General features: G+C 52.2%; 55 protein-coding genes and 3 tRNA genes (2 of these 58 running past the window's edge). 51 read left to right on the top strand and 7 right to left on the bottom strand.

Features of this window, described 5'->3' with window-relative positions; genetic code table 11:
* The 17 genes from smc to hisC form a co-directional block, all read left to right on the top strand.
* Nucleotides 1–2290, top strand: partial view of a chromosome segregation protein SMC gene (smc, locus tag EYC87_RS07050; RefSeq protein WP_279252255.1) — the 3' portion only. 1208 nt of this gene lie to the left of the window's left edge; 2290 of the gene's 3498 nt are visible here — the last part of the coding sequence; the start codon falls outside the window, past its left edge; the stop codon is at nucleotides 2288–2290.
* Between the two features lie 14 nt (nucleotides 2291–2304).
* A complete protein-coding gene (gene zipA, locus EYC87_RS07045) occupies nucleotides 2305–3225 on the top strand; it encodes a cell division protein ZipA (protein ID WP_279252254.1) in 921 nt (306 codons plus the stop codon).
* A gap of 15 nt (nucleotides 3226–3240) precedes the next feature.
* On the top strand, nucleotides 3241–5274 hold the full coding sequence (ligA, locus tag EYC87_RS07040) for an NAD-dependent DNA ligase LigA (RefSeq protein WP_279252253.1): 2034 nt from the start codon (nucleotides 3241–3243) through the stop codon (nucleotides 5272–5274).
* Entirely contained in the window at nucleotides 5271–5873 is a 603-nt protein-coding gene (locus EYC87_RS07035) for a transglycosylase SLT domain-containing protein (RefSeq protein ID WP_279252252.1), read from the top strand. Before ligA ends, EYC87_RS07035 begins: the two co-directional genes overlap by 4 nt.
* A gap of 192 nt (nucleotides 5874–6065) precedes the next feature.
* The gene (locus tag EYC87_RS07030; RefSeq protein WP_279252251.1) at nucleotides 6066–7847 is read left to right on the top strand and encodes an FAD-dependent oxidoreductase; all 1782 of its coding nucleotides are present in this window, start codon (nucleotides 6066–6068) and stop codon (nucleotides 7845–7847) included.
* Nucleotides 7847–9706: a 2-oxoacid:acceptor oxidoreductase subunit alpha gene (locus EYC87_RS07025; RefSeq protein WP_279252250.1), complete on the top strand. Its 1860-nt coding sequence runs from the start codon at nucleotides 7847–7849 to the stop codon at nucleotides 9704–9706. The genes EYC87_RS07030 and EYC87_RS07025 overlap by 1 nt, the downstream gene beginning before the upstream one ends.
* Nucleotides 9707–9709: 3 nt before the next feature.
* Nucleotides 9710–10762 carry a 2-oxoacid:ferredoxin oxidoreductase subunit beta gene (locus EYC87_RS07020; protein WP_007227890.1) on the top strand — a complete coding sequence of 351 codons (1053 nt, stop codon included), beginning with the start codon at nucleotides 9710–9712 and terminating at the stop codon, nucleotides 10760–10762.
* Nucleotides 10763–11014: 252 nt separating this feature from the next.
* The gene (phoB, locus tag EYC87_RS07015; protein WP_279252249.1) at nucleotides 11015–11719 is read left to right on the top strand and encodes a phosphate regulon transcriptional regulator PhoB; all 705 of its coding nucleotides are present in this window, start codon (nucleotides 11015–11017) and stop codon (nucleotides 11717–11719) included.
* A 16-nt stretch (nucleotides 11720–11735) separates the two neighbouring features.
* Nucleotides 11736–13010 (top strand): phosphate regulon sensor histidine kinase PhoR, encoded by a 1275-nt coding sequence (gene phoR, locus EYC87_RS07010; RefSeq protein ID WP_279252248.1) that lies wholly within the window; start codon nucleotides 11736–11738, stop codon nucleotides 13008–13010.
* Nucleotides 13011–13021: 11 nt separating this feature from the next.
* The gene (phoU, locus tag EYC87_RS07005) at nucleotides 13022–13744 is read left to right on the top strand and encodes a phosphate signaling complex protein PhoU (protein ID WP_279252247.1); all 723 of its coding nucleotides are present in this window, start codon (nucleotides 13022–13024) and stop codon (nucleotides 13742–13744) included.
* Between the two features lie 139 nt (nucleotides 13745–13883).
* A complete protein-coding gene (locus EYC87_RS07000) occupies nucleotides 13884–15023 on the top strand; it encodes a substrate-binding domain-containing protein (RefSeq protein WP_423243966.1) in 1140 nt (379 codons plus the stop codon).
* A 77-nt stretch (nucleotides 15024–15100) separates the two neighbouring features.
* A complete protein-coding gene (gene pstC / locus EYC87_RS06995) occupies nucleotides 15101–16489 on the top strand; it encodes a phosphate ABC transporter permease subunit PstC (RefSeq protein WP_279252246.1) in 1389 nt (462 codons plus the stop codon).
* The gene (gene pstA / locus EYC87_RS06990; protein WP_279252245.1) at nucleotides 16482–17768 is read left to right on the top strand and encodes a phosphate ABC transporter permease PstA; all 1287 of its coding nucleotides are present in this window, start codon (nucleotides 16482–16484) and stop codon (nucleotides 17766–17768) included. Before pstC ends, pstA begins: the two co-directional genes overlap by 8 nt.
* 159 nt (nucleotides 17769–17927) lie before the next feature.
* Complete coding sequence (pstB, locus tag EYC87_RS06985) at nucleotides 17928–18674, top strand: phosphate ABC transporter ATP-binding protein PstB (RefSeq protein ID WP_279252477.1); 747 nt, start codon at nucleotides 17928–17930, stop codon at nucleotides 18672–18674.
* Nucleotides 18675–18806: 132 nt separating this feature from the next.
* Nucleotides 18807–20072, top strand: a complete 1266-nt coding sequence (locus EYC87_RS06980) for a putative porin (protein ID WP_279252244.1) — start codon at nucleotides 18807–18809, stop codon at nucleotides 20070–20072.
* A 210-nt stretch (nucleotides 20073–20282) separates the two neighbouring features.
* Nucleotides 20283–20358 (top strand) — tRNA-Glu (locus EYC87_RS06975).
* Nucleotides 20359–20447: 89 nt separating this feature from the next.
* On the top strand, nucleotides 20448–21506 hold the full coding sequence (gene hisC / locus EYC87_RS06970; protein ID WP_279252243.1) for a histidinol-phosphate transaminase: 1059 nt from the start codon (nucleotides 20448–20450) through the stop codon (nucleotides 21504–21506).
* Nucleotides 21507–21543: 37 nt separating this feature from the next.
* Here the strand turns inward: hisC and EYC87_RS06965 are convergent, their stop codons facing one another.
* Both EYC87_RS06965 and gltA read right to left on the bottom strand, forming a co-directional pair.
* Nucleotides 21544–22665 carry a beta-ketoacyl-ACP synthase III gene (locus EYC87_RS06965; RefSeq protein WP_279252242.1) on the bottom strand — a complete coding sequence of 374 codons (1122 nt, stop codon included), beginning with the start codon at nucleotides 22663–22665 and terminating at the stop codon, nucleotides 21544–21546.
* A gap of 114 nt (nucleotides 22666–22779) precedes the next feature.
* Complete coding sequence (gene gltA, locus EYC87_RS06960; protein WP_279252241.1) at nucleotides 22780–24069, bottom strand: citrate synthase; 1290 nt, start codon at nucleotides 24067–24069, stop codon at nucleotides 22780–22782.
* A gap of 318 nt (nucleotides 24070–24387) precedes the next feature.
* On the opposite strand from gltA, the gene sdhC reads away from it, so the two are divergent.
* The 14 genes from sdhC (at nucleotide 24388) to EYC87_RS06890 (ending at nucleotide 40787) form a co-directional block, all read left to right on the top strand.
* Nucleotides 24388–24762 carry a succinate dehydrogenase, cytochrome b556 subunit gene (gene sdhC, locus EYC87_RS06955; protein ID WP_423243963.1) on the top strand — a complete coding sequence of 125 codons (375 nt, stop codon included), beginning with the start codon at nucleotides 24388–24390 and terminating at the stop codon, nucleotides 24760–24762.
* Nucleotides 24756–25115, top strand: coding sequence for a succinate dehydrogenase, hydrophobic membrane anchor protein (sdhD, locus tag EYC87_RS06950; RefSeq protein WP_279252240.1), 360 nt, complete (start codon nucleotides 24756–24758; stop codon nucleotides 25113–25115). Before sdhC ends, sdhD begins: the two co-directional genes overlap by 7 nt.
* Nucleotides 25116–25121: 6 nt before the next feature.
* Nucleotides 25122–26894, top strand: a complete 1773-nt coding sequence (gene sdhA, locus EYC87_RS06945) for a succinate dehydrogenase flavoprotein subunit (RefSeq protein WP_007227642.1) — start codon at nucleotides 25122–25124, stop codon at nucleotides 26892–26894.
* 12 nt (nucleotides 26895–26906) lie between these two features.
* Entirely contained in the window at nucleotides 26907–27611 is a 705-nt protein-coding gene (locus EYC87_RS06940; RefSeq protein WP_040540167.1) for a succinate dehydrogenase iron-sulfur subunit, read from the top strand.
* Nucleotides 27612–27816: 205 nt separating this feature from the next.
* On the top strand, nucleotides 27817–30669 hold the full coding sequence (locus tag EYC87_RS06935; RefSeq protein WP_279252239.1) for a 2-oxoglutarate dehydrogenase E1 component: 2853 nt from the start codon (nucleotides 27817–27819) through the stop codon (nucleotides 30667–30669).
* Between the two features lie 21 nt (nucleotides 30670–30690).
* A complete protein-coding gene (gene odhB / locus EYC87_RS06930) occupies nucleotides 30691–31917 on the top strand; it encodes a 2-oxoglutarate dehydrogenase complex dihydrolipoyllysine-residue succinyltransferase (RefSeq protein ID WP_279252238.1) in 1227 nt (408 codons plus the stop codon).
* A 63-nt stretch (nucleotides 31918–31980) separates the two neighbouring features.
* Nucleotides 31981–33420, top strand: coding sequence for a dihydrolipoyl dehydrogenase (gene lpdA / locus EYC87_RS06925; RefSeq protein ID WP_279252237.1), 1440 nt, complete (start codon nucleotides 31981–31983; stop codon nucleotides 33418–33420).
* A gap of 127 nt (nucleotides 33421–33547) precedes the next feature.
* Nucleotides 33548–34717: an ADP-forming succinate--CoA ligase subunit beta gene (sucC, locus tag EYC87_RS06920; protein ID WP_007228072.1), complete on the top strand. Its 1170-nt coding sequence runs from the start codon at nucleotides 33548–33550 to the stop codon at nucleotides 34715–34717.
* Nucleotides 34717–35589 carry a succinate--CoA ligase subunit alpha gene (gene sucD / locus EYC87_RS06915; RefSeq protein ID WP_007227671.1) on the top strand — a complete coding sequence of 291 codons (873 nt, stop codon included), beginning with the start codon at nucleotides 34717–34719 and terminating at the stop codon, nucleotides 35587–35589. The genes sucC and sucD overlap by 1 nt, the downstream gene beginning before the upstream one ends.
* Before the next feature lie 221 nt (nucleotides 35590–35810).
* Nucleotides 35811–37730: a molecular chaperone HtpG gene (htpG, locus tag EYC87_RS06910; protein WP_279252236.1), complete on the top strand. Its 1920-nt coding sequence runs from the start codon at nucleotides 35811–35813 to the stop codon at nucleotides 37728–37730.
* 120 nt (nucleotides 37731–37850) lie between these two features.
* Complete coding sequence (locus tag EYC87_RS06905; protein WP_007227841.1) at nucleotides 37851–38867, top strand: NAD(P)H-dependent glycerol-3-phosphate dehydrogenase; 1017 nt, start codon at nucleotides 37851–37853, stop codon at nucleotides 38865–38867.
* Between the two features lie 22 nt (nucleotides 38868–38889).
* On the top strand, nucleotides 38890–39393 hold the full coding sequence (locus tag EYC87_RS06900) for a SixA phosphatase family protein (protein ID WP_279252235.1): 504 nt from the start codon (nucleotides 38890–38892) through the stop codon (nucleotides 39391–39393).
* Complete coding sequence (locus EYC87_RS06895; protein ID WP_279252234.1) at nucleotides 39390–40256, top strand: alpha/beta fold hydrolase; 867 nt, start codon at nucleotides 39390–39392, stop codon at nucleotides 40254–40256. Before EYC87_RS06900 ends, EYC87_RS06895 begins: the two co-directional genes overlap by 4 nt.
* Before the next feature lie 3 nt (nucleotides 40257–40259).
* Nucleotides 40260–40787: a DUF4892 domain-containing protein gene (locus EYC87_RS06890; RefSeq protein WP_279252233.1), complete on the top strand. Its 528-nt coding sequence runs from the start codon at nucleotides 40260–40262 to the stop codon at nucleotides 40785–40787.
* Between the two features lie 4 nt (nucleotides 40788–40791).
* Here EYC87_RS06890 and folE read toward each other — a convergent pair whose 3' ends face one another.
* Nucleotides 40792–41340, bottom strand: a complete 549-nt coding sequence (gene folE / locus EYC87_RS06885; protein ID WP_279252232.1) for a GTP cyclohydrolase I FolE — start codon at nucleotides 41338–41340, stop codon at nucleotides 40792–40794.
* Between the two features lie 115 nt (nucleotides 41341–41455).
* On the opposite strand from folE, the gene prmB reads away from it, so the two are divergent.
* From prmB to EYC87_RS06870, 3 genes are read left to right on the top strand one after another with little or no spacing between them, the layout of a single operon-like run.
* Entirely contained in the window at nucleotides 41456–42373 is a 918-nt protein-coding gene (gene prmB / locus EYC87_RS06880; protein ID WP_279252231.1) for a 50S ribosomal protein L3 N(5)-glutamine methyltransferase, read from the top strand.
* A 42-nt stretch (nucleotides 42374–42415) separates the two neighbouring features.
* Nucleotides 42416–43519: a chorismate synthase gene (gene aroC, locus EYC87_RS06875; RefSeq protein WP_007227975.1), complete on the top strand. Its 1104-nt coding sequence runs from the start codon at nucleotides 42416–42418 to the stop codon at nucleotides 43517–43519.
* Between the two features lie 4 nt (nucleotides 43520–43523).
* Entirely contained in the window at nucleotides 43524–43745 is a 222-nt protein-coding gene (locus tag EYC87_RS06870) for a hypothetical protein (protein WP_279252230.1), read from the top strand.
* Nucleotides 43746–43747: 2 nt separating this feature from the next.
* On the opposite strand, the gene EYC87_RS06865 is transcribed toward EYC87_RS06870, so the two are convergent.
* Entirely contained in the window at nucleotides 43748–44263 is a 516-nt protein-coding gene (locus EYC87_RS06865) for a glycine cleavage system transcriptional repressor (protein WP_279252229.1), read from the bottom strand.
* 78 nt (nucleotides 44264–44341) lie between these two features.
* On the opposite strand from EYC87_RS06865, the gene EYC87_RS06860 reads away from it, so the two are divergent.
* The 7 genes from EYC87_RS06860 to msrB are packed head-to-tail and all read left to right on the top strand — an operon-like array spanning nucleotide 44342 to nucleotide 48993.
* Nucleotides 44342–44584: a YheU family protein gene (locus EYC87_RS06860; protein ID WP_279252228.1), complete on the top strand. Its 243-nt coding sequence runs from the start codon at nucleotides 44342–44344 to the stop codon at nucleotides 44582–44584.
* A gap of 9 nt (nucleotides 44585–44593) precedes the next feature.
* Nucleotides 44594–44836, top strand: a complete 243-nt coding sequence (tusA, locus tag EYC87_RS06855) for a sulfurtransferase TusA (protein ID WP_007227744.1) — start codon at nucleotides 44594–44596, stop codon at nucleotides 44834–44836.
* Nucleotides 44836–45402 (top strand): elongation factor P hydroxylase, encoded by a 567-nt coding sequence (locus EYC87_RS06850; RefSeq protein WP_279252227.1) that lies wholly within the window; start codon nucleotides 44836–44838, stop codon nucleotides 45400–45402. The genes tusA and EYC87_RS06850 overlap by 1 nt, the downstream gene beginning before the upstream one ends.
* A gap of 2 nt (nucleotides 45403–45404) precedes the next feature.
* Nucleotides 45405–46304 carry a 5'-3' exonuclease gene (locus tag EYC87_RS06845; RefSeq protein WP_279252226.1) on the top strand — a complete coding sequence of 300 codons (900 nt, stop codon included), beginning with the start codon at nucleotides 45405–45407 and terminating at the stop codon, nucleotides 46302–46304.
* A 5-nt stretch (nucleotides 46305–46309) separates the two neighbouring features.
* Nucleotides 46310–47464: a 4-phosphoerythronate dehydrogenase gene (locus EYC87_RS06840; protein WP_279252225.1), complete on the top strand. Its 1155-nt coding sequence runs from the start codon at nucleotides 46310–46312 to the stop codon at nucleotides 47462–47464.
* A 3-nt stretch (nucleotides 47465–47467) separates the two neighbouring features.
* Entirely contained in the window at nucleotides 47468–48619 is a 1152-nt protein-coding gene (locus tag EYC87_RS06835) for an ATP-NAD kinase family protein (protein ID WP_279252224.1), read from the top strand.
* Nucleotides 48616–48993 carry a peptide-methionine (R)-S-oxide reductase MsrB gene (msrB, locus tag EYC87_RS06830; RefSeq protein WP_007227833.1) on the top strand — a complete coding sequence of 126 codons (378 nt, stop codon included), beginning with the start codon at nucleotides 48616–48618 and terminating at the stop codon, nucleotides 48991–48993. Before EYC87_RS06835 ends, msrB begins: the two co-directional genes overlap by 4 nt.
* Before the next feature lies 1 nt (nucleotide 48994).
* Here the strand turns inward: msrB and EYC87_RS06825 are convergent.
* Nucleotides 48995–49070: transfer RNA gene (locus EYC87_RS06825), tRNA-Glu, on the bottom strand.
* Nucleotides 49071–49211: 141 nt separating this feature from the next.
* Between EYC87_RS06825 and EYC87_RS06820 the strand changes: the two genes are divergently transcribed.
* The 3 genes from EYC87_RS06820 to EYC87_RS06810 are packed head-to-tail and all read left to right on the top strand — an operon-like array spanning nucleotide 49212 to nucleotide 50622.
* Nucleotides 49212–49370, top strand: a complete 159-nt coding sequence (locus tag EYC87_RS06820; RefSeq protein ID WP_279252223.1) for a hypothetical protein — start codon at nucleotides 49212–49214, stop codon at nucleotides 49368–49370.
* Nucleotides 49367–50188 carry a formyl transferase gene (locus EYC87_RS06815; RefSeq protein WP_279252222.1) on the top strand — a complete coding sequence of 274 codons (822 nt, stop codon included), beginning with the start codon at nucleotides 49367–49369 and terminating at the stop codon, nucleotides 50186–50188. Before EYC87_RS06820 ends, EYC87_RS06815 begins: the two co-directional genes overlap by 4 nt.
* 20 nt (nucleotides 50189–50208) lie before the next feature.
* Nucleotides 50209–50622 carry a cupin domain-containing protein gene (locus tag EYC87_RS06810; protein ID WP_279252221.1) on the top strand — a complete coding sequence of 138 codons (414 nt, stop codon included), beginning with the start codon at nucleotides 50209–50211 and terminating at the stop codon, nucleotides 50620–50622.
* A 9-nt stretch (nucleotides 50623–50631) separates the two neighbouring features.
* Here the strand turns inward: EYC87_RS06810 and EYC87_RS06805 are convergent, their stop codons facing one another.
* Nucleotides 50632–51009: a Rap1a family protein gene (locus EYC87_RS06805; RefSeq protein WP_279252220.1), complete on the bottom strand. Its 378-nt coding sequence runs from the start codon at nucleotides 51007–51009 to the stop codon at nucleotides 50632–50634.
* Between the two features lie 55 nt (nucleotides 51010–51064).
* Nucleotides 51065–51448 carry a PA2817 family protein gene (locus EYC87_RS06800; protein WP_279252219.1) on the bottom strand — a complete coding sequence of 128 codons (384 nt, stop codon included), beginning with the start codon at nucleotides 51446–51448 and terminating at the stop codon, nucleotides 51065–51067.
* A gap of 68 nt (nucleotides 51449–51516) precedes the next feature.
* On the opposite strand from EYC87_RS06800, the gene EYC87_RS06795 reads away from it, so the two are divergent.
* The 7 genes from EYC87_RS06795 to sbnB form a co-directional block, all read left to right on the top strand.
* Complete coding sequence (locus EYC87_RS06795; protein WP_007227681.1) at nucleotides 51517–52434, top strand: ABC transporter ATP-binding protein; 918 nt, start codon at nucleotides 51517–51519, stop codon at nucleotides 52432–52434.
* Nucleotides 52431–53204, top strand: coding sequence for an ABC transporter permease (locus EYC87_RS06790; protein ID WP_279252218.1), 774 nt, complete (start codon nucleotides 52431–52433; stop codon nucleotides 53202–53204). The genes EYC87_RS06795 and EYC87_RS06790 overlap by 4 nt, the downstream gene beginning before the upstream one ends.
* Nucleotides 53205–53208: 4 nt before the next feature.
* Nucleotides 53209–54027, top strand: coding sequence for an NADPH-dependent 7-cyano-7-deazaguanine reductase QueF (gene queF / locus EYC87_RS06785; protein WP_279252217.1), 819 nt, complete (start codon nucleotides 53209–53211; stop codon nucleotides 54025–54027).
* Nucleotides 54028–54102: 75 nt separating this feature from the next.
* Nucleotides 54103–54190, top strand: a tRNA-Ser gene (locus tag EYC87_RS06780).
* A gap of 605 nt (nucleotides 54191–54795) precedes the next feature.
* Nucleotides 54796–55539, top strand: coding sequence for a 4'-phosphopantetheinyl transferase family protein (locus tag EYC87_RS06775; protein ID WP_279252216.1), 744 nt, complete (start codon nucleotides 54796–54798; stop codon nucleotides 55537–55539).
* A gap of 126 nt (nucleotides 55540–55665) precedes the next feature.
* On the top strand, nucleotides 55666–56685 hold the full coding sequence (locus EYC87_RS06770; protein WP_007228029.1) for a PLP-dependent cysteine synthase family protein: 1020 nt from the start codon (nucleotides 55666–55668) through the stop codon (nucleotides 56683–56685).
* A 4-nt stretch (nucleotides 56686–56689) separates the two neighbouring features.
* Nucleotides 56690–57671, top strand: partial view of a 2,3-diaminopropionate biosynthesis protein SbnB gene (sbnB, locus tag EYC87_RS06765; protein WP_279252215.1) — the 5' portion only. It continues 41 nt past the right edge of the window; the window shows 982 of its 1023 coding nt (coding positions 1–982); its start codon is at nucleotides 56690–56692; the stop codon falls past the right edge of the window.

The following is a 57671-nucleotide window of genomic DNA, read 5'->3' as shown; positions in this document are numbered from 1 at the left end:
TCGCATCCAGCATTTGGAACAGGTGCTGCAACGTAGTCAAAATCGCAGTCGCCAGTTAGAAGAAGAAAAAACCGCATTGGCGCCAGGTCCCGACGATGGTGAAATGGAAACGCTCTCTGAGCAATTGGCTGAATTTGAAATGATGATGGCTGAGCACGAAGGCAGTGCTGAGTCGGTGGTAGAGCGTGTGTCATCCACCCGGGATCGCAGTAGCCAGCTATCCACCGAGCTTAATGAAGTTCGTTCCGGCGTGCAGCAGATGCGCGGTCGGCAGGCATCCCTCGAAGCCCTGCAGCAGGCAGCAATGGAAGATGGCAGCAGCGATGTCGGTGAGTGGCTGCAGGCTCAACAGCTCGCAGATAAGCCGCGGCTATTGGAGCAGCTTCAGGTCGATGAGGGCTGGCAGCTAGCGGTTGAAACAGTGCTGGGAGACTATCTTCAGGCTGTCTGCGTAGACAACCTTGGGTCTTTGGGTGAGTTGCTGGGAAGTCTTGAACAAGGCCAGTTAGCGCTGGTTGAAACAAGTGCCGATGCCCCGGCTTCCCCGGAGTACCTGGTTTCCAAGACAAGGAGTCAAGGTGCAGCGGGTGCCCTGCTTAGAGGCGTCAAGGTTGCCAGTGATCTCACTGAGGCAATGAGGCTGCGACAGTCGCTCGCCGAAGGTGAATCAATTATTACTCGAGAGGGCGTCTGGTTGGGCCGTAGCTGGCTGCGCGTCACTCGCCTGGCGGATCAGCAGGGCGGGGTGATCCAGCGTCAACAAGAGCTGGAGGAATTAGAACAAAGTCTGGCAGCCGCCATCGCCAGAGAAGAGCAGATCGAAGAGGGATTGCAAGGTGCGCAGGAACAATTGCGGCAACTTGAAGAGCAGCGACAAGTGTCTCAGCGAGAGCTTCAATCTGCTACCCGTCAGCACTCTGACATCAGCGCTCAGCTATCGGCATTGCAGGCTAAGGTTGAGCAAATCACAGCCAGGCGGCAGCGCATTGATGCAGATATTCTTGAGTCACAAGAGCAATTTCGTCACGAGCAGGAATCCGTGGCTGAAGCTCGTCAGCTGCTCTCTGAAGCCATAGAAAGTATGGAGTCGGATTCACAGCGCCGCGAGGATTTGCTTTCTGTTCGCGATGAAACCCGGGGTACACTCGATAGCTGCAGACAAAAAGCGCGGCACGATAAAGATACGTCCCATCAATCTGCGATGCGCTTCCAGTCACTAAGAACCCAGTTAAGCTCAATGCGTGAGTCGATTGAGCGCACCAATAACCAGGTTGCACAGCTGCGCGAACGTCGTGACGGTTTGCACAGCAGTATGTCTGACAATGATAATCCACTGGAAAGCCTGCAGGCCGCGCTAGAGGAACAGTTAGAGTTGCGCCTGGTGTCAGAGGGTGAGCTGGCTGAAGCTAGACAAGCCGTGGCCGAGGTGGAGCATAAGTTACGTGAGAGCGAACAATTGCGTGCCGGTATCGAACACCGGGCAGAGTCCGTGCGCGGTCAGTTAGAACAGCAGCGCATCAGCAACCAGACCCTGCAGGTACAGCGAGAAAACATTCTTCGTCAGTTGAACGATGATGAGCAAGACCTTGAAGCAGTGCTGCACGCTTTGCCCGAAGACGCCTCAGAGCCTGAGTGGCAGAGGCAGCTGGAGAAAATCGGCAACCGTATTGCCAGGTTGGGTCCCATAAACCTGGCCGCTATTGATGAGTATAACCTGCAGTCAGAACGCAAAAATTATTTGGACGCCCAGAATGAAGATCTGGAAACTGCGCTTAATACGCTGGGAAATGCAATTCGCAAGATCGACAAAGAAACTCGTAGCCGTTTTCAGGAGACCTTTGACAAGGTCAATACCGGACTGCAAGAGCTATTCCCACGTGTGTTTGGCGGCGGTAGCGCCTACCTGGAAATGACTGGCGATGACTTGCTGGATACCGGCATCTCAATTATGGCGAGACCTCCGGGCAAAAAGAACAGCACAATTCACTTACTGTCTGGAGGCGAAAAAGCGCTCACCGCGATCGCTCTGGTGTTCTCAATCTTTAACCTGAACCCCGCTCCTTTCTGCATGCTGGACGAGGTTGACGCTCCACTTGATGACGCCAATACCGGGCGTTATGCGCGCATGGTTAAAGAAATGTCCGAGAAAGTGCAGTTTATTTTTATTACCCACAACAAGATAACCATGGAACAGGCAGATCAGCTCATGGGAGTGACGATGCATGAGCCGGGCGTATCTCGCCTGGTTACAGTGGATGTAGACGAAGCTGCCGAACTGGCAGCGAGCTGATATAGGGTTTGTAAATGGCAGACTTAACCATACGCGACTGGATGGTCATCATCGGGGTACTGCTGATTATGGCAGTGCTGCTTGACGCCTGGCGTCGAGTGCGCAGTGAACGCAGTGAAAAGTATTCACAGGTGAAAGTGGATTTATCCGACCCACCAGACAATGAAACCGCTAGCAGTGATGAAGATCTCGCCTGGTTGAAAGAGCTGCCTAATGGTGGCGGTAGAGTAGTCGAACGTGGCGACTTATTGCGTGCCGCAGGGCATCGTTCAACTGCTCCTGCGCAGACCGAGGCCTCAGCGACTGAGCCTGGGCAGGTGGATCAGTCTGAGCACGGGCAGCAACAGATCGACCCCGCTGACGAGGTTGAACCCATGATTGCCGGTTTGTCTGCGGGCAATGAAGAAACTGAAAACCTTGACTGGCTGGACGGCATGGATGCACAAGAGCCAACTACCACCAAGCCTGAGCCGGACGAGCCCGGATTGTTGCCACGCGATGTGGATCCCGAAGTGTTCATGTTGAACGTGGTTGCTCGGAATGCGCATGGTTTTAAAGGGGCCGATATTTTGCATATTTTATTGGCTTGCGACCTGCGTTTTGGCGATATGAATTTCTTTCACCGTCATGAGTTTGAAGCAGGTAAGGGGGCCATTCAGTTTAGTGTTGCTAATATGATGCAGCCTGGTGTGTTCGACATCGACAATATGGCTGAGTTTAATACGCCGGGCTTGGTGTTTTTCCTGACTCTGCCCGGCCCGGAAGACATGATGATGGCATTTGATTACATGCTGGAAACCGCTCAGGCTGTATCACGCAACCTTGGGGGCGATGTGCTCGATGAGTCCCGCAGTGTGCTGACTAAGCAAACCTTGGAACATTGTAGGCAACAGATCCGCGACCTGGAGCGCCGTATGTTGGCTCGCGCACATTAGGCACTGCGATTCGGTATGACTGATTCAGCGACACAGGCGGAGGTCCTGCAGCTGCGGACGCAGTTGCGTGAGTGGAACTACCGTTATTATGTGTTGGACGATCCCAGCGTCCCCGACGCTGAATACGATCGCTACCTGCGTCAATTGCAGGGTTTTGAAGAGCAATTTCCAGAGCTGGTCACCGAAGACTCTCCCACCCAGAGGGTCGGTTCAAAGCCCCTTTCCCAATTCTCTCAGGTCACTCATGAAGTCCCCATGTTGTCGCTGGATAATGCCTTTGACGCGACTGAGCTAGTAGATTTTGATCGACGCTTGCGGGGTCGTCTTGGTGAACCCGATCTGGCGATTGAATACAGTTGTGAGCCAAAGTTAGATGGTATTGCGGTCAGCCTGCTTTATCGAGATGGCATCCTGGAGCGCGGCGCGACCCGTGGGGATGGCACCACGGGTGAGGACATCACTCAAAATGTACGGACTATTCCCTCCATTCCACTGCAGCTAAGAGGCGATGGCTACCCGCAAATCCTGGAGGTGCGCGGAGAGATTTACATGCCCCTGGCGGGCTTCGACCAGTTAAATCGACGCGCACTTGAAAAAGGCGAGAAGGTATTTGTTAATCCACGCAATGCAGCCGCCGGCAGCCTGAGACAATTAGACTCACGAATTACTGCTCAGCGCCCCCTGGAGATGTGTTGCTACAGTGTTGGGTTGGTCCAAGGGGGGCAGCTACCGCCAGAGCATGCAGCCGTGCTCGACTGCCTTCACCGCTGGGGACTAAGAATCAATGCTGAATCCCAGGTTGTCACCGGCGTAGAAGCTTGCGAGCAGTACTATGAAAGTCTGGCAGAGCGCAGAGATAGTCTGCCTTATGATATCGATGGGATTGTCTATAAGGTGAACCGGCTTGATCAGCAAAGCCGGTTGGGCTTTGTTTCGCGTGCGCCGCGATGGGCAATCGCTCGAAAATTTCCAGCTCAGGAAGAGATGACGCAGCTTTTGGATGTTGAGTTCCAGGTGGGTCGCACGGGCGCTATTACGCCGGTTGCCAGATTAGAACCAGTGTTTGTCGGGGGCGTCACTGTCAGTAACGCCACTTTACATAATGCTGACGAGATCGAGCGTTTGGGCCTGCGAGTGGGCGACTTTGTGGTTGTGCGCAGGGCAGGTGACGTTATTCCTAAAGTTGTCTCTGTGGTTTTGGATAAACGCCCCGGGAATTCGCGCGCCGTTGAGTTTCCGTCACACTGCCCGGTTTGTAATTCTGCTACCGAACGTGAGCCAGACGAAGCGGTCATTCGATGTATGGGCGGCCTGGTTTGTGCTGCCCAACAAAAAGCAGCCATCAAACATTTCGCTTCCCGCCGTGCCATGGATATCGATGGCCTGGGAGACAAACTTGTTGAGCAAATGGTGGATGAAGGTCTGCTTGAGAATGTGGCCAGTTTGTATTCTTTGCATAAAGACCAGTTGATGGCGCTGGAAAGAATGGGTGAAAAGTCGGCAGACAACTTGCTCGCAGCGCTGGCAGCGAGCAAGGATACTTCCTTGCCAAGGTTTATTTTTGCTCTGGGCATACGCGAGGTGGGGGAAGCGACAGCGTTGAATCTTGCGCGTCATTTCGGTAGTTGGCCAGAGTTGGTGGCCGCCTCGGAAGAGTCGCTCCTTGATGTTGACGATGTGGGTCCAGTCGTTGCCGATCACCTGCGTCAGTTTTTCGATTCGACATCGGGTATGGCTGTTGCCGAGGCGCTGAGAGAGGCGGGAGTGCGATGGCCTGATATCGAAATCGCTGCTGAGTCTGTGCTCCCATTGTCTGGTCAAACCTGGGTAGTTACCGGAAAGTTGGAGTTGATGGGGCGCAACGAAGCCAAGGCAGCGCTTCAAACATTAGGAGCGAAGGTGGCTGGCAGCGTATCTGCGAAAACCCACTGCGTGGTCGCAGGTCCCGGTGCGGGTTCCAAGCTGGCAAAAGCGCAGGACCTCGCGGTGGAGGTAATTGACGAGATCACCTTCGTTGCTCTTTTGGAACAACATGGAGAGAAAAAATGACTGCGAGGGTCTTACCGTTTGTTTTGCTGTTGTTAGCGGGTTGCACGACATCACCACCCTCCAACGTTAATAACATATGTGAGATCTTCGAAGAAAAGAGCGGCTGGTACGGCGACGCCCACGATGCTAAAAAAGAGTGGGGGAGTCCGATACCAGTAATGATGGCGATTATGCATCAGGAATCCCGGTTTGTTGCCAAGGCAAAGCCTCCGCGTAAAAAGATTTTCGGATTTATACCTGGACCCAGGCCCTCAGATGCCTACGGTTACAGTCAGGCCAAAAAGTCGACATGGAAGGACTACAAGCGCGGTGGCGGCAATTACGGCGCGGATAGGGACGATTTCGGTGACGCTATTGATTTTATCGGCTGGTATAACGAGCAGTCTAAAAGACGCAGCGGAATTTCCAAGCGCGATACTTACGGGCTTTACCTCGCTTATCACGAGGGGCATGGAGGCTATAACCGAGGCACCTATAAGTCAAAAAAATGGCTGACAGATGTTGCACGCAAGGTTGAGCGGCGAGCGGGTAGCTATCAGCAACAGTTGAGCACCTGCGAGAAAGACCTGGAAAAGGGCGGTTGGTTTTTCGGCTGGTAAGCTGAGTCGACGATTGAATCAGGGCGAATATACGAACCGCCTGAGATTATCCCGTGTGTCTGGTCACAACTGCCGACAAAGTAACGCTTTCTATGCACTTGCTGTAATGCATTGCCATTTCACATGTGCCACACTTAATTTTTTGTGTCGACTGTATCGGCACGGCCCCGAAAACTATTGACGAGCAGCGAAGTGAAACCGACTGATATAAAAGACCCAGAGTATTTCCACAAGGTAGTTGACTGTCAGCACGCATGCCCCGCGCATACGCCAGTTCCGGAATACATTCGTTTGATTGCGGCAGAGCGCTACACGGATGCCTACATGATCAACTGGCAGTCCAATGTGTTCCCCGGAATACTGGGACGAACTTGCGACCGTCCCTGTGAACCGGCTTGTCGGCGCGGCAGGTTGGACGCAGATGAAGAGCCGGTTGCCATCTGTCGACTCAAGCGAGTTGCGGCCGATAAAAAAGATGATATCAGCGAACGACTACCCAGCATTCCGAAGAAGAAAAACGGCAAACGCATCGCTTTGGTTGGCGCAGGTCCGGCATCGCTCACCGTTGCCAGAGATCTCGCTCCGCTGGGCTACATCATCGATATCTACGATAACCAGTTTGCCGGCGGTGGAATGATGCGCAGTCAGATCCCCTCATTCCGGCTGCCCATTGATGTCCTGGATGAGGAAGTAAATTACATACTGGACATGGGGATTAACGCGACGTTCGATATAGAAGTAGACAGTTTGCGCGAGGTTTTGGATAAAGGTTACGACGCTGTATTCATTGGCACAGGAGCTCCTCGTGGCAAAGGTCTCAATTTGCCGGGACTGGAAGACGCCGCCGGCCACGTGCACCTGGGCATCGATTGGCTGTCAAGTGTTGCGTTTGAGCACACCGAAAAAATTGAACCCAGGGTGCTGGTATTGGGAGGCGGTAATACCGCAATGGACTGCTGCAGAACGTCGAAACGCCTGGGCGGAGATGACGTCCGAGTAGTGGTTCGTAGCCCCTTTGAGGACATGAAAGCCTCGCCGTGGGAAAAGGAAGATGCCATGCACGAGGGCATTCCTATATATAACAATCATGTACCAAAAGAGCTGGTTGTTGAAGACGGCAAACTCAAGGGCATGCATTTTGAAAAGGTAGAAGCGCAGTACGATGAGAGCGGCAAGCGTTCGCTTGTTCCCACGGATGAGCCCCTGGTATTTATGGAGGCGGATACCGTGTTAATGGCTATTGGCCAGGAAAACTCTTTTCCCTGGATAGAACGGGATCTCGGTATTGAGTTCGATAAGTGGGATATGCCAGTCGTCAATGATCAAACTTTCCAGTCTACTAACCAAAAAATATTCTTCGGAGGAGATGCGGCGTTCGGGCCTGAAAACGTAATAACCGCTGTTGCCCACGGTCATCAGGCAGCGGTCAGTATTGATTTGTATTGTCGCGGAGAAAGCGTGGCCGATAGGCCAGCGCCGGGGGTCACCCTGGCCAGCCAGAAAATGGGTGTACATGAGTGGAGTTATGATAACTCGGTGGAAATCGACAAGCGTTACGTTGTGCCACTTGCACCATTGAAAGAAACCTTAGCCGACCGAAAAATAGAAGTGGAATTGGGTTTTGATGCCACCACCGGATACAAAGAAGCTGAGCGTTGCCTTAACTGCGATATACAGACTGTCTTTGAAGAGGTTCGTTGTATTGAGTGCGACGCCTGTGTTGATATTTGTCCTACAGATTGTATTAGTTTTATTGCAAATCAGGAGGAAGAGCAGTTACGGGTTGCCCTTACTGCGCCTGCCAGTAATCTGGCTCAAGATTTATATGTCTCCGAAGAACTGCCCACGAAACGGGTAATGGTAAAGGATGAAAATGTGTGTCTGCACTGTGGATTGTGCGCCGAGCGTTGTCCCACCTCAGCCTGGGATATGCAAAAGTTCCTCTACAATGTCAGTAAAGCAGGCCAGTTATAATGAAACAAATAAAGTCCGTAAATGACTTCGTTATCAAGTTTGCTAACGTCAATGGTACCGGTTCGGCCAGTGCTAATAACCTGTTTGCCAAAGCCTTGTTCCGTATGGGGCTTCCAGTTAGCCCTAAAAATATTTTTCCGTCGAATATTCAGGGCCTGCCAACCTGGTATGAAGTTCGAGTCAGTGAGGCGGGTTACCTGGGTCGTCGTGGCGGCATCGATATCGCCTTGTCAGTGAATCCTCAAAGCATGGCCCAGGACATTAAAGAAGTTCGCTCTGGCGGCTATTTCATCTATGACAACACCAAACCACTGGACCTGCGCTTGGTGAGAGATGATGTCAATATTATCGGTATTCCCCTGACCCGAATTTGTAACGACGAGTACAAGGACCCCAGGCAACGTCAACTATTCAAAAATGTGATCTATGTCGGTGCGCTCGCCGCACTGCTGAATATGGATTTCAAAGTCCTTACCGATCTGGTGGGAGATCAGTTCAAAGGCAAGGAAAAACTGATTTTGCCGAATATCCATGCATTGGAATTGGGTCATCAATATGCCCGCTCCCAGTTTGAATGCCCCATTGGCATTCAGGTGAAAACTCTGGATTCGTTAGGCGACCAGATTCTAGTGGATGGCAACACTGCGCTGGGATTGGGTGCCGTTTATGGCGGTGCCACAGTAGCGGCCTGGTATCCGATCACACCTTCAACCTCGGTGGTGGACGCCTATGAAAAATATGCCCGCCGGGTTCGCATCGACGCGGGTACAGGGCACAAGAACTATGCCATCGTGCAGGCAGAAGATGAGCTATCTGCAATTGGTATGGTTATTGGTGCCAGTTGGAATGGCGCAAGGGCGTTTACCGCCACCAGCGGCCCTGGTGTTTCCCTGATGAGTGAGTTTCTGGGCCTCGCCTATTTTGCTGAAATTCCCACCGTTTTGTTTAATGTGCAAAGGGCTGGTCCGTCTACGGGCATGCCGACGCGAACACAACAGTCAGACATACTTTCTACTGCTTATGCATCGCATGGTGATACCAAGCAGGTGTTGCTGTTTCCCTCAACGCCCAGGGAGTGCTTTGATTTTGGTGCTCTGTCTTTCGATTTGGCTGAGCGCCTACAGACTCCCATTATTGTGATGACTGACCTTGATCTGGGAATGAATGACAACATGTCTGAGCCGCTGGCCTGGGATGATGCCCGCCGATATGACCGCGGCAAGGTGATGACTGCAGAGCAGTTGGAAGAGGGCGTAGAATTTGGCCGCTATCTTGATGTAGACGGCGACGCTATTAGCTATCGTACCTACCCCGGAACTCACCCTAATCGAGGCGCCTTTTTCACCCGTGGCACCTCCAGAGATGAATATGCTGTTTACACGGAGAAGGGCGAGGAATACGAAAAGAACATGCTGCGACTGATGCGCAAGTGGGACACTATCAAGGAGTACGTGCCAGAGCCTGAAGTGGTTGCTGCCAGCGAAGAAACCGATGTTGCGGTGCTTTACTTCGGTACCAGCGAGGCATCCTCCAGGGAAGCGCTGGACTATCTTGCCCAAGACGATGGCATTCATTTGGATGCTATGAGAGTCCGCTCTTTTCCCTTTAATGATGAGGTAAAAGCTTTCATTGAGGGGCACAGCCAGGTATTTGTGATTGAGCAAAACCGGGACGCCCAGCTGCGTACCTTATTGATGGCAGAGTTTGAGTTCGGCCCAGACAAATTGAAATCAGTGCTGTGCTTTGACGGCACACCCATCAGCGCCAGGAACATCCGCAAACAGATTAAGCAGTATCTCGATGGTGGCATGGTCATGCCTCTGCACCGCACCAAAATAGCCAGTTCGGCTGGAGAATAAGCGATGAGCTACCAGATCCCCAAGTTTCGACACCCGCAACTACCTGTTAACGACCTGGGTTACACCAAGGCCGATTATGAAGGTTCTATCTCCACCTTGTGCGCGGGCTGTGGACACGACTCCATCGCGGGCTCCATCGTCAAGGCCTGCCACGAGCTGTCTATTGAACCGCATAAAATTGCCAAGCTTTCGGGTATTGGCTGCTCTTCCAAGTCACCTACTTATTTTCTTGGTAAGTCGCATGGCTTCAATTCTGTACACGGACGCATGCCTTCTGTGGTGACAGGCGCGGCGATGGCTAATCGAAACCTTACCTATCTCGGTGTTTCCGGCGATGGCGATACAGCCTCTATTGGTATGGGGCAATTTGCACACGTTGCAAGGCGTAACCTGAACATGGTCTACATCGTGATGAACAATGGTTGTTACGGCTTGACCAAAGGGCAAGACTCGGCAACTGCAGACGAGGGCTCGGTGAGTAAAAAGGGTGATGCGAATATCTATAGCGCGATAGATCTTTGCGCTACTGCACTGCAGATGGGCGCAACGTTTGTTGCGCGCGGCTTTTCCGGGGACAAAGAACAGTTGGTGCCTTTGATCAAGGCCGCTGTTAGTCATCGAGGCTTTGCGCTTATTGATGTGGTTTCCCCATGCGTCACTTTTAATAACAACCCAGGTTCCACCAAGAGCTATGAGTTCGTGCGAGATCATGCTGAAGCGACGGGTACAGTGGATTTCGTACCCATGCGCAAAGAAATCACGACCGACTACATGCCTGGCTTCAGTCACGAGGTTACCATGCATGACGGCTCATCAATTCATCTGTATAAGATGGACGAGAACCTGGATCCTTTTGATCGCACGTCGGCACTAATCAGTATGGAGAAGCATCGAGCATCTGGGGATATTCTGACCGGGCTGATTTATATGGACAAGGATTCCCGTGATCTGCACGACGTGATGGAAACCTCCCGGCGACCCTTGAATACACTGGCCGAGGAAGATCTCTGCCCGGGCAACCAGATGCTCAAAAACATTAATGCGAGTTTGCGTTGATCGCTGAAAATCTAGCTTTGGCTTTGTGCGGGGCAGTGTCCTCCGGGATTGATGTCGATTAAGGTTGCCAGCGGCGCCACCACTGGCGCGTAAGTTATCCATTCATGCCACTTCCCAAGGCCGCTGTGATTCAGCGGGCCTTGGCGTGCTGTGCGTCCGGGTAATTATTGGCTTCAAGCCGTTTTGTAATTAAACTGTCACAATTCCATCATCTAATACCTGTATTCGCCAGAATTAGGAACGCCTTTAGCCATGTCTGAACCCACAGTACTGGTAGTCGAAGATGAGAAAGCGATACGCGACATGCTGCGAATGGCGCTGGAGGTTGCCAAGTATCGTTTTATCGAAGCTGAAAATATTCGTGATGCCCACGTTCTGATTGTCGATGAACGCCCTGATATTGTGTTACTGGACTGGATGTTGCCGGGTGGTAGTGGCCTGGAACTGTTGCGTCGCCTCAAGCGCGAGAACAATACCCGTGAAATTCCGGTGATCATGCTGACGGCAAAGGCCGCAGAGGACAATGTCATTCAGGGCCTGGAGGTTGGTGCAGATGATTATGTTACCAAGCCCTTTGCGCCTCGCGAACTCATAGCGCGGATACAAGCCTTGCTGAGGCGCTCCGCCAAAGACTCAGCACAAGATCGAATTGGGGTAAACGGCTTGGTGTTGGACAGCGATAGTCGTCGCGTTTTTGCGGGTGAAATCGCTTTGAATCTGGGGCCAACGGAGTTTAACCTGCTCCAGTTTTTCATGTCTCACCCGGAACGGGCTTATAGCCGCGGCCAGTTATTGGATCAGGTATGGGGCGCTAACGTCTACCTAGAGGAACGCACAATCGATGTGCATATTCGCCGATTGCGCAAAGCCTTACAGACTGATCATGCTGATTATGGCGAGCTGATACAGACTGTTCGTGGCATCGGCTATCGATTCTCATCCCGTGAACACTCATAAGGCGCAGTAATATCATATGGAGTGGTTGTCTGCAGTTTCCAAAGTCTTCTTCTTTATCGCTGCCGGTGGGGTGCTGGGGTGGTATTTGGGGGGGGCCATGGTCGGCGTCACTGTAGCCGCGCTGGCAGTCGTGTTTTTTTGGTCACGGCAGATGTGGCGGTTGGAGCATTGGCTGCGTGACACCAGTGACTCGCCGCCCGATGTCCCGGGCATTTGGGGAGAGATGGTCGCCCGCGTGTACAGGAAACATCGCTCCGCAGAGACCACCCAGAAGCGCTTGCAGTCGACCGTGGATTACTTACTTGATTCATTTTCAGCCATGCGTGACGGTGTGGTAATTGTCCATGGCAATGGCGCTATTCGCTGGTGTAACGAAGCTGCGCAAAGACTGTTAGGTTTGCAGCACCCGCAGGATATAGGCCAACTCATTACCAATCTGGTTCGCTTACCGGAGTTCAATGAGTATCTCGATTCAGGAGATTATGCAGAGCCCCTGGTTTTTGAAACAACAGGCGGCACCCGACTAAACCTGCGGATGGTCGTCACCCAGTTTTCCGATGGTGACACCTTGTTGTTTTTATCCGATGTGACAGAAGTGGTGCGCACCGAACAAATGCGTACCGACTTTGTGGGTAATGTTTCGCACGAACTGCGGACACCGCTGACGGTTATCACTGGGTATCTGGAGACCTTTTTAGGTGACGTTTCCAGTCTTCCTGAACCTTATGCACGCGGCCTTGAACAGATGGCAGGCCAGGCAAGACGAATGGAGAGCTTGCTCAAGGACCTGTTGTGGTTATCTAAAATCGAGTCAACCGAGCATCGCGTAAAGAACGATCAGGTTGACGTACCCGCGCTGCTTGTCGAACTGGCCGACGAGATTTCTTCCATTTATCCGGACAGACCTTTGCAGCTGGAAATCAGCTGTCAGGAGGGGATTTTAGGGGAATACCGAGAGCTTTATAGCGCGGTGTCCAACTTGGTATTGAATGGTTATAAATACAGTGGCCCTGATGGCCGCGTCTTTGCCTCATGGCGCGCAGAAGCGGGTTGTATCCGGCTTGATGTAGTTGATCAGGGTATTGGTATTGATCCGGTGCAGTTTCCAAGGCTAACGGAACGTTTTTATCGAGTGGACGAGAGCCGCTCATTAGCCAGTGGTGGGACAGGCTTGGGTCTGGCGATCGTGAAGCACGTGGCCACCGCACATGGAGCAGAATTGAAAATTGACAGTAAGCCAGGGCAGGGTAGTACGTTTTCCCTGATCTTTGCACATACGAACAAGCGTTAGAGGGCGTGACAATGTTGAAACAGGAAGATTACAAACAGCATATCTCTGAACAGTTTAATACTGAGTTGGAGGAAATCAAAAACCACCTGCTGGAAATGGGCGGTAAAGTTGAAAAACAGCTCATCGAAGCCGTTGAAGCAATGGTTAGCAGGAACACGAGTGTCGCGGAGGAAATTATCAGCCGCGATCACGAAGTTAACCAGATGGAAATGCGCATCGATGATGAGTGTGCGACGATTCTTGCTCGCAGACAGCCAGCCGCCAGTGATCTACGTTTGGTGGTGTCTGTGATCAAGGTGAACACTGACATCGAGCGTATCGGTGATGAAGCGGCCAAAATCGCCCGACAGGGTATTCGTCTCGCTGATGAGGGTGCGTCCCCCACTAATTTTGTTGAAATCCGGCACATCGGAAGTCACGTGGCTTCAATGCTGCATAAGGCATTGGACGCTTTTGCTCGACTGGACATGGACCTGGCTGTAGACGTCGTGAAGGAAGACAATGACGTGGATAAGGAATACGGCAGCGCCATGCGTTCACTGGTGACCTTCATGATGGAAGATCAGCGTAATATTGGGCCGATTCTCAATGAAATGTGGGCTCTGCGAAGTCTGGAGCGTATTGGTGACCATGCGGCTAACATCGCCGAACACGTAGTCTATCTGGTGAGGGGGCTCGACGTGCGCCATCAGGAGTCCATTGAGGAGTACATAGAGCAAGTTGATGAGCGGTGACGCGCTTGTTGAACGCTGTTCGATAATCTCCGACACATGGCATTACTGTCATATTTCCGTAACATTCCATCCATAGACTAGCCCCACTAACAAAGTTAACCGCCATGTGGCGCAATTTTTAGTGGAGTATCAATAAGTGATCAAGCAATTACTCGGCGCAATGGCGTTGGCAGTTGGGTTCAGCGGTGTCGCTAATGTTCAGGCTCAGGGACGGGATTCTGTGAGCATTGTAGGGTCATCAACCGTGTACCCGTTTGCAACAGTCGTAGCGGAGCGTTTTGGTCGTTCAACCAGTTTTAAGGCACCAAAAATCGAGTCAACAGGCTCTGGTGGCGGCTTAAAACTATTTTGTAAGGGTGTTGGCGCAGGGACTCCGGATATCACCAATTCCTCGCGCCGCATTAAGAAAAGTGAGTACGATGACTGCCAGAGTAATGGGGTTACTGACGTCATTGAAGTGTTGATTGGCTACGACGGTATTGCAATAGCAAATTCGCGCAGAGCACCCCAACTGGCTATTAGTCTGAAAGATCTCTACCTGGCACTGGCCAAGGATATTCCCGACGCTGACGGTCAATTAATTCCCAATCCACACCAGTCCTGGAACGACATAAACCCGACGCTTCCTGCCATCAAAATTGAAGTCATGGGCCCACCTCCAACATCCGGTACTCGAGACGCTTTTGCCGAGCTGGCACTGGGCGGTGGTGCTAAGTCCATACCAGCCCTAAAAACGCTGAGTGGCTTTGATAGCAGTCAGGAACAGGAAATCAAGAGCGCAATGGAGCAACTGGGAATTCCAGTGAGCGTTTACCAGGCCTATGTTGAAAGTAAAGGCAAAAAGCCAAAGGGCAAAGACATCTTCAAAACTGTCGCTTACTCGGTGCGCGAGGATGGTGCTTACATTGAGGCTGGCGAAAACGATAATTTAATCGTGCAGAAACTGGAGGCCAATCCCAATGCACTGGGGATCTTTGGCTTTAGCTTTCTTGATGAAAACGGGGACAAGGTTCAAGGCTCTGTGATCGATGGGATTGAACCCAGCTTCGATACAATTGCCGATGGCGATTACCCTGTGTCTCGCCCTCTATATTTCTATATTAAGTCCGCACACGTCGGTCGTATTCCCGGTATTCAGGAATATGCCATGGAGTTTGCTTCTGCCAAGGCCATGAGTGAGGACGGCTACTTACCGGAGAAAGGCTTGATTCCATTAAGCCAAGAAGAGCTTGCACAAGTGCAGGCAGACGTGAAGTCGCTTAAACGATTAGAGATGTAAGACAATTTTGGCACAGGATTATGGCAATTATATCGCTGCGACGCACTTTGCTGCGCGTTGTTAAATAAGAGTTCACGATGCAGACATCCACTGTATTTTTGACCTTGCTGGGGCTTTGCGCACTGAGTTTTTTTGTGGGCAGGCACCGGTCACGGATACTTGGCATGGCGGGTGGGGGACTTGGCAGTCTAAATTCGCTGCCCAAGCACTACGGCTATATGGCGGCACTGTGGGCTGGCCTACCTGCATTTTTTCTGTTCCTTGCCTGGCTGGCACTGGAAGGACATTTCATACAGAGCATGGTTGTAGCAAGTCTTCCGGCGGAAATACAGGCTATGTCAGATGACGAAATTGGGCTCTATTATAATCAATTGGTCGGTTATGCCCAGGGCAGCGTAGACCGCAGTATGCTAAATGAGGACCAAATTGCAGCGGCAAATAACTATCAGCAATTGGTCGCCAAGGGCCAAGCCATGAAATTTTTACTGGTGGGATCGTTGGCTGTATTGGGCGGTATGCTCGCCACAATTAGGGTGAGCCCTGAATTGCGAGCCCGTAATCATGTAGAAAACATTTTCAAATGGATTTTGTTTTCCTGTTCTTTTATCGCAGTGCTAACCACTCTGGGCATTGTGCTCTCCGTATTGTTTGAGGCGATTCGCTTCTTTCAGGTCATCACAATTAGCGATTTCCTGCTTGGTTTGCAGTGGAGTCCACAAATGGCAATTCGCGCAGACCAGGTAGGCGCTTCCGGCTCATTTGGCTTTGTGCCGCTGTTGGTTGGCACTTTGCTTATTTCCTTCGTGGCAATGTTCATTGCGGTTCCAATAGGCCTTATGTCCGCCATTTATTTGTCTGAATATGCCAGCCGGCGGTTTCGTGCTATCACCAAACCGGTGCTGGAAATTCTTGCGGGTGTCCCCACCGTGGTTTACGGATTCTTTGCCGCATTAACTGTCGCGCCTTTTATACGCGATTTGGGAGAAAGTCTTGGGCTGACAGTAGCCTCCGAAAGCGCACTGGCTGCTGGCTTGGTAATGGGCATTATGATTATCCCCTTTGTGATGTCACTCTCTGACGACATTATCAGTGCGGTGCCAGACAGCATGCGTGAGGCGTCCTTGGGTATGGGGGCGACCATGAACGAGACGATCCGGAAAGTGCTAATGCCTGCGGCTCTACCCGGTATTGTTGGTGGTATTTTGTTGGCTGTGTCCCGCGCCATTGGAGAAACCATGATTGTGGTTATGGCAGCCGGGTTGTCAGCGAAGTTAACTGTTAACCCGTTGGAGGCCGTTACCACGATTACTGTACAGATCGTCACTTTACTTGTCGGCGATCAAGAATTTGACAGCCCCAAGACCCTGGCGGCTTTCGCTCTGGGTCTGGTGCTATTTTTTGTAACGCTTTCGCTGAATGTGATTGCGCTTTATGTAGTGCGCAAATACCGGGAGCAGTATGACTAAGGACAGGTTCAAGAATACCGCATTGATCCAGGCGTCACTAAAAAAGCGCTACGCGCGTGAGCGGCGCTTCCAGATGTATGGAAAGCTAGCGGTCTTGGCCGGCTTTGTTTTTCTGTTTGTCCTGCTGTTCGATATTGTCAGCAAAGGGACACCCGCGTTTACCCAGCAGCACATCAGCATAGCGGTCAATATTGACGTCGATGCACTGGGAGTCAGCAGCACCGCAAGCCACGACGAAATATCCAAGGCGGATTTCTCGTCGCTAATTAAGTCGTCGTTGAGAGAGATGTTCCCTGATGTGAAGAGTAGGGGAGATAAACGACAGTTGTATCGACTGGTTAGTATCGGGGCTGAATACGACCTGCGGGATAAAGTTCTGGCAGACCCAACCCTGCTCGGTAAAAAGCAGGACATTTGGATGCTGGCGCACTCGCAAGCAGCGAGCTATTTAAAGGGACAGATAACCCGAGTCATCCCTGAAGCTGAGCGTAAAGTGAAGAACCAGCAAATGGACTGGCTGGATCGTTTGCGCGAACAGGGCCGAACAAAATCCTCGTTCAACACCACGTTTTTCACCTATGGAGATTCTCGAGAGCCGGAGTTAGCTGGTATTCGTGCAGCGTTGCAGGGTTCCTTATTCACTCTCATGGTGACATTTCTGCTGGCGTTTCCTATTGGTGTCTTTGCGGCGGTTTATCTGGAAGAGTTTGCGCCACGGAACCGACTGACAGACCTTATCGAAATTAACATTAACAATCTGGCGGCGGTTCCTTCCATTGTATTTGGCCTACTCGGGCTGGCGGTATTTATTAACTTTTTTGAATTGCCCAGATCCGCGCCACTGGTGGGCGGTATCGTACTGTCTCTGATGACCTTGCCAACCATTATTATTACCTCCAGGGCTGCAATACAGGCCGTATCGCCATCAATTCGGGAGGCGGCGCTGGGAGTAGGAGCGTCCAAGTTGCAAACAGTCTTTCACCATGTCCTGCCAGTAGCCATGCCAGGAATCCTAACCGGTTCTATTATCGGTATGGCCCAAGCCCTGGGTGAGTCCGCCCCATTATTAATGATAGGTATGGTGGCGTTTATTATGGATGTCCCGGGCGGAGTGACGGATTCGTCCACTGTATTGCCGGTACAAATTTATCTTTGGGCCGACAGTCCAGAGCGTGGGTTCACTGAAAAGACGTCCGCTGCAATCATGGTACTGATGGGATTTCTGATCCTGATGAATGCGCTGGCTATTATTTTGCGCAAACGATTCGAATTGAAATAGCGTAGTAGGTTAATGATGCAAGGATCTGAAAAAATGAATGCACCGCAATTAATGGCTCACGGGGCGGTGCCCAATGAAGCCGTGGGGCTGGATATTCACGCGCATTCAGATGTTTCCGATTACGAAATTACCGGCAAACCATTCGTTGATAATGCCAAAATGTCGGCACGGAATGTCAACGTATTTTACGGTGAGAAACGCGCCATTATGGATGTTTCGCTGGATGTTGGGGAAAACGAAGTCATTGCGATGATTGGTCCCTCTGGCTGCGGAAAATCTACTTTTTTGCGTTCTCTGAACCGAATGAACGACATCATTCCTATTTGTAAGCTCAAGGGAGATGTTTTTCTGGACGGGGAAAATATTTATGCCGGTAATCAGGATACTGTTCTGCTTCGAGCAAGGGTTGGCATGGTGTTTCAGAAGCCGAACCCATTCCCCAAATCAATCTATGAAAACGTCGCCTATGGGCCAAGAATTCACGGGCTTGCGCACAGCAAGGCAGAGCTTGATGAGATCGTTGAAAAAAGCCTGCGCAGAGCCAGCCTTTGGGATGAGGTAAAGGACGTTCTCGACCAGCCTGGAACCGGCTTGTCAGGAGGACAACAGCAGCGGCTGTGTATTGCTCGCGCTATTGCGGTGAGCCCGGAAGTTATTTTAATGGATGAACCCTGTTCAGCGCTTGACCCGATTGCTACGGCGCGCATTGAAGAGCTGATTGATGAGCTCAAAGAGCGCTTTACCATCGCAATCGTCACCCACTCTATGCAGCAGGCAGCTCGGGTATCCCAGCGCACCGCGTATTTTCACTTGGGAAAGTTGATTGAAGTGGGCGACACAAAACAGGTTTTTACCATGCCTGCTCACGAGTTAACGGAAAACTATATCACTGGGCGTTTCGGTTAGTTGAGCGGCAGTCTATGTACCAATTGTTTTCCACCTTTACCGTGATCTGTCACCAAATCGTCACAAATAATCCTTACTCTTTATCGAGTCCCAACCTTCCTAACTAAACGAGTGTTACTAGAGGAGTACCCTATGAAGCAGTTAATGAGTGTGGCGGTAGCCGCGGTTGTAGTTGGTATCAGTGGTTCTGTGCAGGCATCGGTATCCGACGCAGAGTGGGAACAGTTCAAGTCGCAGTTCGCCGACATGGCTTCGCGGGTGCAGGCATTGGAAGCAGAAAACGCCGCTCTGAAGCAGCAGGATACATTGCCACTAGAGAACCTTTCCCAGCTGCAGTCCGATGTTGCAACGCTGCAGTCTCAAAACAAAGCGTCTTCCTGGTCAGAGCAGGTCAAGATAAAGGGTGACTTTCGTTATCGCTATGAGGCTATCGATGTGGAAGACAGGGATAGTCGAGAGCGCAACCGAATTCGTGCCAGAGTGGCCATAGCTGCGCAGCTTCCGAGTGACACTGAAGTCGGTATCGGATTCGCTACTGGTGGCGATGATCCCGTATCAACTAACCAGACTCTTGGCGGCGGCGGCAGTACTAAAGACGTTCGCCTCGACAAAGCTTACTTTAAATGGAACGCCACAGCAGGACTTTATGTACAGGCTGGTAAGTTTTCTAACCCACTCTACAAGCCCCAGAAGAGCAGCCTGCTGTGGGACGGAGATTGGCGCCCGGAGGGCATCGGTGCCGGCTGGGCTGCAGAACACCTATTTGCAGCATTTATGGGTAACTGGCTGGAGAGCGACACCAAAAACCGCAACGACACATTCTCCTACAGCTTGCAGGGCGGCACAAAATTCAGTTTGGGTGAGGCAAAGCTGACTGCGGCACTGGCCTATCACAACTTCCCAACGCGCGGAGCCACACCGTTTTATGGTGACGATGACGATCCTGACTTTTTTGGGAACAGCTCTGTAGCTGGTGTTTATCTTTACGACTATGAAATGCTCGAGGTTGGCGCAGATCTGGCGATGAATGTGTTTGATATGCCGCTGAGTATTTACGCCAATTATGTGAATAATCAGGATGCCGATGACTATAACTCCGGTTGGTTGGCAGGCATCAGCCTTGGCAAGGCCAGCGGCAAGGGCACCTGGGGTGTCGGCTATCAGTACCGGGACCTGGAAGCGGACGCAGTTTTAGGCCTGCTCAGTGATTCCGACTTCGCTGGGGGCGGTACTGATGGTAAAGGCCATATCCTCTCGGGCGCCTACGGTATCAATAAACAATGGAGCCTGGGGCTTACCTGGTTTCTTGACAATGAAGCCGGCGAAAAAAATCTGGCTGATCGGGGCGGCGCCATTAGCTACGATCGCATCATGCTGGACACCAAGTTCAAGTACTAGCGCTGGTATCTTGGAACTTAAATGGGTTCGCCCCAGGGCGTTGTTGATGTCACGGATACGCGGTGCGACAGCGTCCTGTTCAGGTTTTGATCGTCCTTTTAGGTCGGGTGCCGCAATCGGTTAATTTTTGTGTCTGAATTTTTACCGTAACAGTTGCAATGCCCGTTTTGTCCCTTATAATGCGCGCATCTGGCCTAGCCAGGTTGTTATGTCCCGTTCGTCTAGTGGTCCAGGACCCCGCCCTTTCACGGCGGTAACAGGGGTTCGAACCCCCTACGGGATACCATATTTAAGAAACCCGGCTTTGCCGGGTTTTTTTATGCCTAGCGAAAGGGCTACACTCCCATATTGGATAAAGCAAAGGACACAGTCTCCATGAGCCGTTTCTGGAGTGACCTGGCAAACAAGCTGACACCTTATGTCCCCGGCGAACAGCCCACGGGCAAACAGCTGGTGAAGCTCAATACCAATGAGAATCCCTACGAGCCGTCGCCGGGTGTGCTGAAGGCTATAGCCGCCACCACCGGCGACAGCCTCAGGCGGTATCCTGATCCCGACTCCTCTCAGTTGCGAGCAGCCTATGCCGAAAGGGAAGGCCTGGCTGCAGGTCAGGTGTTTTTGGGCAACGGCTCTGACGAAGTGTTAGCTCACACTTTTCAGGCATTGCTCAAGCATTCGCGGCCCCTGTTGTTTCCCGACATCAGCTACAGTTTCTACCCGGTGTGGTGCAAGTTGTATGAGGTGCCGTATCGCACCGTTCCATTGACAGAGGACTTTCGGGTCGATGTTGATGCCTACGCTGGCGACAATGGTGGCATCCTGATCCCTAATCCCAATGCGCCTACTGGGGTGCTACTGCCGCTGGAAAAGATAGAGCGCCTGCTCGCTAACAACCCTGATTCCGTGGTTGTTATCGATGAAGCATATATCGATTTTGGTGGCACGTCGGCCACCACACTCATCGGCCAATACGACAACCTGCTGGTGATTCAAACCGCTTCCAAGTCGAGATCTCTCGCCGGATTGCGCGTAGGTGTGGCCTTTGGTTCTGTTGATCTGATAGACGGGCTGGTCAGGGTGAAAGACTCTTTCAACTCCTATCCTATGGATGTCGTGGCCCAGCAGGCAGCGCTGGCATCTTTAGCCGATGAATCCTGGTTTCTCAATGGCTGTCAGCAGGTCATGGACACTCGTGAGAGAGTTTCAGAGCGGATGCGGGCGATGGGTTTTGATGTCTTACCCTCCGCCGCTAACTTCATCTTTAGTCGACATCCGGCGCATAGTGCAGAGGCACTTTTTTGCGCACTGCGTGACCGGGGTATTATCGTTCGCTACTTCGACAAACCGCGAATTAGTGAGTTCCTGCGAATCAGTATAGGCACCGACGAAGCCATGAATATGCTATTAAATGCCCTTGAGGAGATACTCAACTGAGCCGCGCTCTCTTTTGGGCTGGGATTGAGGTCGCGTATTAAAGCTTTTTCAGCACGACGCTACCAATGGAGTAGCCTGCGCCGAACGAGCACAATACGCCCAGATCTCCACTGATCAGGTCGGCGCGATGTTTGTGAAAAGCAATAACCGAACCTGCTGAGCTGGTGTTGGCATATTCATCCAGAATGGTTGGGGATTCGTCTGCCGTAGCCTCTCGTCCCAGAACTCGCTTGGAGATCAACAGGTTCATGCTCAGGTTAGCCTGGTGCAGCCACATGCGTTTGAGCTGATCCGGGTTGATGCTCAGCTTCTCCAATTGACCGGAAATTTGGCTCGCAACGGCAGGGCACACTTCCTTGAAAACCTTGCGGCCTTCCTGCACGAACAATTTGTCTATCTGGCCGACACCGGATTCATCACCACGATTCAAGAAACCAAAATTGTTACGAATATTATTTGAATAAATGGTTTGTAATTTGCTGTCTACGATCAAGAATTGCTCACCGGATTCAGCGCTATCAGTTCGCTCGACGATAACCGCGGTGCATACGTCACCGAAAATAAAATGCGAATCACGGTCCTGGAAGTTTAGGTGACCACTGCAAATTTCCGGATTTAACATCAGTACGCAGCGAGCACTCCCCGAAGAAACCATGTCTCGGGCCTGTTGGATACCGAAGGTGGCTGAAGAGCAGGCGACATTCATATCGAAGCCATAGCCCTCAATGCCTAAAGCATCCTGAATTTCTACTGCAATGGCGGGGTAGGCGCGCTGCAGGTTGGAACAGGCGACAATGACCGCGTCTATGTCAGCGGCGGTCTTGCCTGCTTGCGACATTGCTTCGAGTGCGGCAGTTACGGCCATCTCGCACTGTATAGATTGAGTATCATTTGGTCGATCAGGGAGACTGGGTACCATTCGCGCTGGATCAAGAATCCCTTCTTTGTCCATCACGTAGCGAGACTTGATGCCTGATGCTTTCTCAATAAATTCAGCTGATGAGGGGTCTAAAGCAGGCATTTCGCCGACTGCGATCGCATCTGCGTTGTCACGATTATGTGCTTCAACGTAGGCATTGTAGGACTGAACCAACTCTTCATTGCTAATAGATTGGCTGGGTGTGTAAAGGCCTGTACCGCTGATAACAATGTCGTTCATGGAGCCTTCCTGATATTTCGATGCAATAAAAAAGCCGCTCAGGCGGCTTTTTGATGAAAGTGACCCGCTTAGTCGAGATTATCTCCTGACACAGGGGCGGCTACAAGAACCCTATTAGCGTTTATCAATTTCAGTGTAGTCTCGTTGGGTGTGACCCGTGTAAAGCTGACGAGGGCGCCCGATACGGTAGCTACCACTGATCATCTCGTGCCAGTGTGCAATCCAGCCTACCGTGCGTCCAACGGCAAAAATGACGGTAAACATGCTGGTGGGAATCCCGATAGCCTTGAGGATAATGCCGGAATAAAAATCAACGTTGGGGTAAAGCTTTCTTTCGATGAAGTATTCATCTTCCAGCGCAATTTCTTCGAGCCGTTTGGCAATGGCCAATAAAGGGTCCTCTTCGAGGCCCAATTCAGCCAAAACATCATCTGCAGCCTCTTTCATTACTTTGGCGCGAGGATCGAAGTTTTTGTAGACCCGGTGCCCAAAGCCCATGAGGCGGAAGGGGTCTTCCTTATCCTTGGCGCGCGCAACGAACTCGTCAATACGGGAGACATCACCGATTTCTTCCAGCATATCCAGCACAGCCTCGTTAGCGCCTCCGTGTGAGGGGCCCCATAGGGCAGCAATACCAGCAGCAATGCAGGCGAAGGGGTTGGCGCCGGAGGAACCTGCCAGTCGCACCGTCGATGTGGACGCGTTTTGCTCATGATCAGCGTGCAGCAGGAAGATACGGTCCATGGCCTTGGCCAGAACCGGGCTGACGTTGCTTTTCTCGCAGGGCACGCCAAACATCATGTGAAGAAAGTTTTCAGCGTAGCTCATGCTGTTATCGGGGTACATGAAAGGCTGACCGATTGAGAATTTGTAGCTCATTGCTGCGATAGTTGGCATTTTGGCTATCAGGCGAAAGGCAGCAATTTCGCGGCTGCGCTCATCAGAAATATCCAGCGAGTCATGGTAAAAGGCAGAGAGTGCGCCAACCACGCCACACATAATGGCCATCGGGTGGGAATCACGACGGAAGCCGTTGAAAAAATGGGCTAGTTGTTCGTGAACCATGGTATGGCTGGTGACAGTGCGGACAAACGACTCTTTTTCTTCTTCAGAGGGAAGTTCACCGTAAAGAAGCAGGTAGCAGGTCTCAAGATAGTCGGAGTGCTCGGCCAGCTGTTCAATGGGGTAGCCGCGGTGCAACAGGACGCCTTTGCCGCCATCGATATAGGTAATCTGTGATTCGCAAGCGGCGGTAGAGACAAAACCCGGATCGTAAGTGAACAAGCCCTGCCCGGTGAGGCTGCCCACATCTACAACGTCTGGCCCCAGCGTCCCTGAATAAATCGGTAGGTCAATAGCCTCGTCAATTCCATCGATAGAAAGAGTGGCTTTTTTGTCGCTCATAAAGGGGTCCTGCTTGATATATCTATGGGGTGCTCACTATAAAGTCTCAATGCTTTTTGTCAATCGGCCTAAGGCTAAAGTCGGCTATCTTGCGAGCGAAAAGACGCTAAAATCCAGGAACCGGTTTTTAGATGATCGCCGAAGATGGAAACAAATCAATTTATCTCGACAAACTCGATCTCAAGTTTGTAATTGATACGCTAAGTCCTTATAATTTCGCGCGTTTTAACTGCTCACTCTTTTTAAGCTGAGTGATCTGCAGCAGGCAGCTAAGCCGTACACACTTATCGCCTATTGGCATCAATGATGGTATCCAAAGTGAAAGATAATCGCCCCGTTAATCTGGACATCGGCACCATGCGACTTCCTATCACCGCGTGGGCGTCGATTACCCACCGCGCCACTGGCGTGATCCTTTTCGTCGGCATGGGCATTTTGCTCTGGCTGCTGGATACCAGTCTCGCCGGCCCGGAAGGATTCGCGTTCGTGCAGGAAAGTTTGGGCGGTTTCGTTGCCAAGTTTGTGATCTGGGGACTGGTCACGGCCCTGATTTATCACTCTCTGGCCGGTGTTAAACACTTAATCATGGATTTTGGGGTGGGGGAAACAATGGAAGGAGGCATTCTTGGTGCCCGGATCGTCATCGCCCTGTCTGTCGTGCTCTCTCTGCTTACGGTGATCTGGATATGGTAAAGTCAGTAACAAGTTTTGGTCGTTCCGGCCTGTCAGATTGGCTCCTGCAGCGCGTTAGTGGTGTCATTCTTCTTGCTTATGCAATTTGCCTTGGCGGCACTCTCGTCATCGGTGTTAATTACGCCCAGTGGCAAGCTATGTTTGCAAGTACGGGCATGCGCGTCTTCACATTGCTGGCCATTTTGTCCCTCGCAGCGCACGCATGGATCGGCATGTGGGCCGTTGGAACCGACTACTTGACTGAGCGCATGTTGGGCACCAAAGGAAATATATTGCGTTTGGCTTTTCAAATTGGTTGCAGTCTGGCGATCTTTGTTTATGTGATCTGGGGAACCCAGATCCTCTGGGGTTAAAACATTATGTCCGGAATTCGTACTCTTTCATTCGACGGCGTTATCGTCGGTGGCGGCGGAGCTGGTATGCGCGCAGCCTTGCAACTTGCCCAGTCTGGTTACAAGACGGCGGTAATCTCCAAGGTTTTTCCCACTCGTTCTCACACCGTTTCCGCTCAGGGTGGCATCACCTGTGCCATTGCCAGTGCTGACCCCAACGACGATTGGCGCTGGCATATGTATGACACCGTCAAGGGTTCCGATTACATCGGTGACCAGGATGCGATCGAGTACATGTGCTCGGTGGGCCCAGAGGCCGTTTTCGAGCTGGAGCACATGGGGCTTCCGTTCTCTCGCACCGAGGAAGGACGCATTTATCAGCGTCCTTTTGGCGGCCAGTCAAAAGGCCCCGATGATCCGACCCAGGCGGCCCGTACCTGCGCCGCAGCTGATCGCACCGGCCACGCTCTGTTGCATACCCTTTACCAGGGCAACATGAAGAACAACACAGTCTTCTTTAACGAGTGGTATGCCACTGATATCGTTAAGAACCAGGATGGAGCCGTGGTTGGCGTCATTGCAATTTGCATGGAAACGGGCGAGACGGTCTACGTCAAGTCCAAGGCAACCGTCTTCGCCACTGGCGGCGCGGGTCGCATCTATGCGTCTACTACCAACGCACACATCAATACCGGTGATGGCATCGGGATGGCGCTGCGAGCTGGCTTCCCGGTTCAGGACATTGAGATGTGGCAGTTCCACCCCACTGGAATCGCCGGTGCAGGTACTCTGGTGACAGAGGGCTGTCGCGGTGAGGGTGGTTACCTGATCAATAAGGATGGTGAGCGCTTCATGGAGCGTTACGCACCTAATGCCAAGGACCTTGCCGGTCGCGACGTGGTGGCGCGTTCAATGGTACTGGAAATCCTGGAGGGCAGGGGTTGTGGTCCTGAAGGCGACCATGTTTACCTCAAACTGGATCATCTGGGCGAAGATGTTCTTGAGTCCCGTCTGCCGGGTATTCTCGAGCTGTCTCGTACCTTTGCCCATGCCGACCCCATTAAAGAGCCCATCCCCGTTGTGCCCACCTGTCACTACATGATGGGCGGCATACCAACCAATGTGAACGGACAAGCGCTGACGGTCGATGCGAACGGTAACGATCAAATTATTCCCGGGCTTTACGCTTGTGGTGAGGTCGCTTGCGTGTCCGTCCATGGCGCTAACCGCCTCGGCGGTAATTCTTTACTCGACCTGGTAGTCTTCGGTCGCGCCTCCGGGCTTTATATCGAGAACGCCCTGCGCGACGGCATCGAAATGCGTGACGCGTCAGAGTCTGACCTGGAAGCTGCCACGGCCCGCCTCGATAAACTCAACAGCACCGATGCCACTGAGAATGTTGCCGATCTGCGCAAGGAACTGCAAAACACGATGCAGAATCACTTCGGCGTATTCCGTAATGCAGAGTTCATGCAAGAAGGCATAAAGAAACTGGCTGGACTGCGTGAGCGTATTGAAAACGTTGGTCTGGCTGACAAGAGCATGGTGTTTAATACGGCGCGTATCGAGGCGCTGGAGTTGCACAATTTACTGGAAGTGGCGGAAGCCACAGCGATTACAGCCGAAGAGCGCAAAGAGAGCCGCGGGGCACATGCCCGTGAAGATTTCCAAGACCGCGATGACGAAAACTGGTTGTGCCATTCCATGTACTACCCAGCAGACAAGAGCGTTGGCAAGCGTGGCGTAAACTTTGAACCCAAAACCGTTGATACATTCCAGCCCAAGGCTCGGGTTTATTAAGAGGCAGAAGAAATGTTGCAAGTCAGTATCTACCGCTACAATCCCGAAACGGACGCCGAACCGTCCATGCAGGATTTCCAGATCGATACCAGCGGCAAGGATCTAATGGTTCTCGATGTGCTTGAACTGATCAAGGCGCAAGACACCACGGTGGGTTACCGTCGCTCATGTCGGGAGGGCGTTTGTGGCTCCGATGGTCTGAATATGAACGGTAAAAATGGTCTAGCCTGTATCACTCCGCTGTCCGAGACAGTTAAGAGTAACAAGCTGGTGATTCGCCCTCTGCCGGGTTTGCCCGTGATCCGCGATCTGGTGGTTGATATGGGTATGTTTTACGCCCAGTACGAAAAAGTGCAGCCCTATTTACAGAATGACACCCCGGCCCCTTCCATTGAGCGCCTCCAGACTCCCGAAGACCGGGCAAAGCTGGACGGTCTTTATGAGTGCATTCTTTGTGCATGTTGCTCTACCGCGTGCCCGTCATTCTGGTGGAACCCTGATCGTTTTATTGGCCCATCTGGCTTGTTGCAGGCATATCGCTTCCTGGCAGACAGCCGCGATAATGCGACTGATGAGCGCTTGGCCCAGTTGGATGACCCTTTCAGTGTATTCCGCTGCCACGGCATTCAAAATTGCGTCAACGTATGTCCCAAGGGCTTGAATCCGACCAAAGCAATCGGTCACATACGTAACATGCTTCTTACTCGGGCCACTTAAAACATTTAAGTTGCCTTAAGTTTATGCAATAAGTGATTGAAAATATTACATATTTATTAGTTGAAACATGCCGCTGAAACCCAGCGGCAAACTTGTTTTAAGTGACTCGGCCACGTTCTTGTCGGCATGTGGGTCGGGTGACTGCTAGACTTCGGATTTATCGGCCCAATGTTGGGCACCCAACCCCTATTCCGGAAGGGCTGAAATGCAAGAAAGCTCTATGGAACTCCTGTGGCGGAGTTCTCACATTGCAGGTGGTAACGCCACCTACGTTGAAGATCTTTACGAGTCCTATCTCAAGGACCCCAATGGTGTGCCCGAACAGTGGCGCGACTATTTCGACAAGTTGCCCCTGGTGGAATCAGACTTCGTTCATACCGAGGATATTCCCCACTCAGTAGTCCGCGATCGCTTCGCCCAAATCAGCAAAATGCGGGTGCGCACTGAAGCGACCGTCGCTCACGACTCTCAGGCTACCGAGTATGAGCGCAAGCAGGTTAGTGTGGTGCAATTGATCTCTGCGTATCGGCAGAGGGGACACCAGAAAGCGGACCTTGATCCCCTGGGTATCGCTGAACGTGAGCATGTGCGTGACCTCGAGCTTTCGTTTCACGAGCTATCGCAAGCCGACTATGAGACTGTTTTTCAGACGGGCAGCCTGCATATAGGCAAAGCAGATGCCACTTTGGGAGAAATCCACGACGCGTTGGAGAGAACCTACTGCAAATCCATCGGCGCTGAGTTCATGCACATCGTTAACACTGACGAACGCCATTGGATTATGACTCGCATGGAGTCGGTGCGCAGTGCGCCCGATTTCGGCCGGGAAGTGCAGCTCACTCTGCTGCGACACCTGATCAACGCAGAAGGCCTGGAAAAATCGCTGGGATCGAAGTACCCGGGTACGAAGCGCTTCGGTCTGGAGGGTGGCGAAAGCTTGATTCCAATGCTGGAAGAAATGATTCAGCGCTCAGGCAACCACGGCGTGCAGGAAATCGTTATTGGTATGGCTCACCGGGGCCGCTTGAATGTATTGATCAATGTACTCGGTAAGAATCCTTCAGAGCTGTTCGATGAATTTGAAGGCAAAGTTGAGTACGAAACCTCTGGTGATGTGAAGTACCACCAGGGTTTCTCTTCCAATGTGATGACCGCTGGCGGGGAACTCCACCTGGCTCTGGCGTTTAATCCCTCGCACCTGGAAATTGTGTCGCCCGTAGTCGAGGGCTCAGTGCGCGCCCGGCAGGAGCGGCGCAAGGATGAAAATGGCGAGCTCGTTACGCCTATTGTGATTCACGGTGACGCTGCCTTTGCCGGTCAGGGGGTCGTGATGGAAACATTCCAGATGTCCCAGACGCGTGCTTACAAGACGGGCGGCACCATCCACATTGTGCTCAATAATCAGGTAGGGTTTACGACTCACAAGCGTGAAGACGCGCGTTCTACCGAATACTGCACCGACGTTGCCAAGATGGTGCAGGCGCCGATTTTTCATGTCAACGCCGACGATCCAGAGGCGGTCCTGTTTGTGACTCAAATGGCCGTCGATTATCGAACCGAGTTCAGGAAAGACGTTGTCATTGATTTGATTTGTTATCGACGTCGCGGTCATAACGAAGCGGACGAACCTTCCGTGACGCAACCTTTGATGTACCAGACTATCCGCAAACACAAGACTACGCGCGATTTGTACGCGGCCAAACTAGTTGGCATTGGTGCAGTGACAGAGGAAGAAGATAAGTACCTGGTTGACCGGTATCGCGAGTCCCTGGACAGGGGAGAGCCGCTGGTGAGCAGCCTGGTCAGCAAGCCCAACAAAACATTGTATGTAGATTGGTCTCCTTATATCGGTCATGTATGGACCGATGAAGCCGATACCACGATCGATATTCATAAGCTGCAAACTTTGGCTCACGATATCAATGTGCCGCCGGATAACTTTCCGATTCAGCGCCAGGTCGCTAAAATTCTTGAGGACAGGCGGAAGATGGGAGCAGGGGCCGCGCCAATCAACTGGGGCTTCGCTGAGACCATGGCTTATGCCAGCGTGTTGGAGGCAGGATACCCTGTGCGTCTGACCGGGCAAGATGTGGGTCGCGGTACTTTCTCTCACCGTCATGCGGTCCTGCACAACCAGAAAGAAGAAGGCAGTTATATCCCACTGCAACACGTGTCAAAGGACCAGGCTTCCTTTGATATTTACGATTCTCTACTTTCAGAAGAAGCTGTACTGGCTTTTGAGTATGGCTATGCCACAACTTTGCCTCAGGGCCTGGTGATATGGGAGGCTCAGTTTGGTGACTTTGCCAATGGCGCCCAGGTGGTGATCGATCAGTTTATTACCAGCGGTGAGCACAAGTGGCAGCGTCTTTGCGGTTTGACTATGCTGTTGCCTCACGGTTACGAGGGGCAGGGGCCAGAGCATTCGTCGGCACGTCTGGAGCGTTTTTTACAACTTTGTGCCGAGCATAATATTCAGGTGTGTGTACCTACAACACCTGCGCAGGTGTTTCACATGCTGCGCCGACAGGCCATTCGTCCTTTGCGCAAGCCATTGGTGGTGATGTCTCCCAAGAGCCTGCTGCGTCACAAGGAAGCAGTGTCGACGGTCGAAGATCTGGCCGAAGGACAGTTCTATAACGTTCTGGACGAGTCCGATGACCTGGATAAGACCAAAGTCACGCGCGTGGTCATTTGTAGCGGTAAAGTCTACTACGACTTACGAGCCGCGCGCAGAACTCGAAACATCGACGATATCGCTATTATTCGGATGGAACAGCTTTATCCCTTCCCGGAAGGGGATTTGCTGAATGTGCTGCAGCATTACCCGAGCTTGAAAGAAGCAGTGTGGTGTCAGGAAGAACCCATGAATCAGGGTGCCTGGTACTCCAGTCAGCATCATATGCGTCGAGCGTTGGCCAACCACAAGAAAGAGGCTTATCTGCACTTTGTTGGCAGAGAAGGCTCAGCGTCAAGTGCGGCGGGTTATATGGCTCTACATTTGGAACAACTTGAATCATTTATCAACCAAGCCCTGGCACCTGAGGTGCCGCGGTAGTCATAGCGCGAAGGAATACTTATGGCGATTGAAATTAAGGCTCCGGCTTTTCCCGAGTCGGTAGCAGATGGCGAAGTAGCAGCCTGGCACAAGCAGGAAGGTGAGGCCGTTTCTCGCGATGAACTTATTGTCGAAATTGAGACCGACAAAGTGGTGATGGAAGTCGTTGCACCTGAGGATGGCGTGCTGGCAAAAATGCATGTTCAGGAAGGTGACACCATTGCAAGCGAGCAACTGCTGGCGACTTTGGAGCAGGGCGTCGCTGTTGCCACGCCAGCTGCAGAGGATTCTACTGCAGAGGTTCCTGCCATTGATGCTGCGGCTCAGGAAGATGTCGCGGCCTTGTTGGGTCCCGCTGCCAGACAATTAGTGGAAGAACATCAGCTGGATATCGGCAAAATCGCGGGCACCGGCAAGAACGGACGAATCACCAAAGAAGATATCTTAAAACACATGAAAGACACCGCCAGTGCCGCGCCAGTTACCGCCGCACCAGTGCCAGAGCCGGCCGCAGTGCCCGATGTTCCATTAGCACCCACTGGAGAGAGGGTAGAGAAACGGGTTCCCATGACCCGGATGCGGGCGAAAATTGCAGAGCGCTTGCTCAATGCCACCCAGGAAACAGCCATGCTGACGACCTTTAACGAGGTTAATATGGCGCCGATGATGGCCTTGCGCAGCAAGTACAGAGAAAAATTCGAGAAAGCGCATAACGGCACCCGCCTCGGGTTCATGGGTATGTTTGTAAAAGCGGCCTGTGAAGCGTTGAAGCGATACCCCGAAGTGAATGCCTCCATAGACGGTAACGATGTTGTTTATCACGGCTATCAGGATATTGGTGTCGCGGTCTCTACCGAAGGAGGTCTGGTTGTGCCAGTGCTGCGTGATGCTGACTTTATGAGCGTCGCCGATGTGGAAGCTGCAATCCGCGATATGGGCTTGCGTGCACGTGATAATAAACTGACCATTGAGGACATGACCGGAGGTACCTTTACCGTCACGAACGGAGGCGTTTTTGGCTCATTGATGTCTACGCCTATCCTCAATCCTCCGCAGACGGGCATCTTGGGTATGCACAAGATACAGGAGCGTCCCATGGCCGTTAATGGTGAGGTGGTGATATTGCCGATGATGTACTTGGCATTGTCTTATGACCATCGCCTGGTCGATGGCAAGAGCGCAGTGCAATTCCTGGTGGCCGTCAAAGACCTGATCGAGGACCCGGCACGCATCCTGCTGCAGCTGTGATACAAATTGCATCCACTCAGGCCATGGCCGCGAGTGCATATTTAATTTTTAACGGGAATGAACATGTCTGATAAATTCGATGTAGTGGTCATTGGCGCTGGGCCGGCTGGCTATGTGGCTGCCATCAAGGCAGCGCAACTGGGCCTATCTACTGCCTGCGTCGAGCAGTGGTTGGATGACAAGGGGAAGGTTCGTTTAGGCGGCACCTGCCTGAATGTTGGCTGTATCCCGTCTAAAGCGTTGCTGGACTCAAGCCAGAAATATCATGAAGCAGTGTCCGACTTCAGTGTACATGGTATTAGCGTGGGTGAGACCACAATCGATGTGCCCGCGATGTTAGAGCGTAAAGACAAGATTGTTGACCAATTGACAGGCGGTGTGGCCGGACTGTTCAAACACAACGGCGTGACGCCTGTTGCTGGCACGGGCAAGGTGCTGGCCGGCGCGAAGGTCGAAGTAACCGATAAGGATGGCAACGTACAGGTTCTGGAAGCGGACAATGTCATCATTGCCGCAGGATCACTCCCCGTAAATATTCCTCCCGCACCTGTAAATGGCGACACCATTGTTGATTCAACCGGTGCTCTGGAGTTTCAGGCTATACCCGAGCGCCTTGGCGTTATTGGTGCAGGGGTAATCGGACTGGAGCTGGGCAGTGTCTGGGGACGTTTGGGTGCTGAAGTGGTTGTGCTGGAGGCCCTGGATGACTTCCTGCCCATGATGGATGCCCAGATTTCCAAAGAAACTGCAAAGATATTAAAAAAGCAGGGTTTGGATATACGTCTTGGCGCGCGGGTTACCGCTTCCGAGGTCAAGGACGGTAAAGTGTTAGTGTCCTACTCTTCTGCCGATGGTGAGCACAGTGAAACCTTCGATAAATTAATTGTGGCAGTCGGTCGCCGACCGCGCTCCGAAGAACTGTTTTCCACCGACAGCGGTCTGACGCTTGATGAAAGAGGCTTCATTTTCGTTAATGAATTTTGTGAAACCGAGGCGCCTCATGTTTATGCGGTAGGTGATGTAGTCCGCGGGCCAATGCTTGCTCATAAGGGCTCGGAAGAAGGTGTTATGGTCGCGGAGCGAATTGCCGGAAAACCAGCGCAATTGAATTACGATTGTATTCCTTCAGTGGTATATACCCATCCTGAGGTAGCGGCAGTGGGTAAGACTGAGCAGCAGCTAAAGGCCGAGGGCGTGCCTTACAAGTCTGGCACCTTTCCGTTTGTCGCCAGCGGCAGGGCACTCGCTGCTAATGATTCCGATGGCCTGGTCAAGTTGTTGGCCCACGAAGAGACCGATCGAATCCTGGGCTGTCATATTGTCGGCCCCTCAGCCGCTGATCTGGTTCAGCAGGTCGTTATTGCCATGGAGTTTGGTTCCAGTGCAGAGGATCTGGCGCTGACCGTGTTCGGTCATCCCACATTATCCGAGGCGGTTCACGAAGCTGCACTGGCAGTGGACGGGCATGCAATTCACATCGCCAACAGGAAGAAACGTAAGTAAACTTCGCTCGCGCGCGTAAATCAAAAATAATCGCCAGCATTCGCGAGTAACCAAGGGGCTTCTTGCAGCTAAGTCGCAAAAGCCGAAACTAGAGCAGCAATAGCTATTTTAAAAAACAGGACAACACATGAATCTTCATGAGTACCAGGGCAAGCAACTGTTTGCCGACTACGGATTGCCGGTTTCTAAAGGGTATGCGGTTGATACTCCACTGGAAGCGGCAGAAGCGGCCGATTTGATTGGTGGCGACATGTGGGTAGTAAAAGCCCAGGTGCACGCCGGTGGTCGCGGCAAGGCTGGCGGAGTGAAGCTGGTTAAGACCAAAGATGAAATTCGCGAGTTTGCCTCGAACTGGCTGGGCAAGAACCTGGTGACCTACCAGACTGATGAGAACGGCCAGCCGGTCAGCAAGATTCTGGTTGAGTCCTGCACTGATATTGCAGAAGAGTTATATCTGGGCGCAGTTGTCGATCGTTCTTCTCGCCGCATTGTTTTCATGGCCTCCACTGAAGGTGGCGTAGAAATTGAAACCGTTGCAGAAGAAACTCCAGAAAAGATTCTTCGCGCTACCGTTGATCCCCTGGTGGGTCCGCAACCCTATCAGGGACGTGAATTGGCTTTCCAGTTGGGTCTGGCAGGCGAGCAGATTAAACAGTTCGTGAAAATTTTCATGGGCCTTGCGCAGATGTTTATCGATAAGGATCTCGCACTCATTGAAATTAACCCGCTGGTGATCACAGACGAAGGTAATCTTCACTGCCTGGACGCCAAACTGGGAGTCGATAGCAATGCCCTGTATCGCCAGCCTCAATTGCGCGAGATGCACGACCCTTCGCAGGATGATGAGCGCGAGTCGCATGCGGCGCAGTGGGAACTCAACTATGTAGCCCTTGACGGCAACATTGGTTGCATGGTCAACGGCGCAGGCCTGGCCATGGGTACCATGGACATCGTTGCCTTACACGGCGGCTTCCCCGCCAATTTCCTGGACGTGGGCGGCGGTGCCACCAAAGAGCGTGTCTCTGAAGCGTTTAAGATCATTCTTTCAGACGACAATGTTAAGGCGGTGCTCATCAATATCTTCGGCGGCATTGTTCGCTGTGACCTCATTGCAGAGGGTGTTATTGGGGCGGTTGAAGAGATCGGTGTTGAAGTGCCGGTTGTTGTGCGCCTTGAGGGCAATAACGCGGAACTGGGCCAAAAAGTATTGGCCGACAGTGGTTTAAATATTATTGCCGCCACCAGCCTCACAGACGCTGCTCAGCAGGCAGTTAAAGCAGCAGGAGGAGCGGCATAATGAGCGTTCTCATAGACAAAAATACCAAGGTTATCTGCCAGGGCTTCACTGGTTCACAGGGCACTTTCCACTCAGAGCAGGCTATCGAATACGGCACGAAGATGGTCGGTGGTGTGACCCCCGGTAAAGGCGGGCAGGAACATCTTGGCTTGCCCGTTTTTAACACCGTTGTCGAAGCCGTGGCAGCGACTGGCGCAGATGCGTCTGTGATTTACGTTCCGGCACCGTTTTGTAAGGATTCAATCCTGGAAGCGGCCAATGGTGGCGTAAAGCTGATTGTGTGCATTACCGAGGGAATTCCAACACTTGATATGCTCGAAGCAAAGGTTAAGTGTGATGAGTTGGGTGTACGACTGGTTGGGCCTAATTGTCCCGGAGTCATTACTCCCGGTGAGTGCAAGATCGGTATCATGCCCGGCCATATTCACCTGCCCGGCAAGGTAGGCATTGTATCGCGCTCTGGCACCCTGACCTACGAAGCGGTTAAGCAGACCACTGACGCAGGCTACGGGCAATCGACTTGCGTAGGCATAGGTGGCGATCCCATACCGGGTTCTAATTTCATCGATATTCTGGAGATGTTCCAGAATGACCCTGCTACCGAAGCTATCGTTATGATTGGTGAAATTGGTGGTACCGCGGAAGAGGAAGCAGCGGCCTACATTAAGGCTAACGTGACCAAGCCGGTGGTGTCCTACATTGCCGGTGTGACAGCGCCCAAAGGCAAGCGCATGGGACATGCTGGCGCGATTATTTCCGGTGGTAAGGGAACGGCGGATGAGAAGTTTGCAGCCCTGGAAGACGCCGGTGTAAAGACCGTTCGCTCGCTGGCTGAAATCGGCACTGCTTTAGGTGAGATTACCGGCTGGTAATTGCAGCTTTAAAGGCGCGACATGTTAAAAGGGCTCATTGTAAGATGAGCCCTTTTTCGTTGCTGCTGAACCCGAAACCCGTTCATTTGGTCATCACCGGCTTGACCATTTAAGCCGCTGATTTCCCGTTGCCGCCCTTGAAATCACTTTAACTGACCCCCATATCTGCGTTACAGAGAATTCCTATTCAATTTCAATGAGTTAGCAACAGAGGTTAACAAATGACTGCCGATGTAAAAAAGGAAACCATGGGCTTCCAGACTGAGGCGAAGCAACTGCTTCACCTGATGATTCACTCTCTCTATTCCAATCAAGAGATCTTTCTGCGTGAGCTGATCTCCAATGCGTCAGACGCAATCGATAAGCTGCGCTTCGCGGCCTTGGCAGATGAATCACTGCTGGAAGGACAAGGGGATTATCAGGTCCAGGTCGATGTCGACAAAGAAGCGGGAACGATCACGATTGCCGATAACGGCATCGGCATGAACCGGGACGAGGTGGTTGAGCACCTGGGCACCATTGCCAAGTCTGGAACCGCCGCTTTTATGGAGAACCTGACCGGCGACCAGCAGAAGGACTCCCAACTCATAGGCCAGTTTGGCGTTGGCTTCTACTCTGCTTTCATCGTTGCTGACCGGGTAGCGGTTCATACCCGAAAGGCCGGAGACGCTTCCGACCTTGGAGTAGTGTGGGAATCCCATGGGGAATCCGAATTTTCGGTTGAGGCCAAGGACAAAGAGGCACGTGGAACCAGCATTACCTTGTTTCTGAAGGAGGGCAGTGAGGAGTTCGCAGAGGACTATCGTGTTCGCAGCGTAATTAAGAAGTATTCCGATCACATCTCGGTGCCAGTGATAATGCTCAAGCCTAGTGTGCCCGCCGCCGAAGATGAAGGGGAAGAGGTGACTGAAGCGGCGCCCGAGTACGAGGCAGTCAACGAAGCTACTGCCCTGTGGACGCGCAGCCGCACAGAGGTGTCGGACGAGGAATATAAAGAATTTTATAAGCACGTATCCCACGACTTCGATGAGCCGCTGAGCTGGAGCCATAACCGTGTAGAAGGGAAATTCGAGTACACCAGCCTGCTGTACCTTCCAAAACGTGCGCCTTTTGATATGTGGAATCGGGAAATGGCTCGCGGGCTCAAACTCTATGTCCAGCGTACCTTCATCATGGACGATGCCGAGCAGTTCCTGCCGTTGTACCTGCGCTTTGTGAAAGGGGTGGTCGACTCAAACGATCTGCCATTGAATGTCTCGCGCGAAATTTTACAGCAGGACGCGGCCGTAGATTCAATGCGTAGCGCCGTTACCAAACGTGTACTGGACATGCTGGGTAAGCTTGCCAAGAAAGACGGTGATGATTACGCGGAGTTCTGGAAGGAGTTTGGACAGGTATTAAAAGAAGGTCCGGCAGAGGACTTCGCCAACAAGGAAAAAATCGCTAAATTACTACGTTTCGCCAGTACCCAGACTGATACCGAAGCCCAGGATCAGTCACTGGAAGATTATATCTCTCGAATGCAGGAATCGCAGGAGAAAATCTTTTATGTGGTAGCTGAAAATTTCAATACAGCAAAGAACAGCCCGCATCTTGAGGTATTCAGGAAAAAGGGCATCGAAGTGCTGTTACTGACAGACCGTGTGGACGATTGGTTAATGAATCATCTTCAGGACTTTGACGGTAAACAGTTCCAGGACGTCGCACGCGGTGCCCTGGACCTCGCCACTGACTCTGATGAAGAAAAAGCAAAGCAGGAAAAGCTGGAGAAAGACAGTGAGGCTCTGGTAGAGCGCTTGGGCAAAGTGCTGGAAGCGCAAGTCGAAGAAGTTCGCGCTACTACTCGCCTGACTGAATCACCGGCCTGCCTTGTTGTGGGCGATCATGACATGGGGGCACAAATGCGTCGTATCATGGAGGCCGCGGGTCAACCTGTACCTGAGAGCAAGCCTATTCTGGAGGTTAACCCGATTCACCCGTTGCTGGAGATGCTGGATCAGGAACCGGATGAGGATCGATTTGCAGATTTGGCGTCTGTTGTGTTCGACCAGGCAAACCTGGCAGAGGGCGGCCAGTTGGAAGATCCCGCGGCCTATGTATCAAGGTTAAACAAGTTGCTGCTGACACTCAGCGGTAAATAGCCTCACCCTTCTCGCAAAAGGCCCCATAGTTTCACCGGGGCCTTTTGCGTCAGTCTATCGCGAACTATCTGTTAGACTGGCGCCCCGTTTCCAACTAAAAAATAATAATACGGATTGAGTATGTCGGATTCATACGCGGTTGCCGTGCTTGGCGGTGGCAGTTTCGGTACTGTTATCGGCAATATTGTCGCTGGCAACGGTAATCATGTTCAGCTTTGGCTGCGCAATGCTGGTCGTGCCCAGACTATCAATGAAAGCCACGAAAACACCGATTATCTTCCGGGCTACAGCCTGGACCACAAGCTGAGAGCAACCACTGACCTGCAGGAAGCTGTCTCTGCAGTAGATATCATCTTCGTGGCAGTGCCCAGTCAGTCTTTTCGCGAGGTGGTGCTCGAATTGCGCTCACTGATAGCCGCAAACACCCTGGTGATTAGCCTGACCAAGGGCATTGAACCCGGCAGCTTCAGCCTGATGAGCCAAATTTTGCTTGAAGAATTACCCGATAATCCCCGGGGTGTTCTGTCAGGCCCTAATCTGGCAGGGGAGATCGCCGCAGGTAAGGTATCTGCTTCGGTGATTGCCAGTGACCTGCGCTCCATTAACAGCCTGGTTCATGATTTGTTGCACTGCAATTCATTTCTTATCTACAGTTCACACGACATGTTTGGCGTCGAACTGGGTGGTGCGCTCAAGAACGTTTATGCCATTCTGGCTGGAGTCGGTGCGGCCCTGGGGTTCGGCGAAAATACTGTCGGTATGTTACTCACGCGTTCGTTGGCGGAGATGTCTCGCTTTGCCGTGCATATGGGTGCAAATCCCATGACATTTCTCGGTTTGTCCGGGGTAGGGGACCTGGTTGTAACTTGTTCCTCTGCTTTGTCGAGAAACTACCGAGTTGGGCTTGCCCTTGGCAAGGGGCAGCCGCTGGAAGAAATTCTGGGTGAGATGGACCAGGTGGCGGAGGGCATTAATACCCTTGGCCTCCTCAAAGCAGAGGCTGATCGGCGAGGAGTTCACATGCCTTTAGTCAAAGGCCTTTACGCTATTTTGTATGAGCATCGACCCGTTGTAGATGTGTTCGATGATATGATGCACACCGAGGAAGCACAGGACGTTGAATTTGTGACCCGTTAGTTCGATAGTCGAAGGAATAAGCATGATTCTTACCATCTGGCGCCATGGAGAAGCGGGCAGCGCCGTGACAGACCGAGTGCGTGAATTAACCGACCATGGACGCAGCGATGTTGACCGTGGTTGCCGTCGATTTGCGAACTACTGCGAAGATTACAAACTGCCACTGCCTGGACGGTTACTGTACAGTGAGTGGGTCAGAACCGAACAGACGTGTAATATTATTGAAACGCACTTTACGCAGGCTATTGCGCAATCTTCACGGGCGTTGATTCCGGGCTGTCGGCCCAACGAAGTCGATACAGCGCTTGAGAGCTTGCGAGCTGGTGGTGAAATCCCAGGCCATTTGCTATTGGTTTCCCATCAGCCACTCGTGTCATCGCTGATTGATTATTACCTGGGTGAATACGGACTGGTTGCTCCTTTGCTTCCCGGCGGGCTAGCAACGCTGGAAATGGATGCAGTAGGACCAGGCTGTGCTTCTCTATGCTTCAGTGTGCAACCGCCTCATTTCGAGACAAGCCAATGACGCCATCAGGCGCAACAGAACGTAGCTGGGAAGTTGATGGTTTGCATATTGCCGGGCTGTCCTGGGGAGATACTGAGAAAAAGCCCTTGCTGGCGCTGCATGGCTGGCTGGACAATGCTAATAGCTTTGCCATGTTGGCACCTCAGTTAGCAGACTTTCACGTTATTGCCCTGGACCTTACGGGGCACGGTAAGTCCAGCAGGCGTTCGGCCGATGCCACCTACGAGGTATATGATGATCTTCCCCAGGTTTTAGGCGTTGTCCAACAACTGGGCTGGGATCGCTTTGATCTTATCGGACATTCCAGAGGTGCCATTATTGCCTCTATCCTTGCCGCCAGTTTCCCAGAAAAAATTCATCACCTGGTTTTGCTGGATGGGGTTTCACCACCGCCGCTGGAAGCGGGTGAATTCGTCTCTCAAATGCGCCGCTATGTGATTGATAAAAAACGGCTTCAGAACCGGCAGACACGGATATACAAAAGCATGGATGTTGCTGTGTCGGCCCGAGAGGAGCAGGGGCTCAACGCAGAGGCATCACGACTCATTGTTTGTAGGAACTTAACTCCGGTGGAGGGAGGCTTCACCTGGGCGACCGATCCTCGCCTGCGAGGCGCTTCGGCGGTCAAACTCACCCAAGACCAGGTGGATGCAGTATTGCAGGAATTAACGATGCCTACCTTGCTGCTAATGGCAGAGAGAGGCCTGTCTGAGACTCACTCGAGCGAGTTTACATCCTTGGGTGATCGGGTTTCTGATCTGGTGCTGGAGACATTTCCAGGTGGTCACCATTTCCATATGGAGCAAGGGGTCGCTACACTCAGTATCAGGATTCAGTCATTCTTGTTCAATGAGGAGTTGTAGCGAATGATAAAGGGCTTTATAGCTTTGTTGGTAATGCCATTGACACTGGTATCTTTTGCATATGCAGAGCCAACAGTGGAGCTTTTAGCACGCTTTAACGCTTATCCACACGCAGTAATCGTCAATCAAAGCGATGCTTCCGTGGTTGATCACGAGATTGGTTTAGGTGCCATGCAGAAGGTGAGAGGCGCCTGGCGTTTCAAAACGAGTGAACGTCTAAACGGTAGATTGGTGCGTTATACCTGGCAAATTACCGACGGCTTTAGCTCTAGCGAGGTGTTGGCAGAGATCGAAGCGGCCGTAAAAGGTGGACAACTTCTGTTTTCCTGTGAGGGGCGCAGTTGCGGGCAGGGTGTGCAGTGGGCAAACCGGGTGTTTGGGGAGCGAGTGCTTTATGGCAGGGACGATCTGCAACGTTATCGGGTCTATGCCCCTACTGAGGGTGACGACTACCGACTGGTTTTATTCAGCTCCGCGCGAACGGCTGACCGTCAGTATTTGCACGCGGAGCTGTTGGAAATTAAACCCTAGTGCGTTAGGTTCGCAACTGCAGTATTTGGAGGAATTCGTCTCGCGTCGCCTGGCAGGAGCGAAAATTACCGAGCATTGCTGAGGTTTTCATCATAGAGTTTTGTTTTTCTACGCCGCGCATCATCATACACATGTGCCGTGCCTCAATAATCACGCCGACCCCGGATGCGTTGGTCACATCCATAATGGTCTGGGCAATCTGGGTGGTCAGAGACTCCTGAATTTGTAACCGGCGAGCAAACACGTCAACAATGCGAGCTACCTTGGAAAGACCCAGCACTTTGCCGGTAGGCAGGTAGCCGACGTGACACTTGCCAATAAAGGGCAGCAGGTGGTGCTCACACAATGAGTAAAGCTCCACATCCTGAACCAGCACCATCTCGCTGGACTCAGAGGGGAACAGAGCCTCGTTAACGACTTCATCAACCGATAAACCGTAGCCATGTGTCAGAAATTCAAAGGCCTTCGACGCGCGCTTCGGTGTATCGATCAAGCCGGGTCTGTCCAGGTCCTCTCCAATCGACTTGATGATTTCCGCCCAATGCTTTTCCAACGCTTATTCTCCCAGTATTTATAAGGGTTTTGGCCCACAGGGCCTACAGGTCGGGGATGGTATCAATCGAGCTTTGCCATAGCAAACCAGGCTTCATGGCGGTTAAACTGCGCCTATGAAAGAGTTTTCTGCTTTACACGCTCCCGACCTGACAGTGGGCCAGGCCATCCAGTTCTGCTGGGAACGGTTGAATGACAGCGACGTGTTTTATGGCCACGGTACAGATAACCCCTGGGACGAGGCAGTGCAACTGGTGCTGTCTGTTGCGCAGTTGCCAGTGGATGCGGATGACAGTGCGCTGCCACACCCAGTCGCAGCGCCTCAGGCAGAGGAAATTCATGCGTTGTTAACTCGCCGGATCGACCAGTACATGCCGCTACCTTACCTGCTCGGGCGAGCGTGGTTTGCAGGTCTGGAGTTTTCCTGTGATCGCAGAGCAATTATTCCCCGCTCTCCCATTGCCGAGCTGATTCTTCGCGATTACCAGCCTTGGTATTATGGCCCGCCACCGCAGACGATTCTGGACTTATGCTGCGGCGGGGGCTGTATTGGCCTCGCCGCAGCCCACCATGGGCAGGCTAGCGTTGACCTTGCTGATCTGGATGCGGACTCACTCGCGCTGGCAAAAGAAAATCGTGCGCGGCTGCAGTTAACGGACAGGGTGGAGATTTACCAATCGGATTTATTCGATGAGCTGCCTGAGAAACGCTATGACCTGATTTTATCTAATCCTCCTTATGTCGATAGCGCAGACCTCGCCTCCATGCCCGCCGAGTATCATCATGAGCCAGAGCTGTCGCTGGGCAGCGGCCCAGATGGTCTGGCTCTCACTCGCAGGATCCTTTCTCAAGCGGCAAAATATCTACACGAGGACGGTTTGCTGGTGGTGGAAGTCGGCAATAGCTGGGAGACGCTGGAGCAGGTTTATCCGCTGGTGCCTTTTACCTGGTTGGAGTTTGAACATGGCGGCCATGGGGTGTTTGCCCTTAACGCCAAGGAATTACAGGAATACAGCGCCAGTCTGTGTAGATAATCGGTATAATGACTGGCTTTAAACTAAGGTTGTGTAGGGTCAATGTCCGGTAACAGCATAGGAAAACTTTTCACGGTCACCAGTTTTGGTGAAAGCCACGGCCCGGCGCTGGGCTGTATCGTCGATGGCTGTCCTCCAGGTCTGGAGCTCAGTGCAGCAGACTTGCAGGGTGACCTGGATAGACGTAAGCCCGGCACCTCGCGGTTTACTACACAGCGCCGCGAGGCCGACGAAGTGCGTATTTTGTCGGGTGTTTTTGAAGGCAAAACGACGGGCACCTCCATCGGCATGCTTATCGAAAATACCGATCAACGCTCGAAGGATTATTCAGGAATAGCTAATACTTTCCGTCCAGCCCACGCGGATTACAGCTACAACCAGAAGTATGGCTTCCGCGATTATCGCGGTGGCGGTCGATCGTCTGCTCGTGAGACAGCCATGCGCGTTGCCGCTGGAGCGATCGCCAAGAAGTACTTGTTGAGCCGATACGGGATTGAAGTACGCGGTTATCTGGCGCAGCTAGGTCCCATTCGCGCGCAAACACTCGATTGGTCGTTGGTTGAAACTAACCCGTTCTTTTGCCCCGATGCTGATGCTATTCCGAAATTAGAAAAATACATGACGGCCCTTAATAAGGAAGGCAACTCAATTGGCGCGCGGATCAACGTGGTAGCGAGCAATGTGATGCCTGGGTTGGGCGAACCGATCTTCGATCGCCTCGATGCTGATATCGCGCACGCTATGATGGGTATTAATGCCGTGAAAGGAGTGGAGGTGGGAGCCGGTTTTGACAGTATTGAACAGAAGGGAACCGAGCATCGCGACTTGCTAACGCCCGAGGGGTTTGTCGGCAATAACGCGGGTGGTGTTCTAGGTGGCATTTCAAGCGGCCAGGACATTACGGTCAGTATCGCACTCAAGCCAACTTCAAGTATTCGCCAACCAGGGGCGACTATCGATACTCAGGGGCAAGCCATGGAAATGGTTACTCACGGCCGTCACGATCCCTGTGTAGGGATTCGAGCCACACCCATTGCTGAAGCGATGTTGGCGATCGTGCTTATGGATCATTTGCTGCGCCATCGTGGTCAAAATGCCGATGTGGTCTGCGATACACCTGCGATTCCTGCCGCCAGGCCAGAGTAAGCAGTTGAGTAAGGCTTCCCGAAAATACTATCGCACCTTGTTGCTGGGCGTGGCAGCTATGGCTGCCCTGGTCTGGTCTGCGGTCGATCAGTTCGGCATTCCCTGGGCTGACATGCTCAATCTGCTGCTAACGACAGTGGCTGTTATCGGGATGGTTATTGCCTGTGCTGCGGTCTGTGTTGGTTTGTGGGTCGGTCTAAGCAAACTATTGCATAAGGGCGAATAAGCCTATTCCAGGTCGATATCCAGAGTCATAGAGTTGGCGATTTCGTCTAGGGTGTCATGAAGATCATCCATATTGGTGCTTTCTGGAATCTGAGCGTCTATCCGGGCTTCGAACAGGAGTTCATTGCTCATGGCTGCACTGCAAACCTTGCTATCCATTTCCACCACGTTGATTTCGCGTTCCGCCAGCGCACGGGAAATTTCGCGGACTATTCCCAATCGATCGGGACCCAGAACAGTAAGAGTGATGGCTTTGGCTCCGTTAGTGAAAAAATCATCCGAGGTGGGCGTGACCCGCACGCTCAGACCGCTTAGGGACAGGGCCTTGAGTTTCGCCTCAAGGTCTGCGCCGCTGGCTGTAGGCAGGGACACCAATATTAGTCCCGCGAACTTGCCGCCTAATTGAGAGAGCCTGCTTTCGTGCCAATTGCCACTATTGCTTTCGATGACGCTGGATAGTTGTTCCACCAATCCAGGGCGGTCATCGCCGATAAAGGTAATGATGTAGGATGTTGCCACCAATTTGTCTCCACATTAAAACGCGCAGGTCGTATATTAACCCGCAATTGGGGCGCACAGAAGGAGCAAGCAAAAAAGATGTCTTCGTATGTACAGGTCCCACTTAATCGCCTGAGTGAGGATGTCTTGCAGGCGCTGCTGGAGGAGTTCGTCAGCCGGGATGGCACCGACTACGGTGCCGTGGAGTTGACCCTGGAGCAAAAGGCGGGCAACCTTCGCCGCCAACTCGAAAGGGAAGAGGTGGCGATTCTTTTCGACACCGAAAGTGAGCAATGGGACCTGGTGGCTGCAGATCAGCTGCAGGCGCTATTACAGGACTAGCACAGCCAAATGTCGATAGATGCGGACCACATTCTGAATGCTACAGGGCTACTTTGTCCTGAGCCGGTCATGCTATTACACAACAAAATTAGGGATGTGGGTGTTGATGAGGTTGTGCTGGTGGTAGCTACGGACCCGTCAACTGAGCGCGACATCCCGAAGTTTTGTCACTTTCTAGGACATACTTTATTGAAGCAGGACACACTTGATGGCCAATATCGCTTCTGGCTGCGCAAGAAAGGTGATGATTAATGGCTGCTGCAATAAGTTCGCAGAGCATGACATGTACCCGTCTTGAGACAGTATTTAACAGATGCTTTCAACAGTCTGAGAATACACGCCTGCTCGGTGGCGCGGCGGAGCCATTTTATCAGCCGGCTGAGCCGGAATATGACCTGCACTTATTATTCTATCGAGAAGACTTTTTTGCCAGTGCTCTGCACGAAGTTGCCCACTGGTGCATTGCCGGTGCACAGCGGCGCAAGCAAGTGGACTTCGGTTATTGGTATGCGCCGGAAGGGCGAAGCAACAAGCAACAAAAATCGTTTGAGGCAGTTGAGGTCAAACCACAGGCATTGGAGTGGTATTTTTCGCTGGCGTGTAGTTACCCTTTTCAAATCAGCGTTGATAATTTCTGCGACAGCGGTGAGCTACCCGATACTCACTGCTTTCGAAGCAGCGTAGCTGCGCAGGCAAGGCAGTGGCAGTTCGATGGCCTGCCTGTTCGCGCGCTGCAGTTTTTTGAGTCGCTGTCCGACGAATTCAAAACCGGAGTCGATATAGACAGCCTTAATTTTGAGGCCGAGGCACTGGCCTGATCATGAAGCAACGCGTCTGGCTACTGGACTCCTCGATCTACATATTTAGAGCCTGGTTTTCCATGCCTGATCAGTGGCATACAGCCGACGGAATGCCGCTAAACGCGGTCTACGGTTACGCCAGCTTCCTATGCGACTTCGTCAAGCGAACACAGCCGTCACCCTGGCTGGCTGCGGCCTTTGATGAAAGTTTGGGCAGTTGCTTTCGCAACGAGTTATATCCGGGTTACAAGGCCAGTCGAACCTTGCCAGATGAGGCCCTGGCGTTCCAGCTGCGGGCGTGCAGAACATTGACCGATTTATGCGGTATTCCCAGTTACGGTGGCGAGCGTTACGAGGCAGATGATTACCTGGCCACGCTGGCAAGACTCGCTCGTACGAAAAAGCTGTCAACCACCGTGGTCACTCGCGATAAAGACCTGGGGCAGTTGCTGGTAGAGGATAACGACCAATGGTGGGATTTTGCATCTGATCAGACTCTGGATCGCGCTGCTTTTCAAGCTCGCTTTGGCGTCCTGCCTGACCAGTTCGCTGACTATTTGGGGCTGGTAGGTGATAGCGTCGACGATATTCCTGGGGTGCCCGGCGTCGGTGCAAAAACTGCGGTCGCTGTTATCTCCAGCCTGGGTGGCCTGGATGATATAGAACGAAACATAGACAGCGTTGCAGCGCTGCCCCTGCGCGGTGCGTCGCGAATCAAGGACAGATTGCAGGAACATTGGCCACAGGCATTACTCTCCAGGGAGTTAGCGCGCCTGCAAAGTGAAATTCCGGGCCTGGAAAACCTGCCCGAGTTTCGTCTGACCACTGAGTCTACCGAACGCGTTGCTAACTATCTCGACTCGCTCGGCATGGGCGGGCTACTGGTCAAGCGTTGGCGGGCACTGGGGGCTGAGGCGTAAATATTGTGACTTTGCGTATTTTAGTAGATGAAAATATACCCGCGGTTGAAGCTATTTTAGGCTCCGGGGTCGATATCTTGCGATCGCCAGGTAGAAATCTTTGCCGTGATCAATTGCAGGATGTGGACGCTCTCCTGGTTCGTTCAGTCACTCGGGTAGACGCTAATCTGTTGGCAGGCACTCCGGTTCGCTTTGTGGGAACCGCCACTAGCGGGACCGATCATGTGGATCTGAACTGGCTACGATCTGCGCAGATCGGATTCGCCTTTGCGCCGGGTGCCAATGCCAATTCGGTTGTGGAATATGTGATTGCAGCCATTGCCTATAACGGCAATTACCTTGAGCGGTTACGAGCTGGTGGTACTGTCGGTGTGGTCGGCTATGGCCTCGTTGGCAAGGCGCTGGTGGCACGGCTTTCAGCTCTGGGTATAGCTTACCGGATCTGTGACCCCTGGCTGTCGGAGCCTAGCGTACCCGGACACGCCACGCTTAAAGAAATACTCGCCTGTGACCTGATCTGCCTGCACCCGGAATTGACTCATAGGGAACCCTGGCCTAGTTATCATCTGTTGGGCGAAGCTGAGCTGGCCGCCTTAGCCAAAGAGCAACTGGTGATCAATGCCAGCCGTGGCCCCATCATCGACGGCAATGCGCTGCTGGAAAGACTCAATCACCCTGATAGTCCTGCTGTGGTTTTAGATGTGTGGGAGCATGAGCCGCAAGTCGATGCTGAGTTGTTGGCAAAAGTCCAGCTGGGTACTGCGCATATCGCGGGCTATAGTTTCGACGCTAAGCTGCGAGCCACACACATGTTGTGTTCAGCCATGGTGGCTAGTCTGGGCATCAATCTGCCAGAGCTTCCAGACCAAGCACTTGCTGCCAGGAAACCTCTCTGTTTGCCTGAGCATCTGTCGATTGAAGATTCTCTCAGAGCATTGATTCGCTGTTGCTATCGCATTGAAGAAGACGATCATTTGCTGCGTCGTGCGACGCTGGATCGCGCTTCCGACACACAAGCCCAGGAGTTTGATCAACTTCGTAAAAACTACGCGAAGCGGCGTGAACTGGCAGGGCAATCTGTCCTTGTTCAGGATTTGCTGGGCCCGCAGGCCACACTGGTCAGCGCTATGGGCTGTGTCCCGATTGCTGGGGATGATTAGCTCATGCCTGCTTTAACTCTCGGGTTTATTGTCAATCCTCTGGCAGGTCTGGGCGGTAGCCGCGGACTCAAAGGCAGTGACGGTGCTGAGCTTCGCTCATTGGCAATGACCCTGTCTCCGGCTGAGAAGCAGCGTTCAAATGATCGAGCTGCGAGGGCAATGCAATGTCTGTGCACCATCGAGCATGTCAGTATTTTGACCTGGGGTGGGGCAATGGGTGGGGACCTTTGCGCTTCGCTTGGGCTCTCACATCGCAGCGTTGGGCAACATGACGCAACGCTTAGCGCGGCCGCTGATACACGCCTTGCTGCCGAGGCAATCATGGCCGCAGGGGTAGACGTGCTGGTATTCGTGGGGGGAGATGGCACTGCCCGGGATATCTTCGATGTCGTAGGCGACAGCTTTCCTGTTCTGGGAGTTCCTGCCGGCGTAAAAATGCACTCTGGCGTGTTTGCTGTCTCTCCTGAAGCTGCTGGAGAGCTGCTCAAGGAGCTAGCGATGGGTGGTCTCGTCGGCTTGCGTCGACAGGAAGTCAGGGATATTGATGAGGACGCGTTTCGCCATGATCAGGTCCGTAGCCGCTTTTACGGTGATATGCAGGTCCCAGGCGAAGGGCGCTACCTGCAGCACACCAAAGTGGGTGGAAGAGAGAGTCAAGAGTTAGTGGCGGCAGACATTGCGGCATGGGTGACCGAGCAGCTGGAACAGGGGTTTCTGTATATTATTGGTCCAGGTTCAACGACGGCGGCGATTATGGCAGAGCTCGGTCTGGACAATACACTGTTGGGCGTCGATGTAGTGCGCGACCGGCAATTATTGTTGGCAGACGCAAACGAAGTTGACTTACTCGATATAATCGCCGAATACTCAGATCCGGCAAAAATTTTTGTCAGCGCAATTGGCGGGCAAGGCCATGTTTTTGGCCGTGGCAATCAGCAATTATCGCCACAGGTTATCCGCGCGGTAGGCGTTGACGGTGTGTCCGTGGTGGCCGCAAAATCAAAGATCAGCAGTCTGGATGGTAGGCCGCTACTGGTGGATACCAATGACCCGCAGCTGGATGCAGAGCTCTGTGGCTACCGCGAGGTCATAACAGGTTACGATGACCGAATACTGTATCCGGTCGCGAGCATGGTTAAAACGGAGGAAGCATGAAAGACAACGAATACTGGCGTGACAAACTCACTGAAGAAGAATATAAAGTCTGCCGCGAGAAAGGTACCGAGCAGCCGTTTACAGGCGAATACTGGGATACAACCGAAGACGGCGTATACCATTGTCGCTGCTGTGGCGAAGCATTGTTTATGTCTGACAGTAAGTTTGACGCAGGCTGTGGTTGGCCCAGCTTCTTTAGACCGGCAGATGCCGAGGTAGTAGAGGAAGCTTCAGACCATACCCATGGAATGACCCGAACTGAAATCATGTGTAAGAAATGTGGTTCTCATCTTGGACACGTGTTTGAAGACGGTCCCCAGCCCACGGGTCTGCGCTACTGTGTGAATAGTCTTTCGGTGAAACTGAATAATTAAATGGCGTCCCCTAGGGGGTTCGAACCCCTGTTACCGCCGTGAAAGGGCAGTGTCCTAGGCCACTAGACGAAGGGGACTTAGGGTCTCACTTGAGAGTGGCGCGCAGTTTAGGGTCCGTGCCAGGGGCAGTCAAGCCTCAGTCTGGGATTTTCTTGTCAGATTTTTTGCTGTAACTTCAGTGGCTTAGATATCAACGCAAGAACGACCTGTAGGGTCCAATGAAGATATACGGTGACGACATGTTCGGCAGGCCGGCTTATTCCTGCACCCCTGTGACCTATGAGTCAGTGATCGCGCTGCAAATGCCTTCGGCAGGGCTCGCCGGGCTGGGTTGTATCAGGGCAAGCGCCAGCTGCATGGAGATGCAAACTTCATGAAGATACTGCTGTTAGCCAACAGCGATCTGGCGAGCAATTATGCTTTAAACCTGCTGCTTCCGCGATTACAGGGTCACGAATTAAAGCTGCTATTGTCTTCCTCGGTCGGCAGCTCAAGCCAGCATGGACCAGAGTTACAGGCGCTAAAGTTCTTTGAGCAACAACTCTTCAGTGAGCTCGTCTTTCCGCTTTTGTGCGAGGCTTCCGCGCCGGGTATGACTGGCTTCGATGGATTTTCGCGCTTCCTGTCTGAGCCAGTCTCGATTGAGAATAATATCAACTCGACGGCCAGCCTTGCGCGCGTTACGAGTTTTTCACCAGAATTGATTGTTTCGATCCGTTACGGCGGGATTCTCAAAGGCCCGCTTATCGCCATGCCCAAGATGGGCGTGATTAATCTTCACTCCGGGAGGCTACCCCAATACCGGGGAGTAATGGCCTCGTTCTGGGCTATGTTGTCCGGCGATGAGGCACTGGGCACCACGTTGCATACCATTGATGATGGCAGTATCGATACTGGCAGGGTGATCGCTTCGACCAGCGCGGTGCTCGATAGAGAGAAGTCTTATCTTGGCAACGTATTGGACTTGTACGGATCGGGAGTAGAGATACTGGTGCAGGCAATTGCAGCTCTCGCTAGCGGGGAAACTCTATCGTGCACTGAACAGCAACAAGGAGGGAGCTACTACTCCTTCCCGTCGGCCCAAGATCTCGAGCGTTTTACTGCTATGGGCTATGTTCTTTACAGCCCGCAGGAAGTGCTTGCATTTGCCCGTGAGCATTATCTCGGTGGCCAGCAGGCAACAGTTTTACAATAAACTTGAATGGGGATTGATTGATGATTAAATACTTTTTTTCGTTATTAACAATGCTGGCAACCACATCGCTGGCAGCGCCATTGCTCACGACCACTCAATCCTGGGACGCCGGGAGTATTGCTTACCCAGTCGGGCAGGCGGAGATCGCATCGATTGTCCTGCATTTGGAGGAGGGCAAAGCTGCCCCTTTTCACTGCCACCCAGTGCCAACAATGGGGTATGTGCTGCAAGGAACGGTGCTAGTGGAGACGAAGTCGGGGAAAGCAACCACTATAGCGAAAGGCGATGCGCTGGTAGAGGTCATGCGCACCGTGCATAGAGGTATCGCTGTTGATGGCCCTGCTGAGCTTGTTGTTTTCTATGCGGGGGCGGAAGGTATACCTCATACTGTGCTGCCGTCAGATGATCCTGGCGGTGTGCACTGTGATGATTAAAATCGCCGGCTACTTGTTGTTGCAGGGAAAAGCCCGTTGTAAGGCGTCTACCATCACCAGTGAAAACGGAACTTGAATACCGAGTTCAGAAAATTCCTGGTACTCCGCCGCTCGAGCTTTGAGTTCTTTTTGGAATAGCTTCAATGCAAGTTCGTCGGTCATTTGTTGATCGTCAGGAATACACCAGGACTTCTTGTTTTCCGGCACATCGCTGGAAGCCATGAACAGGCCGTCTAGAAGACCGTCCAGGTACATTCGGACCTGCAAGTCGATTGCCGCGTTATCTTTACCGTGTTTTTCCCGCATTTCATAATAACCATCGACTGTAAGGGCAGCATGGGCATTTCCCGCCAGTATGAAAACCAAGGCAACTGCGGTACGTGTCATAAACATCACCCCTCCAGGGCATAGTCGGTTGGAATCAAGCTCGCCAATGGTGTCACTATTGTAGCTTTAACAGGCTGGCTCGCGCGTCTCGCAGGTTGAGTGTTTCGCCTCTTTCGGCAGCTTCGTAACGCATATCGTCGAGCTTTTGGTAGGCAGCTATTTCGTCGTCGGGCATGTAGTGCAGACACTCTCCGCCAAGGAACCACAGCAAGTCTCTCGGGAATGTCGGTGCAAAGTCCGGGTAGGTAGTGAACAGGCGTGATACCAGGTTGGGGCCATCTGCGTACAAGTCGCTGTCATCTTTCCCAAGGATGGTAAAACGACCTGCGAGTTCCCTCAGCGAATCACCCTCGGGCAAATGTTCCAAGCGCTTTGTCATACTGGTTGAAAATTCTGCCAGTTGTTCCTGGCAATGGCTGGCATATTGAGAATCGTTCATGGTGAATATCGTCTAGTGGCGTTAATGCAGGTACAATGCGCGTTTTATTGAGGCGCCATAGTTTCCAAATGATACCAGCACTTACCATCAAAAACCTCTCTAAGGTCTACGACAACGGCTTTGAAGCCCTCAAGGGCATCAGCCTTACAGTAGAACAGGGTGATTTTTATGCGTTACTCGGTCCCAATGGTGCCGGAAAATCTACCACTATAGGAATTGTTTGCTCGCTGGTTAGCAAAACAGACGGACAGGTACAGGTTTTTGATGCCGATATCGACGAAGATTTTCCTGCGGCCAAAAAATATATCGGCATCGTGCCCCAGGAATTTAACTTCAACATGTTCGAGACGGCGTTTGATATTGTCGTCAATCAGGGCGGCTATTATGGCATGCCAGTCAAGCTCGCCCGCCAACGTGCTGAAAAGTATCTGAAAGAGCTGGGCCTTTGGGATAAGCGAGCGGTGGCGACACGAACTTTGTCGGGTGGCATGAAGCGCCGCTTGATGATCGCGCGGGCATTGGTACACCAACCGAAGTTGCTAATTTTGGATGAACCGACGGCAGGCGTGGATATTGAGATGCGCCGGTCCATGTGGGATTTCCTGCAAAAAATTAATGCCGAGGGTACGACTATTATCCTGACTACGCACTACCTCGAAGAAGCCGAAGCCTTGTGTCGGCATATCGGAATTATCAATCACGGTGAAATTGTAGAAGACACGTCAATACGCGAACTTTTGCGTCGTCTGCAACGCGAGGTATTTATTCTCGACAGCGTGGAGGACTTGCCAGAAGATTTGTCGCTTCCGGGTTTTGTTGCGCGGCGCATAGACGCACACAGCATGGAAGTCGAAGTCGAGAAAGGGCAGCATATCAACCAGGTCTTCGCCGCTCTCGATGCGCAGGGTATTCACGTGAGTAGTATGCGCAACAGGGCCAATCGGCTGGAGGAAATGTTTGTGAGCCTGGTGGAGGGTGCCGCATGAATGCCAGCGAACAATGCCGTGCTTTCATGACCATAGTGCGTAAAGAGATAAAACGTTACCTGCGTATCTGGCCACAAACCCTGCTGCCTTCGGCGATTACAATGTCCTTGTACTTTGTTATTTTCGGCTCGTTAATAGGCTCTCGCATTGGTGAAATGGGCGGATTCAGTTACATGGAGTTCGTAGTGCCTGGGCTAATCATGATGGCGATTGTTACCAATTCCTACTCTAACGTGGTGTCCTCGTTTTTTGGTTCCAAGTTTAATCACAGTGTGGAAGAGTTGCTGGTTTCACCCACGCCAAACTACGTGATATTGCTGGGTTACGTGGTCGGTGGCGTTACTCGGGGTCTGTTTGTGGCTATTGTAGTTACTCTGGTCTCCCTGTTCTTTACCCGTCTGCACATTCATAATTTCTTTATTGTCATTGTGATTGTGCTGATGACATCGACACTGTTCGCGCTCGCCGGATTTATCAACGCGGTGTTCGCCAACAGCTTTGATGATATTTCTATTATTCCGACGTTCGTGTTAACACCGCTTATCTACTTGGGAGGCGTGTTTTATTCGATGGATTTATTGCCGGACTTCTGGGCAGGTGTATCAAAACTCAATCCATTGGTTTACGTAGTTAACGCCTTCCGCTATGGCGTGCTAGGCGTCTCCGACGTTAACCTGCTTTTTTCTTTTGGCATGATAGGGCTGTTTACCGCTGTAGCGTTCGCCTTTAGCATGCACTTGCTCAATAGCGGCAAGCGCTTGAGGCAGTAGGCGAGTGAGCGATCCGAAGACGGAGTTACTGCTTGGGAAAAATGTTCCTGTAGTAGAAGCGTACAGCCCGCAGCTGCTTTATCCCATTGCCAGATCAACGGCACGGGCAGAGCTTGGTTTGACAGAGGAATTGCCTTTTAACGGGGTCGACTTGTGGCACGCCTACGAGGTTTCGTGGCTCGATGAGCGCAACAAACCGGTTGTCAGGGTGGGACGCTTCTTTATTCCCGCAGACTCGCCGGCGATGGTCGAGTCAAAGTCCTTCAAGCTTTATCTTAACTCACTGAATGGCTCTCGTTTTTCTGCAGAGACGGCGGTGTCTGAAACCCTCAAAAAGGATATTGAGAATACGGTCGGGGCAAGCATTGAGCTTGAGTTGCTGCCGGTTGATGCCGCTGAACTTGATGGCGGTATTCCAGACGGGCTTTGCATCGATGACCTGCAGATCAGCATCGACAGTAGCCCTCCAGGCGTGAATTTGCTGCAGGCAGGTGAGGAACTAGTCGAGGAGGCTGTTTACAGTCACCTGCTGCGCTCCCTGTGTCCAGTGACTGGTCAGCCAGATTGGGCCACGGTCTATATTCGTTACCGCGGCAGAGCGCTGACACATGAAAGTCTCCTGCGTTACCTTATTGCCTTTCGCAAACACCAGGAGTTCCATGAGCAGTGCGTAGAACGCATGTATTGTGATATTCACAAGCTGGTGAGCCCGGAATTTTTGGAAATACAGGCGTTTTACACCCGACGCGGCGGTCTGGACATAAACCCGTTTCGCAGTAGCGACGCCAATCCCATTCCACTATCCAGAATGAATCGACAGTAACTGCCAATAGGGCACCGCTTCAAGGCTCGCGGGACTGGAAACTGATAGCGCTTATGGTATTATGCGCGCCCTTATGGTGAGGTGGCCGAGTGGTCGAAGGCGCACGCCTGGAAAGTGTGTAACGGGAAACCGTTCGAGGGTTCGAATCCCTCCCTCACCGCCACATAAGTCGTTGTTTTTATTATTTTTTACGAATCGCAGCGCATCACAGGCCCATAATAGGCCCAATTCCTCGTCAAAGTGTTCAAGATCCAAACCTAATTGTTGCCCCACGATCCCGGCTAAAAGTGGCGTATCGTCGGGAATGAATTTGGCGTAATGACGGATCAACATGTCCTAGAGAAGACCCCCTTACGATGGACCTTTTTACCTGTCCTATACTTAAATTTTCATCCTGCTTTTGATGATGGCTGCTATGACGTCGACGAACTAGGGGTCAAGGTAGTCAATGTTCTGAAGGGTTTTGAGGTCTAGGGCACCGCTGAACAACGCTGTGATACGGTGGTGACACGCTAACTTGAGGTTATGGGTTGGCGCTACGCCGGTGAGGCAAGACCGGCCGTTAGGGTGTTATCAGTCCCCAGTTTGAGTTCTATTGCCACATAAATATGACTCGTGATGTCCGCTTTTTGCGCAGAAGGAAATTAATTTTTCAGCACCACTCGTTACTGTGCAGTGAGTGGACAGGGTCGGCGGTTTTTGTGGTAACTGAAGTGGCGCTTCAAATATAATGTCTCGCTGGAATGACATCACATCGCGCGGGGGTGAATGAATGAAAACGAGCTGCTCAAAGCCGTCATTGGTTACGCCCGCACTGGTTTCAGGGATGGGTGTGGTCATTTGCATCTGCAGGAGACAGTGAATTTCTGCTCGCTTTTCAGTGACCTAAGTAGTCCGCATTTACGGGTTGCCTGCGCTGGTATTGCCTCGCTTCAGGGCGTTATTTTTCCAGAAGAACGGCTAGATATTCAAAATGCTCACCCAAAGCGGCGCCGCGAGTTCATTGCCGGTCGACGAATGGCACGGCAGCTTAGCCAGTCACTGGGTTTTCCTGACTATTCCCTGAGGCGTTCTGCACAGCGAACGCCTCTATGGAGACATGGAGCCACCGGCAGTATTTCCCATAGCGCGACGATTTGTGCAGCAGCAGTGGCACGTAAGGCCGCCATTCCGGCCCTGGGTATCGATATCGAAGCGTTGGGCCGGGTGAGGCCTGAGTTGTGGGGCTCGATATTTACGGAATCAGAGCAGGAATTTCTCTACGCGCTCAGCACTATAGAGGCGTGCCTGGCCGCCACAGTTATGTTCTCTGCAAAAGAGAGCTTTTATAAACTTCAGTACTCCATGACGGGCAATTGGGTTGGCTTTCACGATGTAGAGGTTAAGTTAATTGATGAGTCGCGCTGTCGAATTGCGCCCGTATCGAGTCAAGCTGATGTCTGGCATCAGCCCGATATTCACGTCGAGCGAGTTGGGTCAGATCACGTGGCAACGTTAATGCACATGAAGTGACACAAGTGACGTAATGAACCATAAGCAGCAGACAGCAAGTTATCGAGTCCCTAAGTGATTGAGTTTGCGGCTATTTCGGCTTACATTGCGCTTCCGCTTTTAAACAATTTTTGACTGCGAGATGGCATGAGAAATATACACACCTCAGTTTTGGAAGCCATCGGTGAAACGCCGATGATTCAGCTGGAGAGGTTCGGGGCGAGGGTCGAGCCAACACTGCTCGCAAAGCTTGAATTCACTAACCCCGGGGGTAGCATGAAGGATCGAGCAGCGCTTGGCATGGTGGAGTGGGCCGAGCGTGAGTATGCTTTGCAGCCACAGGACGAAATTATTGTATCTACCTCCGGTAATCTCGGACTTGGTATGGCGATGGTTTGTGCCGTAAAAGGCTACCGGTTAACCTGTCTTGTAGACCCCAAAGTAAATCCCTCCACCGAGCGGTGCATGCAACTTCTCGGTGCCGAGTTGGTAAAAGTTGATGAGCAGGATCATACTGGCGGCTACCACCTGTCCCGCTTAGATCGCCTGGAGTCTCTGCAGAAAGAGCGCCCTCGGGCCGTCTACCTCGATCAGTACGACTGTCAGGCCGCAATCGACGCTCATCGGACCACGACAGGTCCTGAAATCTTTGCTCAGGTTGAAGGGAAACTTGATGCAATAGTGATGGCGACAGGTACCGGCGGGAGTTCAATGGGGGTGGCCCAGTTTTTGCGAAAACATTCACCCAAGACCGAGATCTGGCTAGTGGACGAAAAGGGGTCGCTGGCGTTACCCGATAATGGAGGTGCAGCCCCTCGTTTTCTGAACGGGCTCGGTACCAGCATTGCTCCCGCAAACTTCGGGGGTGCCGAGGTGCATCAATATGTCGATCATATTGTGTATGTCAACGCCGAAGAAAGTATCGCCGCCGCAGCTGAGCTGGCGTTGTCCGAAGGAATTCTCGTAGGCGGCTCCGGTGGTGCCGTCGTTCATGTCATGAAAAATTTGGTTGCCTCGAATTTCCAACTCGGCAGCACAATACTGTCACTCATTCCTGATCATGGCAGTCGTTACACGCAAACTCAATTCGATCCGGAATGGCTTTGCTCGATGGGGCTCGATGTGCCCTCAGTTACTTATTCTACAGTTGTGAAGCAGGACGCTTAAACAGATGACGTCGTCGACTCTTTTTCTGTCACAGAATGACCTGATTGCTGCGGGTGCAACCGATATTGATCTTATCGGCAGTGTTCTAACGCAGGCTTTTCGGCTTCACACGGAGCAGGATTTTACTGCGCCACCCAGTAGCTTTTTAAAGCGTTCCGACTGCCCACATGTTGCCGATCGCATTATTGGTCTGTCTGCTCATGTAGGCGGTGAATTCAACATGGAGGGCATTAAATGGGTCGCCAGTTCGCATGTAAACCCCGACCACGGTCTACCCCGGGCCAATGCAGTCATTATTTTGAACGATCCTATTCACCGCCTGCCTGTAGCTATTATGGAAGGTGGGCTTATCAGCGCAATGCGAACGGCAGTCGTACAAGGCTTGGCGGCTAAGTACCTGGCCAGACCTGACGCGCAAACGGTGGGTCTAGTTGGCGCCGGTCGGATCGGTGCGCTGACGTTGTGGACTTTGTCTCAGTGGTTTCCACATATCAGTGACTACCGAGTATTTGATGTATCGGCAGAACGAGCCCGCGCTTTCCAAGAGCACATGGAGCGGCAAGGCGTGAATGTATCGATCGTGAAATCTTTTCAAGCGGCGTTGGCCCCAGCAGATATTGGCATCACTGCCACTACTGAATCGACGCCCTATGTGACTGCAGATGAATTTAAATCAGGGTCGCTATTTATGAATGTTTCGCTGATGGATCCGCAGTTTGATTTCGTGATGGCTGCAGACAAAGTTATAGTGGACGATTGGGAGCAGTGCGTGCATTCGGATAGGGTGCTGGCCAGAATGCATCGAGAGGGATTGCTTGATCGAGCGTCCATTCATGGCGAATTCGGTGAAGTGGTGTGCGGCAGTATTGCAGGCAGGGAGCACCCTGATGAGCGAATATTCTGGAACCCATTTGGTCTGGCGATAGAGGATATAGCGGTAGCATCGGTGTTGTATGAGCGGTCGCTGGCACGGCCGCTAGGCCAGT

The sequence above is a fragment of the Candidatus Seongchinamella marina genome (assembly GCF_026262685.1).
GTDB lineage: Bacteria > Pseudomonadota > Gammaproteobacteria > Pseudomonadales > Halieaceae > Halioglobus > Halioglobus marinus.
Note: the sequence above shows the minus strand (reverse complement) of the source record. Positions and strands in the feature narration are given on the sequence as shown.

Bases quoted from the DNA above. Each gene is read 5' to 3' on its own strand.
- zipA (WP_279252254.1), top strand. From the start codon at position 2,305: ATGGCAGACTTAACCATACGCGACTGGATGGTCATCATCGGGGTACTG.
- ligA (WP_279252253.1), top strand. From the start codon at position 3,241: ATGACTGATTCAGCGACACAGGCGGAGGTCCTGCAGCTGCGGACGCAG.
- EYC87_RS07035 (WP_279252252.1), top strand. From the start codon at position 5,271: ATGACTGCGAGGGTCTTACCGTTTGTTTTGCTGTTGTTAGCGGGTTGC.
- EYC87_RS07025 (WP_279252250.1), top strand. From the start codon at position 7,847: ATGAAACAAATAAAGTCCGTAAATGACTTCGTTATCAAGTTTGCTAAC.
- EYC87_RS07020 (WP_007227890.1), top strand. From the start codon at position 9,710: ATGAGCTACCAGATCCCCAAGTTTCGACACCCGCAACTACCTGTTAAC.
- phoB (WP_279252249.1), top strand. From the start codon at position 11,015: ATGTCTGAACCCACAGTACTGGTAGTCGAAGATGAGAAAGCGATACGC.
- phoR (WP_279252248.1), top strand. From the start codon at position 11,736: ATGGAGTGGTTGTCTGCAGTTTCCAAAGTCTTCTTCTTTATCGCTGCC.
- phoU (WP_279252247.1), top strand. From the start codon at position 13,022: ATGTTGAAACAGGAAGATTACAAACAGCATATCTCTGAACAGTTTAAT.
- pstC (WP_279252246.1), top strand. From the start codon at position 15,101: ATGCAGACATCCACTGTATTTTTGACCTTGCTGGGGCTTTGCGCACTG.
- pstA (WP_279252245.1), top strand. From the start codon at position 16,482: ATGACTAAGGACAGGTTCAAGAATACCGCATTGATCCAGGCGTCACTA.
- pstB (WP_279252477.1), top strand. From the start codon at position 17,928: ATGTCGGCACGGAATGTCAACGTATTTTACGGTGAGAAACGCGCCATT.
- EYC87_RS06980 (WP_279252244.1), top strand. From the start codon at position 18,807: ATGAAGCAGTTAATGAGTGTGGCGGTAGCCGCGGTTGTAGTTGGTATC.
- hisC (WP_279252243.1), top strand. From the start codon at position 20,448: ATGAGCCGTTTCTGGAGTGACCTGGCAAACAAGCTGACACCTTATGTC.
- EYC87_RS06965 (WP_279252242.1), bottom strand. From the start codon at position 22,665: ATGAACGACATTGTTATCAGCGGTACAGGCCTTTACACACCCAGCCAA.
- gltA (WP_279252241.1), bottom strand. From the start codon at position 24,069: ATGAGCGACAAAAAAGCCACTCTTTCTATCGATGGAATTGACGAGGCT.
- sdhD (WP_279252240.1), top strand. From the start codon at position 24,756: ATGGTAAAGTCAGTAACAAGTTTTGGTCGTTCCGGCCTGTCAGATTGG.
- sdhA (WP_007227642.1), top strand. From the start codon at position 25,122: ATGTCCGGAATTCGTACTCTTTCATTCGACGGCGTTATCGTCGGTGGC.
- EYC87_RS06940 (WP_040540167.1), top strand. From the start codon at position 26,907: ATGTTGCAAGTCAGTATCTACCGCTACAATCCCGAAACGGACGCCGAA.
- EYC87_RS06935 (WP_279252239.1), top strand. From the start codon at position 27,817: ATGCAAGAAAGCTCTATGGAACTCCTGTGGCGGAGTTCTCACATTGCA.
- odhB (WP_279252238.1), top strand. From the start codon at position 30,691: ATGGCGATTGAAATTAAGGCTCCGGCTTTTCCCGAGTCGGTAGCAGAT.
- lpdA (WP_279252237.1), top strand. From the start codon at position 31,981: ATGTCTGATAAATTCGATGTAGTGGTCATTGGCGCTGGGCCGGCTGGC.
- sucC (WP_007228072.1), top strand. From the start codon at position 33,548: ATGAATCTTCATGAGTACCAGGGCAAGCAACTGTTTGCCGACTACGGA.
- sucD (WP_007227671.1), top strand. From the start codon at position 34,717: ATGAGCGTTCTCATAGACAAAAATACCAAGGTTATCTGCCAGGGCTTC.
- htpG (WP_279252236.1), top strand. From the start codon at position 35,811: ATGACTGCCGATGTAAAAAAGGAAACCATGGGCTTCCAGACTGAGGCG.
- EYC87_RS06905 (WP_007227841.1), top strand. From the start codon at position 37,851: ATGTCGGATTCATACGCGGTTGCCGTGCTTGGCGGTGGCAGTTTCGGT.
- EYC87_RS06900 (WP_279252235.1), top strand. From the start codon at position 38,890: ATGATTCTTACCATCTGGCGCCATGGAGAAGCGGGCAGCGCCGTGACA.
- EYC87_RS06895 (WP_279252234.1), top strand. From the start codon at position 39,390: ATGACGCCATCAGGCGCAACAGAACGTAGCTGGGAAGTTGATGGTTTG.
- EYC87_RS06890 (WP_279252233.1), top strand. From the start codon at position 40,260: ATGATAAAGGGCTTTATAGCTTTGTTGGTAATGCCATTGACACTGGTA.
- prmB (WP_279252231.1), top strand. From the start codon at position 41,456: ATGAAAGAGTTTTCTGCTTTACACGCTCCCGACCTGACAGTGGGCCAG.
- aroC (WP_007227975.1), top strand. From the start codon at position 42,416: ATGTCCGGTAACAGCATAGGAAAACTTTTCACGGTCACCAGTTTTGGT.
- EYC87_RS06860 (WP_279252228.1), top strand. From the start codon at position 44,342: ATGTCTTCGTATGTACAGGTCCCACTTAATCGCCTGAGTGAGGATGTC.
- tusA (WP_007227744.1), top strand. From the start codon at position 44,594: ATGTCGATAGATGCGGACCACATTCTGAATGCTACAGGGCTACTTTGT.
- EYC87_RS06850 (WP_279252227.1), top strand. From the start codon at position 44,836: ATGGCTGCTGCAATAAGTTCGCAGAGCATGACATGTACCCGTCTTGAG.
- EYC87_RS06845 (WP_279252226.1), top strand. From the start codon at position 45,405: ATGAAGCAACGCGTCTGGCTACTGGACTCCTCGATCTACATATTTAGA.
- EYC87_RS06835 (WP_279252224.1), top strand. From the start codon at position 47,468: ATGCCTGCTTTAACTCTCGGGTTTATTGTCAATCCTCTGGCAGGTCTG.
- msrB (WP_007227833.1), top strand. From the start codon at position 48,616: ATGAAAGACAACGAATACTGGCGTGACAAACTCACTGAAGAAGAATAT.
- EYC87_RS06820 (WP_279252223.1), top strand. From the start codon at position 49,212: ATGAAGATATACGGTGACGACATGTTCGGCAGGCCGGCTTATTCCTGC.
- EYC87_RS06815 (WP_279252222.1), top strand. From the start codon at position 49,367: ATGAAGATACTGCTGTTAGCCAACAGCGATCTGGCGAGCAATTATGCT.
- EYC87_RS06810 (WP_279252221.1), top strand. From the start codon at position 50,209: ATGATTAAATACTTTTTTTCGTTATTAACAATGCTGGCAACCACATCG.
- EYC87_RS06805 (WP_279252220.1), bottom strand. From the start codon at position 51,009: ATGACACGTACCGCAGTTGCCTTGGTTTTCATACTGGCGGGAAATGCC.
- EYC87_RS06800 (WP_279252219.1), bottom strand. From the start codon at position 51,448: ATGAACGATTCTCAATATGCCAGCCATTGCCAGGAACAACTGGCAGAA.
- EYC87_RS06795 (WP_007227681.1), top strand. From the start codon at position 51,517: ATGATACCAGCACTTACCATCAAAAACCTCTCTAAGGTCTACGACAAC.
- EYC87_RS06790 (WP_279252218.1), top strand. From the start codon at position 52,431: ATGAATGCCAGCGAACAATGCCGTGCTTTCATGACCATAGTGCGTAAA.
- EYC87_RS06775 (WP_279252216.1), top strand. From the start codon at position 54,796: ATGAATGAAAACGAGCTGCTCAAAGCCGTCATTGGTTACGCCCGCACT.
- EYC87_RS06770 (WP_007228029.1), top strand. From the start codon at position 55,666: ATGAGAAATATACACACCTCAGTTTTGGAAGCCATCGGTGAAACGCCG.